The following is a 57309-nucleotide window of genomic DNA, read 5'->3' as shown; positions in this document are numbered from 1 at the left end:
CACGCTCGATTTCTCGCTGAGCGAGTAGCGGGCCGAGAGGCGGTATTCGGGCCCGTGGTAATTGGCCAGCACCTTGTTGGCGCCGTAGCGCACCGTGTCGGTGATGGTGCTTTCGGTGCGGGGCTCGCCGGGCACGTACTGGTACACGTCGCGCGGCCCCAGCGCCTGGAAAAACGAGTAGCGCAACCCCGCCGACACCGAAAAGCGCGGCGTGATGTCGAACTTGTCGGACACGTACAGGGCGCTTTCCAGGGCCCGCTCGGGGTCCAGCACGTCGGGCCGCACCAGCGAGGCCGCGCCCAGCGGCTGCAGGCTGCCCGGCTGGGTGTTGTAGAGCAGCGTGCTGCCGCCGAAGTCCACGGTGTGGCGCGAGTTGGGGTAGTAGCTCAGGTCCGCCTTCAGCCCGCTCTGGGTGATGGCGTACTTAAGCTCCGACGCCGACACGCTGTTTCTGGTGCTGCTCACGTCGTAGGCGTAGTGGCTGTAAGTGCCCGTGAGCACGCCAAAGAGCTGGTTGGTGAAGTTGTGGCGCCACTTGAGGGTGGCCGTTTGGTTGGTGTAGTGGTAGGCCGTGTCGCTGGCCAGCCGGAACCGGTCGGAACTGAAATAGCCCGTGGCGTACACCGAATTCTTCTCGTTAATCTCGTGGCTGATGTGGCCCGTAATGTCATAAAATCCGGCTGAACTCTGGGCAAAGTTCTTGTCGGACAGCTGCCGCAAAATCCAATCGGAGTAGCTGGCACGCCCGCTCAGGATGAACGAGCTTTTGTCCGTCACCAGTGGCCCTTCCAGCGTGAGGCGGCTGGTGAGCGGGCCGATGCCGCCCGAGCCCGACAGCTTTTTCTTGTTGCCCTCGCGCGTCGTGATGTCGAGCACCGACGACAAGCGCCCGCCGTACTTAGCCGGAATGGCGCTCTTGTACAGCTCCACGCCCTGCAAAATGTCGGGGTTGAAGGCCGAGAAAAAGCCGAACAGGTGCGAGGGATTGTAGATGGTGGCGTCGTTGAACAGAATCAGGTTCTGGTCCGTCGCGCCGCCGCGCACGTTGAGGCCGGTGCTGCCTTCGCCCACGGTTTTCACGCCGGGCAGCGTCATCACCACCCGCAGGATGTCGGTTTCGCCAAAAGCGGTGGGCACCTGCCGCATGGTCTTGATGTCGAGCTTTTCCAGGCCCATCTGCATGCCCGACACGTTCTTGTCTTTCTCGGCCTCAATCACCACTTCCTTCAGGGCCACGATGTCTTCTTCCACTTCAATCTCCAGCTTGCCGTCGCCCCGCAGCACTACTTGCCGCTTGGTGTTTTTGATGCCCACGCCCCGGATTTTGAGGTCGTAACGGCCGGGCGGCATGGTCAGCGAAAACGCGCCGAACTGGTCGGTGCTGGCCCCCACGTTCGGGGCTTCGGAGTAAATGGACGCCCCAATCACCGGCTCGCCGGTTTTCTGGGCTCGGATGTGGCCAGCCAGCGTAGCCCGCCCCGCGGCGCTGCCCGCCGTCCCAATGGTATACACCCGGTATTCGGAGGCGCTCACGTAGCGCGAGCGGGCGGCCGGCTCGTTGCTGGTTTCGTCTTCTTGCGCCACGGCGCCGGTAACGGCCTTGGGCGCGTAAAAATCGGTGGCCGGGGCCGGGCTGATGGCCGCGCCCGACGACACGAATACCCGGTTTTCATCGTCGACCACGAAATGAAAAGGCGTGTTCTGCAGCGCCCGCTCCACCACCGCCCGCACCGGCTGCTCGCGCACTTGCAGCGTCACAAACAGGCTGTCCACGGCCCGGGGGTCGAAGTAGAAACGGTAGGGGGTTTGCGCTTCCAGCTGGCGGGCAAATTGTTCAAAAGGCAGATGCGCAAAATCGCCCGTGATGGGTTTTTCCGACTGCTGGGCGTGGCCCGTCCGGCCCAGCAGCGCGAAAAGTGCAACGAAAAGCACCGTGTAAACAGGCTTCATACGAAAAGAAAATGGCACGGGAAAAAGGGAAAGGACGCCGGGCGGCTACTGCGGCAGGCCGTTGTAGTAGGTGGCCAGTTGCTGCACCGACGCTTCCAGCTGCTGTTTCTTGAACCCCAGCTTGTGGCTTTGCAGGTACTGCTGCACGTCTTTGCTTTTGTCGGCAAACACGCGCAGCGCTGCGCCCTTGCTTTTGATGGGGTAGAAAACGCCCGCCTTGCGGAGAAACAGCCGCTCGGTGGAAACGAACTCGACGTCGAGTTGCTGTTGGAGGATGTGCTCCTGCATGCGTTTGGAGCGGCGGGCCAGCAGCTGCGCCCGGCCCTCGGCCAGCACTTCGAAATAGCCCGTGCGAATGGCATTGCCGGTGGTGCTGTCGGCCACCACACGCACGAACCGGTGGCCGTCGATGATGAAGCTTTCCACCCGCTCGTTGAGCAGGCGCAGCAACAGCGGGTTGGTGGGGTGGCGCAGCACCACTTGGTCCAGCACCACGTCGTAAGTCAACTGTTGATTGCCGAAATACTGGCCGTTGTACTGTACGCTGCCGGGCATGGCCTCGGGCGTGAGAAAAAACTGGTGGCCCGTGCGCTCGTGGTAGCGCCGGGAATAGTCCACATACTCCGGGCCGTTAAATAGCTCCGGGTGGCCGGTGAAGGAGGCCGCGTACTGCTGCCGCACCGCCGCCACCGACTGCAGCACGGGGGCGGGCAGCGGAGCCGCCGTAGTTTGGGCCGTGGCGGGCCCGCCCGCGAGCGCCAGCAGGCCCGCCGCGATACTGAAGAATTTTATCAAAACAGAAAAGTAGAAAGGGCTTGTTTTCAAATCAGCGTGCTAAATCTACGTCAGGGCGAAGCAAAAAAAATGGGCCGTAAATACCGGTTTTATCGCATATATAAAACCCATAATGATACGAGGGCCTGGCTAGGACCCCAAAAACGGCCGGCGAAAAATGGGATTTCCGGCCCTGCGGGCCCGGCCCCGCCGAACAACGCCAGCCCCACGGCTTTATGATGCGCACCTGCGGCGGGGGCCACCGGGTTTTGGGCGGGCGCGTACACGGGAGGCATGCGCTACGTTTCCCTCGACCTTGAAACTTCCGGCTCCCACCCCCAGCGGCACCAGGTGCTGGAGCTGGCCGCCGTCATCGAAGACAGCCGCCACCCCCGGCCCCTGCCCGAGCTGCCCGCCTTCCGGCGGGTGGTGCGCCACCCCGAGTACGTGGGCAGCGCCGGCGCCCTGGCCCTCAACGCCCGCCTGCTGCAGGAGCTGGCCCGCCAAGACCCCAACCCCGAGCTGTGCACGCCCGCCGAGCTGCTGCCCCAGCTGCGCGAGTTTCTGCTGGCCCACGGCTTCCGGGCCGACGCTACGGGCTGCGTGGCCGTGACCATGGCGGGCAAAAACATCGGCGTGTTCGACCTGGGCTTTCTGAAAGCGCTGCCCGGCTACGGCCAGGCCGTGCGCGCCGAGCCGGCCATGCTCGACCCGGCCGCATTCTACCTCAACTGGCACAAAGACAGCCGACTGCCCAGCATGAGCATCTGCAAGGCCCGCGCCCGCTTCCCCGACCGCGAAGTGGCCCACGAAGCCCTGGCCGACGCCCTGGACGTGGTGCGCCTGCTGCGGCCGTTCTACCAGCTGCCGCTGTACCAGCAAGTGGCCCCGCCCGCGCCCGACGAGCCCGGCCCCGCGCCGGCGTCCTAAATCCGCTGCAGGCTTTTGTAAAAGCTTTCCTGGTACGACTTGCCGATGGGCACGAAGTGGCCGCCGCGCAGGTTGGCGGTGTTGTCTTCGATGGACTCAATCTGCTGGGTGTTCAGCAAATAGCTGCGGTGCACCCGAATGAAGTTGGGAAAGGGACTGAGCCGGGTTTCCAGGGCCTTGAGCGTGGTGTAGACGATGTATTTCTGCTTGGCCGTCACGATGTTGACGTAGTCGGACAGGGCTTCCACGTACAGCACGTCCTCGAAGTTGATGCGCACCATGCGGCTGTTCACCTTCACAAACAGGTCGGCGTTGGCCGGCGCTTCGGCCGCCGCCGGGGCCGCGCCGCCGCGCCGGGCCTGCACCCGCTGCACGGCTTGCGTGAAGCGGGCAAAATCAAACGGCTTCACCAGGTAATCGGTCACGCGCAGCTCGAAGGCGTCCACGGCAAAGTCCTGGCGGGCAGTGGTGATGATGACCTCGGGCGGGTCGGTGAGCACCCGTAGCAGCTCCAGGCCGCTGAGGTGGGGCATCTCGATGTCGAGAAACAGCACGTCTACCTTGCCGCCTTCCCGGAAAAATGTGAGCCCGGCAATGCCGTCGGCCAGCGAGCCAACCAGCTTAAGGTCGGGCGTGAGCTCGACGTAATGTTCCAGAGTCAGACGATTAATCTCGTCGTCGTCAATAATGGCGCATGTTAACATAGAGAGGAAGGAGAGGGTAGCGGGCAACAACGCGAACCACCGAAACAGTCATTCGCCGGTATAAAGTAACCACTCGCAGCGCAAAAGCCGGCAGCCGCCTAACGGCGGACGCGCGGCGAGTGAAAGGTAGTTAGTTTTGCCAGTCGCAAGCAACACATACTGAGTGCGCTCGTTAGCGCGCGGCCATTTCCTGCTCCACCAGCGCCTGCACTTCGGGCCGGTCGAAGTCGGCTTCGGCCTGAATGTGGGGCATGAGGCGGGCCATGATGGCGTCCTGGCGCTGGCCAGCGGTCCAGGCTTCGGCGTAGGGCGTGTGCGAAAACGTGACCTGCGAGTACAGCGGCGTCCAGCGGCCGGGGTATTGGGCGGAGATTTTGGCCTCGATTTTCTTTTGGAGCAGGAAGCGCGGGTCGGCCACCCGGTCGCGCATTTCCACGAAGTTGTACACGGCCAGGTCGGCCATGGCGTCGGTGTTGGGCTTGCGCTGGGCCTGAAATTCGGCGAAGATGGCGGGCCAGGCGGTGTCGCCGTGCTGGTCGAGCAGCTGGTTGAGCACGCTGCAATCCTCAAACCCCGCGTTCATGCCCTGCCCGTAAAACGGCACGATGGCGTGCGAGGCGTCGCCGAGCAGCAGCACATCGTCGTACTTCCACGGAAAGCAGCGGATGGTGACCAGCGAGCCCGTGGGGTGCGTGAAAAATTCCTCCGTGAGGGCCGGCATCAGCGGCACGGCGTCGGGAAACACGCGGCCGAAAAAGGCCACGACGTCGGCCGGCGTTTGCAGTGCGGCAAAGCTTTCGGGGCCCTCGTAAGGGAAAAACAGGGTGCAGTTGAAGGAACCGTCGAGGTTGGGCAGCGCAATCATGAGGTACTGCCCGCGCGGCCAGATGTGCAGGGCGTTTTTTTCCAGCTGCCAGGCACCGCCGGGGCCGGCCTCGATGGTGAGCTCCTTGTAGCCGTACTCCAGGTACTGCTGCGAATAGTCGTAGCGGTCAGTCTTTTGCAGCGCACCGCGCACCGCGGAAAACGCGCCGTCGGTGCCAAACAGGCGGGTGTAGGGCTCGGTGTGCTCCTGCTGGGTGGCCGCGTCGAGCAAGTGCAGCTCCTGCTTTTTGAGGTCGATGCCCAGGCACTGCTGGCCGAACTGCAGGCGCACCTGCGGCTGGGCCTCGGCCAGGTCGAGCAGGCGGCGGTTGAGGTGGCCGCGGTTCACGGAGTAAATGGCCTGGCCGTCCTGGCCGTAGGGCTGCTGGGTGAGCTGGCCGTGCGCATCGTGCATCACCCGGCAATACATCGGAATGCCCACTTGGCGAATGTCGTCGGCCACGCCCACGCCTTCCAGGGCCCGCCAGCCGCGGTCGGAAAGGGCCAGGTTGATGGAGCGACCTTCCTGAAAGCCCGCCCGGCGCGGGTCGGCGCGGCGCTCGAACACCTGCACGGGGTGCCCCCGGCGGGCCAGATACAAGGACAGCAGTGAGCCCACCAGGCCGGCGCCCATCACGGTGAGCGGCTCGGAAGCGGGCGAAATGGACGAAAAAGCAGCCATGAACAATGCGGAAAAGGGTGAAGCCGCCCCCGACGGGCGGGCCGGCAGCGAAGCTACGTCGCCGCCGGGGCTTTGGCCCGCCACCCGGCCTTCCCCGCCGGGAAGTCGATTGTACTCATCGGGTATTTACTAGGGCTGGTCGTAAAAAAATCGGGCAAGGCAACCGCCACCGGACCTTTGACGAATTAGAACTAAAACACCTTTGACTATGACTCATTTTCGTTTTCGCTACAAGTGCATGGGGTATTTGCGGTGGCGCTTTCGGGTCGGCCGGCGGCGCGCCGTGCTGCTGGCGCCCGCTGAAACTGCAGCGGCACGCAAGGCCAGCACCGCGGCCTGGCGCCACCGTTGGCCCGCGCCCACGCCGCCCAAGCCCGTGGTGACGGCCCTGCGGGTGGGCGACTACATCGTGGGCGAAGACGGCGACCCCCAACTGCAGGGGCATCCTGATATCCGTTATTAATGCGCTGGCTTTTAAGGAATAAAAAGCGGCGCCAGTGTGTAAACACCAGGCGCGAAAACAGAAAATATTTCCGGGCCAGCTTGCGGGCTACTAAGAATAAGCCGGTCCGGCGGGACTGCCGGCCACCCAGCGAAAAGTGAGGTTGAGGCGCGGGCCGAGGGGGCGGGTGGTTTTGGGCAGCGCGTGCTGCCAGTGCCGTTGGGTGGGGCCGCGCATGAGCAGCAAGCTGCCGCTACCCAAATCGAGCGACAACGGCGGGTGAACCAAGCCGGCGCGGGGCCGCAGCCGAAACCGGCGCGTGGCGCCCAGGCTGAGCGAGGCAATGGCGGGCGCGGGGCCCAACTCGGGTTCGTCGTCGGCGTGCCAGCCCATGCCGTCGCGGCCGTCGCGGTACAGGTTCAGCAGCACGCTGTTGAAACGGCTGGCGGTGGCGGCTTCCAGGCGCTGGCGCAGGGCCAACAGGGCGGGTGTCCAGGGCCGGGGCTCCCAGGCCAGGCCGGAATAGGTGTAGCGGGCGTCGGCGTCGCCGTACCAGGCCGTGAGGCGGGGCTGCGGAGACTCCTGCCCAAACAGCCGGATGGTGCGCTGCTCCCAGGCCACTTCGGCCGTGAGCTGCGCCAGCAGGGCCGCGGCCTCGGCGGCGGGCAGGAAGGCGGGGTCGAAGAGCAGGTCGGCCTGGGGCAGCGACAGGGGAAGCAGGGCCATGAAACAAGCAGGAAGGCGGGCGGCAAAGGAACGGCACCGCGCGGTTCGGGGAAAGGGCGCGCCGCAGGGAAGCCACTGCGCCCGAAACGAGCCATTTGAATAAAGACGCGGGAAGTACTTTTGGGGAACCACGGCCCCGACCGGTCATTCCAACAAAGCGAACCTTATGCTTTTCTACCGCCTGCGAGACGCCTTGCGCGCTGCGTTTGCCGCCGACCCGCGCACTTTCTACGTGCGCGGGTATTTTGTGCTGCTGCTGCTGCTGGGGCTGTGCTTTTACAAGGACTACGGCGTGTCGTGGGACGAGCAGGCGGACCGCACCAACGGCATGGTGAGCGCCAGGTACGCAGTGGGCCTAGTTGCGCCGAACAACAACTTCTTCCCGAACACGCCCGACATCCACGGCTACGTGGAAAACGACCACGGCGTGTTTTTCGAGATGCCGCTGGCCCTGCTGGACAAAGTGGTGTTCGGCATCGAAGACTCGCGCACGTATTTCCTGACGCGTCACTTCGCGGTTTTCGTGGTGTTTATGATGGGCGTCTGGGCCCTGTACAAAACGGCCCGCGTCCGCTTCCGGAGCACGCGCGTGGGCCTGCTGGCCAGCACGCTGCTGGTGCTGTCGCCGCGCTTTTTCGCCGAGTCATTTTACAACGGCAAAGACATTGTGTTTCTGGCGTTTTTCACCCTGGGAATCTACACGCTGGTGCGCTTGTTGGAGCGGCCTACCTGGCGGCGCGCCGTGGTGCACGGCCTGGCCACCGCGGCGGCGGTCGACGTGCGCATTCTCGGCATTCTGCTGGTGGCCATGACCCTGGGCATGCTGGCGCTGGAAGCCCTGTTTGGCCCGCGCGAGCCGCAGCGCGGGCGGCGCCTGGGCCAGGTGGTGCCGGTGTTTCTGGGGGCCGCGGTGGTGGGCATCTACCTGGGGTGGCCCTACCTGTGGGAGGCCCCGGTTCGAAACTTTCTCACCGCCTTCGACAACATGAAGAAGTTTCGCTTCATTGCGGAGGTGCTCTACATGGGCCGCCGCGTGTCGACGCTGGAGTTGCCCTGGCACTACGCCCCGGTCTGGATTGTCATCACCACGCCGGTGGCCTACACGGCGGCTTTTGTGCTGGGGGTGCTGGGGGCGCTGGCCGCGTTGGTGCGCCGCCACCTGGCGCATCTGCGCACCTTCGCGGGGCGGCTGGACATCCTCTTTCTGGGCTGGTTCATCCTGCCCATTGCCATGGTGATTGTGCTGCACTCGGTTATCTACGACGGCTGGCGGCACCTGTATTTCGTGTACCCGGCGCTGCTCTTGCTGGCCGTGCGGGGCGCTGGCTCGGTTTGGCAGCTTGGCCGGCACTACCGCTGGGCCCGGCCGGTGGCGCTGGGCGCGGCCGTGCTGGCGGGCGGCGAGATGCTGTACACCATCGGCCGGATGGTGCAGGCGCACCCGCAGGAGCAGGTGTATTTTTCCTTCCTGTCGCCGGCCGAGGTGGAAACGCAGTTCGAGCGCGACTACTGGGCCCTCACGTACCGGCAGGGCCTGGAGTGGATTGCGCGACACGACCCCTCGCCGCAAATCAACGTGCGGACCACAAACCCCGGCCTCATCGACAACAACCTCGCCATCATGAAGCCCGAAGACCGGGCCCGCTTCCGTGAAAATGCCCCCGGCAAAGCGCAGTACTTTTTGGGCGCCTACCGCGTGCACCCCGAGCCGTACCCCGACAGCCTGGGCAACGAAGTGTACGCGGTGAAACCCTACGGCATCAAAGCCCTGACGGTGCTCTACAAGTGGTAGCGCGCCGCTGGCCGCGGCGGGTTTTACTTCTGCATCAGGCGCTCCAGCTTCTGGCGCTCGGTTTGGGGCAGGTAGGGAATCATTTTCATCGCGCCCCAGGCAAACAGAAAATAGAGCAGCACCGGCACCAGCACGCTGCGGCTGCGGTAGCTGATGCCGCCCACGTAGCGCGGCCACACCCACAAGCCGTAGAGCAGCGCCGCCGGAATGTTGAACAGCACCCCGCCCAGCAGCGGGCTCATGCCCAGCGACAGCATCAGCGGCTCCAGCAGCTTGCTGCCCACAAACACGTAGGCCAGCACGAACACGGCCAGCCCCAGCGCCGCCCGCTTTTGGCCCAGGCGGTAGAGGTTCATGCCCAGCAGCACGCCGCCCATTATCATGGTGAAGAGCAGCGAAAACAGCACAATGGCCGCCGGCGAGTACAGCGCCGGCCCGGCCGCGGCGTCCGGGTCGGCGGCCGCGGCGCTGAGCTGCCGGCGCTCGGCTTCGGCGGCCTCGTCGCGCAGGCGCTGCTCGGCGGCCGCGGCTTCGAGGCCGGGGCGCAGCTCGGCTTCTTCGGGCGCGGGCTGGCCGCGGCGGCGCAGCTCGTCGAGGGCCGCGAGCACGGCGGCCTCGCGGTACTGCACATGGCCGGTCACGTATTCGCGCAGGGCCGCATCGGTTTTGAGCAGCATCTTGGCGGCGTAATCTTCCATCTTCTAGTTAGGAGTTAAGAGTTAAAAGGTAAGAGTTGAAGGCAAAAGCTGGCGAGTGAGAGGGCTGTTTTAGCCGCCACTGGCGCATAGTGGCCCTAACACTCCACTCTTACCTTTTAACTCTTAACTGAAGAAGCGCGCCAGCGCTTCGCCCGCCCGGTCCACGTCCTCAAACGAATTGTAGAGCGGCACGGGTGCCATCCGAATAACATTGGGCTCGCGCCAATCGGCAATGACGCCCACGCTGGCCAGGTAATCGAACAGTTCGCGCCCGCGCTCGTGCACCAGCACTGAGAGCTGGCAGCCGCGCTGGGCCGGGTCGGCGGGGGTGATGATTTCGAGCTTGTCGGCGGGCAGGTTCAGAGCGCGAATCTGGCTTTCGAGCCGGGCCGTGAGCTGCTCGCTTTTGCGGCGCAGGGCCGGCATGCCGCCGGCACGGTCCACCAGCTCCAGGCTGGCCCGGTGAATGGCCATCGGGAAAATCTGGGCATTCGAGAGCTGCCAGCCGGCCGCGCCGGCCATGGGCCGGAAGCCTTTTTTCATTTGAAACCGGTCGGACGGGTCGTGGCCCCACCAGCCGGCCAGGCGCACCAAATCGGGCCGATTGGCAAACCGCTCGTGCACGAACACGCCCGATGTGCCGCCGGGCCCGGAGTTGAGGTATTTGTAGGAGCACCAGCAGGCAAAGTCCACGTCCCAGTCGTGCAGGCGCAGGTCGAGGTTGCCGGCGGCGTGGGCCAGGTCGAAACCCACGGTGGCGCCCACGGCGTGGCCGGCGCGGGCAATGGCCGCCATGTCGAAAGCCTGGCCCGTGTAGTAGTTCACGCCGCCGATGAGGACGGTGGCCAGCGACTCGCCCAGCCCGGCAATGGTGGCCTCAATGTCTTCGGTGCGCAGGGTGTGCTCGCCGGGGCGCGGCACCAGCTCCACAATGGCCGCGGCCGGGTCGAGGCCGTGCAGGCGGGCCTGGCTTTCGATGGCGTACTGGTCCGACGGAAAGGCGCCGCCTTCCATCAAAATCCTGTAGCGCGTGGCCGTGGGGCGGTAAAACGACACCAGCAGCAAGTGCAGGTTCACCGTCAGGTTGTTCATCACCACCACCTCAATGGGCTGGGCGCCCACCAGCCGCGCGGTGGCGTCGGTGAGGGTTTCGTGGTAGTGCATCCAGGGCGACACGCCGTGGAAATGGCCTTCCACGCCCAGCCGCTCCCAGGCGTCGAACTCCTGCTCGGCGGCGGCGCGGGCGGCTTTGGGCTGCAGGCCCAGCGAGTTGCCGCAGAAGTAGGCGCAGGGCCGGCCGTCGGGCCCGAGCGGCAAGTGAAATTCCTGGCGGAAAGAAGCTAAAGCATCGGCCGCGTCGAGCTCGGCGGCGGGGGCAAGGGAATGCGGGGCAGTCATGCGCGCAAAGGTCGGCCCAAAGCCGCTGCCGATGCTAACAAAAGGTTATGGCATCCACCGCCCCCAAGCCCCGGTGTACCTTACATCGGGCCTGTACCCGAGGTGCCAGGCGCTAATGTAAATAACGGGGGCGGCCGGAGCTGTTTAGCGCAAGCCGGTGGCCGTGCCCAGCAGCTGGGGGCCGAACTGCGCGCGCGCCAGGCCCAGCCAATCCAGGGCGTTCTGGCCGAGCATCCGCTCCTTAATGTCGTTTGAAAACGGCATGGACTTGATGAGCTGCCCGGGCTCCAGCTCGCCCAGCGGGAAGGGGTAGTCGGTGCCGAGCGTGATTTTGTCGGCGCCCAGGGTCTTCACCAGGTAGTCAAGCATCAATGGGTCGTGCACCAGCGAGTCGACCCAGAACTTGCCCAGGTAGTTGCGCGGGTTGTGGGGGTTGTCGATGGCGCAGAGGTCGGGCCGCACCTGCCAGCCGTGCTCGATGCGCCCGATGGTGCTGGCAAACGAGCCCCCGCCGTGGGCCACCGCCACGCGCAGGCGCGGCAGTCGCTCCAGCACCCCGCCAAATATCAGCGAGCATAGCGCCAGCGTGCTTTCGGCGGGCATGCCCACCAGCCAGGGCAGCCAGTACTTGGGCATTTTGCCTTGGGCCATCATGTCCCAGGGATGCACAAATACGCAGGCGCCCAGCTCCTCGGCGGCAGCAAAAACTTCGAAAAGCTCAGGCGCGTCGAGGTTCCAGTCGTTCACGTGCGAGCCAATCTGCACGCCGGCCAGCCCAATTTTCAGGCAGCGCTCCAGCTCCCGGATGGCCAGCTTGGGCGCTTGCATCGGCAGGGTGCCCAGGCCCACGAAGCGGCTGGGGTAGCGGTGCACCACGTCGGCAATGTGGTCGTTGAGCAATTGGCTCAAATCCAGGCAATCCAGCGGCTGGGCCCAGTAGCTGAACATGACGGGCACGGTGCTGAGCACCTGCACCTGCACGCCAAACTGGTCGTACTCGCGCAGGCGCACTTCGGGGTCCCAGCAGTTGTCCTGCACCTCGCGGAAGAACTTGTCGTCCTGCATCATGCGGGCGCAGCAGGGCTTGTGGTGGTCCAGCCGGATGAAGCCCCCGTAGCCGTAGCGCTCCTTCAAATCGGGCCAGCGCTCGGGCAGAATGTGGGTGTGGATGTCGATGGAAAGCACGGCGCGGGGCTAGGCGGGGGTCACCGGCGCGGGGGCCTCCATGTAGGTGCCGCAGTTGGTGCAGGTGCGCTTGGCGTCGTCCTGCCAGAAGGCGTTCATGATGGGCGGCAGCTGGGCCACGATGTCGGTGATTTCGGCAAACTCCTCATACAGCTTGTGGCCGCAGTTTTCGCAGTACCACTGGAAGCCGTCGAGCTCGCCGCCCTCGCGGTAGCGCTCCAGCACCAGGCCCACGGTGCCAGCCGGGCGGCGCGGCGAGTGTGGCACATTCGGCGGCAGCAGGAACATCTCGCCCGGCCCGATGGTGATGTCGACGGGCTGGCCGTCCTCGATGATTTTGACGGTCATCGTGCCCTCCACCTGCCAGAACAGCTCCTCGCCGGCGTCCACGTGGTAGTCTTTGCGGGCGTTGGGGCCGCCCACCACCATCACGATGAAGTCTTTATTGTCTTTGAACACCTGCTGGTTGCCCACCGGGGGTTTCAGCAAATGGCGGTGTTCGTCAATCCACTTTTGGAAGTTGAAGGGGCGGGTTATCATGGCGACTGGGGTGGGTGGTTGGGACTGCTAAGCTACGGCCGGGGCGGCGTTTTGCGCTTTCGGGCAGGCGCCTCGCGCCGGGGTGCACGCATGCGCTACTTTTGTCGACGCGGCCAATTCAGTCGTGTTTTCTGCCGTTCACCTGAGCACTCCATCCCAACGCGTATGAAATACTGGCTGCGCCTGGGCTTGCTGGTGGCCTTCTACGGCTTGCTGTTCGCCGTTCTTACCTGGCCACTGGCGGCGCATTTCACCTCGTCGTTTCTGGTGGTGCCGGGGCACGATACCTACGTGTTCCCCTGGAACACCTGGCATTTCCGCATGGCGGTGCACACCGGCCAGCCCGTGTTCCACACCGACTGGCTGTTCTACCCGCTGGGTTCCTGGCTGATACTGCACACTTACACGCCCATCATCGGCCTCATCAGCCTGCTGGTGAACAACGACCTGCTGGCCCTCAACATCGGCCTGCTGCTGAGCTACTCCTTGTCGGCGGCCGGGGCCTACCTGCTGGCCCGGCGCTGGGTGCACAGCCCGCTGCTGTGTTTATTGGCCGGCTTCGTTTTCGCCTATTCGCCCTACAAGCTGCAGCGCCTGCCCGAGCATTACAACCTGGTGCTCACGGCCACGGTGCCGTTCTACGTGCTGGCTTTTCTGAACGCGTTTCGGTTTGAAGAAAAGAAATTTCTGCCGGCCATCCGCAGCTGGAAAGCCGTGGCGGGGTGCGTGGCGCTGGGCGTGGTCACGCTGCTGAGCGACTATTACGTACTGTTTGGGCTGCTGTATTTTTCGCTGGCCTACGCGGCGTGGTTCTGGCTGGGGCTGGGCCGCATCCGGTGGCGCGAGTGGCGCACCTGGGCCTGGCTGGGCGGCATTTTGGCGGTGAGCCACGTCGTCATTCGGCTGCTGCGCCGCTCGGGGCTGGAAGACAACGGCGGCTTCTGGTGGGGCGGCGACGTGGTCGCGTTCATCATGCCGCCGCCCACCAGCCGCTTCGTGTACTGGGACTGGGCCGCCCGGCTCTACCACAACCCGCAGGTGTTCAACACGCCCGGCTCGCTGGAGAACACCTTGTTCATGGGTTACGCGCTGCCGCTGCTGGCGCTGGGCTTGTGGGCCTTGCGCAAGGCCCACCGCCGGCCCACCTCGGCCGTGGCGCAGGCGCCCGAGGGCCGGCCACTGGCCTGGGTGCTGCTTTTTTTCGTGATGCTGACCCTGCCCGCCCTGCGCGTGCACGGCCACGACCGCCTGCAGCTGCCCACGGCCCTGCTGCACTTCGTCCCGTTTTTCAACAACGTCCGCTGCCCCACCCGCTGGATTATGATGGTTGGGTTGTTGCTACCCATCCTCACCTTCAGCGCCCTGGAGGCGGCCTGGCAGGCGCGCCTGCCCGCCGCGTCGCGCACCGCGCTCAGCCTGCTGCTGGCTGCCCTGGTGCTGTTCGAGTATTGGCCGAAACCCTACGAGCGCACCTCGCGCGAGGCCGTGCCGCGGGTGTTCCACGAAGTGGCCAAATTGCCCGGCAAGACCATGATTCCGGTGCCGCTGGGGCTTTCCAGCGGCCACCGCGAAGTCGGGAAATTCGAGCGAGAGTACCTGTTTTATCAAACGGTGCACGAGAAAAAAGTGCCCGTCGGTTATACGGCGCGGGTGCCGCCGGAGGTGTTTGCCGGGCTGCAAAACGACCCCGTGCTGGGCGCCGTGCTCTTCCGCCAAACCAAGCCCGACACCGTGGCCCCCGCGCCGCCCACCGCCCCGCAGGTGCAGGCCTTCCTGCGCCAGTACGACCCGGCCGCCTTCGTCATCACCCCCGCTTTCCGCGAGCAACCAGCCCACCTGTTTCTGCGCGAGCTGCTGCGGCCCTACGGCTACCGCGAGCAGCTGGTGGACGGCTACGTGCTGCTCACGCCGCCCGCCCGCTAATTATTTGACTTAACCCGACTTGCAAAACATGAACCTCTCCTTAGAAAACCGCCGCGCCCTGGTGGGCGGCAGCACCCAGGGCATTGGCCGGGCCGTGGCCGAAGCGTTGGCCGAAAGCGGCTGCGCCATCACGCTGCTGGCCCGCAACGAAGACCGGCTGCGCGAAGTGGCCGCCGCCCTGCCCGCCCCTACCGGCCAGGCGCACGACTACCTGGTGGCCGACTTCGACGACCCCAGCCACGTGGCCGACGTGGTGCAGGCCTACCTGGCGCAGCACCCCGCCGGCTTCCACATTCTCGTGAACAACACGGGCGGCCCCGCTGGCGGCCCGCTGCTGGAGGCGCCGGTTGATGCCTTACGGGTGGCGTTCAACCAGCACGTTATCTGCAACCACTTGCTGGCGCAGGCCCTGGTGCCGGGCATGCGGGCGGCCGGGTTCGGGCGCATCATCAACATCATCAGCACCTCAGTGAAAATTCCGCTGGCCGGGCTGGGCGTGAGCAACACCATTCGCGGGGCCGTGGCCAGCTGGGCCAAAACCCTGGCCAACGAGCTGGGCCCGCTCGGCATCACGGTGAACAACGTGCTGCCCGGCGCCACGCTCACTCAGCGCCACCATTCCCTCATCGAGAAGAAAGTGGCCCAGACCGGCCAGCCGGCCGATGCCATTGAGGCCGACATGCTGAAAACCATTCCGGCGCGCCGCTTCGGGCAGGCCGAAGAAGTGGCGGCGGCCGTGGCCTTCCTGGCCTCGCCGGCCGCCGGCTACATCAACGGCACCAGCGTGCCCGTGGACGGCGGCCGCACGGGCTCGCTTTGACGCCTGATGCGCAAAAAATGGTCATGTCGAGCCTGTCGAGACATCTCGCCCGGGGCAGTAATCAGTTGATTAGTGGCGGCACGCGAGATGTCTCAACAAGTTCGACATGACGTTCCTTCCTCTTCCTTAAGCCCGGTTCCTTAAGCCCGGCGTCAGCGTTTACCTTTGCTATTCCTTCGCCCGGCCCAGCTTTTTTCTTGTGGTAAAATTCGATACGCTTTCCATCGTCATCCCCGTTTACAACGAGGCGCGCACCATTCACCAGATTCTGGATTTGCTGCGGGAGCTGAAGCTGGTGAATAACATCGCCAAGGAAATCATCCTCGTCAACGACTGCTCCACCGATGCCTCGGGCGACACCATCCGGGCCTACGCCGCGCGCTACCCCGAGATGGGCCTGCGCCTGCTGGAGCACGCCGTGAACCAAGGCAAGGGCGCGGCGCTGCACACGGGCATCCGCGAGGCCACCGGCGACTACGTCATCATTCAGGACGCCGACCTGGAATACGACCCCGAGGAATACAACCTGCTGATAAAGCCGGTGTTGAAGGGCTTTGCCGACGTGGTGTTTGGCTCGCGCTTCATGGGCGGCAACCCGCACCGCGTGTTGTTTTTCTGGCACAGCATCGGCAACGCCTGGCTCACCTTCCTTTCCAACATGTGCACCGACCTGAACCTGACGGACATGGAAACGTGCTACAAGATGTTCCGGCGCGATATCATCCAGGGCCTGCGGCTGGAAGAAAACCGCTTTGGTTTCGAGCCCGAAGTAACCGCCAAAGTGGCCCGCGTGAAAGACGCCCGCATCTACGAAGTGGGCATCAGCTACTACGGCCGCACCTACGCCGAGGGCAAGAAAATTGGCTGGCGCGACGGCTTCCGGGCCATCTATTGCATTCTGAAATACGGCCTGCTGGGGCAGTAATGCCCGGTCGCTGCGCTTGCAGCGAAGCAATCTGTCCTACCAAAGCGACCAGCTTTGAGTTGTGACTAGCTCAACTGAAAAGCCCCGACACTGCGCAGTGCCGGGGCTTTTCACATTTCAAAGTGTCTGGTTTTGACAGGACGGATTGCTTCGCTGCGCTCGCAATGACTGCTACCAACCGGTTTTGGGCTTCATCAACTCGGCCTGCACGTCGTCGATGTAGCAGCTGGAGCCGCCGTCGCTCAGCACATAGACTTTGAGCACGTCGTCGGGCAGGGCATCGTCGGGCAGGGGCGCGTCGAAGTACACCAGGTTCCAACTGCGGTTCAGGCTGAGGTTGTTTTGCAGGCGCACGGCGTTCCAATCGAGGTTTTTGCCGTTGCGCTCCACGCTCATCACCAGCTTGTTGCCCCAGGCGCCGTAGTCCGAGAACACCCGGCAGGAGGCGCGCACGTACTGGCCCGGCTGCAGGCCGGCCTCACCGAGCTTGAGGGTGAGGGCCGGGCCGTAGGCGTGGGCCTGGTCGGCGTGGAAGGACTGGCGGCTGAAATAGCCCTGGTCGGCCGAAATGCCGCTGGCGGCATCCACCGGCTGGTTTTCAAAGTCGAGCTTGCCCAAGGGCTGCGGCTTGTAGTGCCGCTCCGATTTTGGCAGGTGCGTCTTCACGTCGAGCATGGCGTAGTCCGACTGCGAAGGCATGGTTTTGTTGAACACCGCGAAGTAGTAGCGCCGGTTCATTTCCTCGGGGTTAATGATGGAACGCATGTACTGCCAGTGCTGAAACAGGTTCAAATCGACCAGCAGCACGGCCACCACCACGGCCGCTACCCGCAGGGCAGGCCGGCGCTCGGGCATCAGCAGCCAGGCCACCACGGCGGCGTATGGCAGGGCCAGCACGGCATAGCTCTGCACCAGCGCGCGCTGCCCAATGCTGCCGCCGTACCACCAGATGTCCCAGGCCGACACCACCCACAGGTTCAGCACGGTGAAGGCCAGCACCGGCACGGCCAGCGCCCGGTGCGTGCGCCACAGCACCGCCAGGCCCGCCAGCGGCACCAGCAGCAGGGGCGAATACAGCAGCCAGCCCTTGCGAAAGCTGAAGAGCACGCTCCACAAGTGCGGCTTGAAAAAGCTAAAATGCTGGTCGCCGTAGCTATAAAACAGGAAATGCCCGGTGGCCCAGTGCCAGTACAGCGCCTGCGGCAGCACGCCCAGCAAGCCGCCCAGCGCCAGCAGCAGCACATCCGCCCACCGCTCTTTCAGCAACGCCAGCTTGGCGCGCACGGCCGCCACCGAGCCCACGTTCCACAGCAGCGGCACCACGGCCGCCACCGCCTCGGAAGGCCGGATGAGCACCAAAATTCCCAGCGTGAGGCCAATGAAAAACGCCCCGAGCCGCGTGGGCCGCTCGTGCCACCGAATGGTGAGCCAGAGCAGCAGCGCGTAGCCCGTGAAAAGGTAGTTGTGCGCCATGGCCGCGTCGAACACGGCGTACTGGAAGTAGTTGGAGCCCAGCACCAGCAGCACCAGCACCAGCGTGGTCACCACGTCGGAGAAGTAGCGCAGCAGCACGCGGCGCAGCAGCCCCAGCCCCAGCAACGCAAACAGCAGCCCGCCGAAGGCAATGGCAATCTGGTAAGGCACCGAAAACCCGTCCTGCGGGTAGCCCAGCCACCCGGCGGCCCAGTGCCCCAGAAAAAAAAACGGCGTCCAGAGCAGGGCCAGGCCGCAGGTGTACTTGGTCACGAGCTGGCCCTCGGGCCCACCCGGCACCTGAAAGGCCTGGTAGAACGAGCTGCTGGGGTTGTACTCGCGCATGATGTCGCTGGCAAACGCCATGTGCCCCAGGTCGTGGTAAATGAAGTGCGCCGGCAGGTAGATGTAGTATCCCATGGCATCCCAGGTCAGGATGGCCTGCACGTTGTGCGTGTCCCAGTAGGGCGCCCACAGCCGGGCCTGCACCATCAGCACAAACAGTAACAGGATGGCCAGCAGCGAATACGGATGGGCAATGCGAGATTTCATGGAAATAGTAAGCACGAGGAAAGCCGGGCAATAAGCCCACCTTTAAGCCGCAAATAACCGCGTTTTGCTGGAATTGCGGCCGAAAGCGCGCGAACGAGGGCTCGCCTGACTGCTAGGGGGCGACCTCCGAAGTCGGCGCCTGGGGCAACGGGGCCGGCAGCAGCCACGTGGCCGTCGGGGTGGCGTCGTGGCGGGTGCGGCCCAGCAGCACCACCGGGTGCACCACCGTTGCCTCGCCCTGGCGCAGGTGCAGCGTGTATGCGCCGGGCGGCATGTCGCGCGGCCAGCGCGGGGCCCTGGCCGCGTCCGTTGGCGCGGCGATGGTGCCCCGCGCCACCGGGAGGCCCAGGGCGTTGGCCAGCGTCCAGGCCACGGGTTCGGCTTGCGCGAAATGAAGGGCCAGGGCGGGGAGGTTGTCGACGACGACCCACGGCGGGGCCCAGCGGCCTTCGTGCGGCAGCGGAAATTCCTGGTCGCAGAGGGGGTTGCGGTTGTCGGTCAGGAAAAGCTCCAGCCGGTGGTCAGGGCGGGGCGTGGCCGTCCAGCTTTGGTGCCTGGAAACGTCGAGGCGGCCGGGCTTTTGCTCCCACGGCAGCCATTCCAATTCGGAAAAAGGCCCTTCGCCCCCGTGCCGCACCAGGGTGGTGGACGGCAGCCGCCGCGGTCGGTACACGCGGATGTAATCGAGGGCCAACGTGTCGCCGGGCACGCCCACCCAGTCCGACACGGCCAGATTGACGATGAGGTACATGGCGCAGCCCTCGGGAACCAAGCGCGTTTCGTGGCGAATGGGGACACCATCAAAATAAAAAATGAGTTCGTTGGGCAACCACTCCAACCCATAGGTATGAAACTGGGTGTGAAGGTCTTCATGCGCATCGACGTTGTGAAACGAGCAGCTGCATTCATCGTGTTTGGTGCGGCTGGGCCGCCAGAAGCCACCCCCGGTGATGTGCAGGGTGCTATTGAACATTGCGCGATTGGCCTCAAAAACGTCAACTTCATCGGGCACGCCCCCCCATAGCCAGAACGCCGGAAACGAAGCGCCGTCATACGGCTGCCGGCACCGCACCTCAAACAAGCCGTAGCTGAAGCCATTGTCGGGCTGGCACCCCTGGGGCCGTAAGGAATCGGCGGGGTGGTGGCTGATGAGCATCCCCGACGAATAGGTGAGTTGCTTGCGGCGGTAGGGGATGGACTGCGGCAAGCGGGCCGAAACCAGATTCAGCGTGCCGTTTGTGCCGGGCCGCACGCCCGTACCGGTGTAGTACTGCAGTTCCGAATTGGCATCGAGGTTGCGACCCCAGGGGTAGGCAAACCGCCAGCGCGTCATCAACGAAAGCGTATCGACGGGCCCATTGAATTCTTCGGCCCACTCCAGCTTCCAGTCCGCGTAGTTTACCCGGCGCTGGGCAGCGCCGGTCAGGCTGCTGGCCCCGCTCAGCAGGAGCAGCAGCAACCCCACGCGAAAGCACTGCAACATCATGGCAAAACAAACGCTGTGGAACAGGTGAAGCGGCAGAACCCCTTACGCGTGCCCCGCAACAGCGGTTGGCGCCTCCGGTGCCCGCCGAAACCCAACGGTCATCACCACAAAAAGCGAAATGAACAGGCTCAGGGAAGTCAGGTACAGGTACGGAATCTGCAAAAAAGAGTAGAACGTTGCCAGGTACAGCTTCAGCCCGATGAGGGCCGCCAGGCGGTAGTCGAGGCGGTGGCGCAGGCGGTAGTACAGCCAGGCCACCAGCGCCACCACGCCCGCCGAAACCACCACGTGCGTGCGCTGCAGCAGCGTGATGCGCTCGCTGATGCTCTCCGGGCCGTAGGTGTAAAACCACGAGGCCACCCCCGTGCCCCCAAACACGTGCACGGGCAAGTCGGTGCCGGAGCTGCGGCTCCACTCGCCCAGCGTGGCAATGCGGTACTCGGCCAGTGCGTGCGAGAAAATTGTCCAGTCGTGGCTCAGAAAAGGCACCACGTAAACGCCCAGAATGCCGGCCCCCGTCAGGCCCGCCACCACCAGCGCGTGGCGCGGGCTTACTTCCCGCCACAGCACCCACAAGAAAAACGGCACCCAGAACACCACCGAGTAGCGCGACATGAGGCACAACACCAGGGCCGTGGCTTGCAGCCCGGCCGACCGCCCCAACACGCTGGCCGCCAGCAGGCAGTAGTAGCAAATGATGGTGGGCTCGCAGGTCAGCGAGTAAATGTCGGGGTTGGCCTGAATGAGTCGCACCACAAAGTAGGCCGGCAGCAAGGCCTTGAGCCCAAACTCCAGCCACGACAGCGGCTGCCGCACCAGCACCAGTTGGTAGGCCCCAAAACCAAGCAGCAGCAGCAAGCCCATGGCCCACCAGCGGTAGTCGATGCCCAGCGCGTCGGCCGGCACGTAAGGCAGCCACTGCATGGGCAAGTGGTTCGGAAAGAGCGGGTACGAGAGGTTGGTGAGGTAGCGGTACACCACTTCACCGCTCCGAAACCGGCTCACGTAGGTTTGCAGAATGACGATGACGTCGGAGTAGTTAAGGCTGACCGGCCGGGTGGCCACCGCCGGCGCCTGCACCGAGAGCACCCAGCCGCCGCCCAGCAGCAGCAGCAGCCCCGCCACGGGCACGCGGCGCAGCACCGCCTCGGCCGCCGGCGCCACGGCCGGGCGCCGCAGCCAGAAACCCAGCGCGCAGCCGCACAGCACCGCCCCGGCCGCCAGCAACAGCACGGGGCTCCACATGGGCCCGTAGTAATTGCGCGAATCGGTGAGCAGCTCCAACTCGGCCCACACGGCCAGCCAGCAGCCCAACAGCCACAACCAGCCCCACTGCCGGGGCCGGGCCTGAACAAAAAACCGGAGAAGGCGCATAAGCAAAGGAAGAAACGCCTTATTCGAGGGCTTTCACCCGAATGTCGTCGAGGTACGCCGCCTTTTTAGCCGTCGAGCGCCACAGGAAAATGCGGAGGTTGGCGTCGTAGGGCATACTGGGCGGCAGGGTAAACCGGGAGTTGACTTTGGTCCACACGCAGGAGTCCTGAAGCTGCGCGGCCAACGGCATGCTCCCGCTAAACAGCGGCGCGGGGTCCTGTCCGGGGCCGTGGGCCCACACTTCTACTTGCAGCGAAGCCGTGGCGGCCGGCTGCACCTCTTTGGCGTAAGCCCAGGCTTCGATGTCGAGGCCGCGCAGCGCATGCACGCTGGCCTGCCCCAGGGGGGCCTGAAACGTAACGCCCCATTCGTGGGCGGCATCCACGCGGTCGGCGTAGCGGCCGGAGTGGGCGTGGTCGCGCGTGATGGACGTGGCGCCCGGCACCCAGCCCATCACGGCCTCGTAGTCGTTGGCCGTCACCACGTCGCCAATCCAGTCCCCGGCGTCGTCGTGCGAGGAGCAGGCCGCCAGCAGCGCCAGCCCCGCCGTGGCCGCGCCTACGCGCCAAAAACTAGTTTTCAAGGCTAATGGCCATGTCATCGAAGTACACCGGCGACGGGCTGGAGCCCCGCCACACGTACACTTTCACCGCGTTGTTGAACGCCACCGAATCGGGAAGGGTGAACGTCTTCTTTACTTTTTTCCAGTCCTTGAATCCGTCTACCGAGGAAACCAAATCCAGGCCTTCGTAAAACACCGTGCTGTTGCTGGTGGGAGAGTGTTTGATTTCCACCGTAACGGAGGCCTTGGCGTTTTTGTCGGGCACCCAGGCCCAGCCTTCCACCGTGAGTTTTTTGGGCTTGCCGGAAGTCATTTGGCCCAGCGTGCGGTTGTAGGTGTAGCTGTACTCCACCTGGGGGTTTACACAGATAGACGATTTGCCCGAGTGGGCCTTCTCCGTCGTCACGCTGGCTTCATTGGCCCCGCCCCAGCCCTGCACGTTTTCGAAGTTGTTGCGCGTCACCATGCCCTGAGGCAAATCAACAGACTCGTTGCTGGAACAAGCGCCCAGTAGAGACGCAACTGTGGCACAGGCCAAAAGAGAGGAAAACTTAGACACGAAGCAAAGAGTAAAAAATGAATTATTAGAAAACAAGGTGCTGCAAAAAGCCGCCACAAATCTACTGGCTTTTGGCCATACTTAAGACACTTCTGGCCGGCTTCAGGATGGATAACTCGAATGATTTCTCCCAAACCGGGTCTAACAAACCAACCTGGGGAATCGAGGCGTTAGCGCTGCCTATTGGCTGGGCCGGGGAAAGGCGCGCGGCCTGACGGCTGTTTCGGACGCTTGCCGGGGCGCTGGCTGCTTGTTCGCTCTACTTCAGCGCAGGCGGAACACCGAATGCACCCGCCGCCCGTCGGCCCGCACCTGATGCACCTCGAAATCGTAGGGATAGGGCTCCGGGTGCCAGCGGTAGTTCGTGATGAAGTAGTCGGCGTTCTCAGGTTTGTCTACAAACTGCAGGCGCTCGCGCTGGAAAGCCGGCAGCATCAGGCGGTTGAATTCGGCGGGGCTGGGGCCAGGCGCAAACACCGTGACCACGGGCCGCGTTTCGTGCTCAATGATGTATTCCAGGTCCTGGCGATAGCCCAGGCCCCAATAGTCCATTTCGAAGCGCTCGGCCACGTGCCGGCCGGCCAGCACGTTGAAGTACACGTTTTGCAGCGGGTGGTCGCGCACCATCTGCGCTGCAATGACGAGCGCGCTCAGCGCGGTGGCACCGTAAAGCGCTTTGGGCCACCACGCCCAGCGCGGCCGCCAGGCGGCCGCGGCCACCCAGCCGCGCAGGGCCAGCAGCAAAAACGCCGGGTACACAAAATACACCTGCCGCCACCCGTCGTAGAGCACCGAGTGCAGCGCAATCACCGCCAGCAACGGCCCCGCAAACAAGCCCAGAAACACCACGTCCTGCAGGCCGGCTTCGTCCTGCCACAAGCGCCAGCGCTGCCGCACCACCTGCCGCACCACCAGCCCCAGCCCCAGCAAGCCGGCGCCCACGTACAGCACGGGGGTGGTGATGGCCATCCACACCAGCGCGTAGTGCCAGGGCAGGTCGGTGGCGATGATGAAATCGCCCCGGTACAGCACCATGCCGCCCCAGCGGAAAGCACTCATCTTCTCAAAGGCCGCCACAAAGTTGTCGAGTGGCGCTGGCCACAGGTAGGGCCACAGCGCCACCACCGCGCCGGCCAGCACCACCAGATACAGCGCGCTGGTGCCCACCGCCCGCGGCCAGCGCACTTCCCCGCGCAGGGCGCGCCACCCCAGCAGGGCCACCGTCAGCAAGGGCAGCAGCACGCCCATGATGCGCACGTCGATGGTGATGGCGCAGACGAGGGCGTGCCAGGCGGCCCGGCGCGCCGTGGGGCGAAGCAACAGCCGCACGCCCGTGTTGGTGGCAATGGCGAACAGGGCCATGAACACGGCGTCTTTGTCGTTGTAAAAGAACTCGGCAAAGAGCCGCGGCGAGAGCAGGAGCCACAGCGCGGCCAACAGGCCCAGCCGCCAGTTGCGGAAGCGCCGCGCCGCCAGCTGGTACACGGCAATCAGCCCCCCGAAGCACACCAAAAACGTGCACAGGTGCCGGAACAAAAACTTGTCGCCGCCGTCTGACAAGCCCAACAGGCGCTCGGCCAGGCATACCGGCGTTTCGAAGGCCGTGCCGTAGTCGCGGTCGTAGTATTCGGCCAGGGGCGTGTTGTATTTGTCAAAATCGTGGTCGGCCTTCACCCAGGCGGGGGCCACTTTCAGCGCTACGTGCTTGAGCGAAATCATGCCCGTATCGCGCTGCTGGTTTTCATCGATGGACAGGCCGTAATCGCGAAACACCAGCAGGCCCAGCACCAGCACCGCCAAAAAAAAGAGGGGTACCATCCATCGTTGGCTAGGCGAAGAAGGCGAAAAATCAGGCATGGGACAGTTGGGTCAGGTTGAAAAAACGGGGCAGACGGCGGCCGCTTTCCGCTGGCCGCGCGGCGGGCCTACGGCTCCGGTTGCAGCAGCGGCGCGGGCTTGGCCATGGCTTCCCGGGTGCGCCGCAGGGTGTCGTCGTAGCGGCCGCGCCGCGCCCTGCGGCGGAGCTGGTGCAATTCCCGGAAGCCATCGAGGCCACCGAGCACGCCCACCTTGCTGCCCGCGGCGTCGTTCCACCGCACGGGTTGCTCGTGCAGGCGCAGGCCGGCCTTGTAGGCCAGGTACAGGAGTTCCACATCGAAGCCAAACCGGTCCAGGATGGCCCCCTCCGCGATGGGGCGGCACACGTCGAGCCGAAACGCCTTGAAGCCACACTGCGTGTCGACGTAGGGCAGCCCGGTCGCCAGCCGCATCACCAGGTTGAAAAACCGGCCGCTTTGCTCCCGCAACCACGGCTGGTGCGTGCCAACGAGGCTAGGGTCGAGCGCCCGCGAACCGAAAACGATGTCGAACTGGCCCGCCAGAATGGGGTTGAGCAACTGCGGCAGCTCGTCAATCGGCGTCGATAAGTCGGCGTCTGAAAACAAGGCCACCTGGCCCTGGGCGGCTAGCAGGCCCTGGCGCACGGCGTAGCCTTTGCCCCGGTTGGGCTGGTAGCTCAGCAGCCGCGTGGCAATGCGGCCCGCCTGCGCCGCAAAAACGGCCTCGGCCACCTGGGTGGTGTTGTCGGTCGACCCGTCGTTGACGACAATGACTTCGCTGCGGTAAGGCTGCGCCTGCAAATAAGCCAGCGCTTGCTCAATGGTATTGCCCAACCGCGTGGCTTCGTTATAAGCTGGGACGATAAGGGAAAGGAGAGGAACGGCCATAAACGAGAATAAAGGCGTAGCCGACAGAGCCCACCACACAACAAAGCTACGGCGGGCTTTCGGCGTCTGGAACTTCGGAAAGGCCGAACCGCGCAATATGCCCAGAATTGGGAATGACACAAGGATTTAAACCTGGTTTGGGGCCTAGTGGCCTTGCCCGAAGTGTCTACTTGCCAATTCAGCCCTAATTTTGAACGCTGCGAAAACCGAAACACTGGGCTTGCTGCCAAGCGGTGCGCTTTTTGCGCCGCTCAGGGCGGTGGCTGCGCCGCCGCCAGCCGCCGCTCACCCCACGGCCCACCGGCCTTGCTTTAATTCAAAGGAGCTTTCTTTCCCTTTTTTGCATGAGTTCATCTTTCCGCAAGCTGCACTGGCTGGGCATGGGCGGCGTGGCCCTGGCGGCCCTGGCGCTGACGGCGGTGCTGTTCGGCCCCGTACTGGCTAATCCCAACGACTTTTATTTCAACCCGAGCGGCGACATGCTGCAGAGCTATTACGTCACGGCCTTCTACGTGATGCATGACATGGGCCTGCGCTTCACGGGCATGAACTACCCTTACGGCGAGCATTTCAATTACCCCAACCTGCAGCCGCTGCTTGCCACCATCATGGGCTTCTTGCACCGGCACGGTGTGCCAGCCGGGCGGTACTCGGTGGCCATTCTCAACCTGCTGGGCCTGAGCTCCCTGGTGATTACGCCGGTGGTGCTATATGCGGTGCTGCGGCGCACCCGCCTGCCCGTGCTCTACGCCGGGCTGCTGGCCCTGATTATCGGGTTCATGTCGCCCCAGGTACTGCGCCTCGACGGGCACCTGATGCTTAGCTACGCGTGGTTTGTGCCGTGGCTGTGGTACTGCATCATCCGGATGCAGGAGGCGCCGGGCCGGTGGCGCTGGTACATTGTGTTCACCGTCAGCATTCTGCTGATTGGGGCCGTGATGCCGTATTTCTTAGCGGTGGGCTGCGCGTTTTTGCTGGGGCACGTGCTGGTGCTGGCCTGGCAGCAGCCCCGCCTGCGGCGGTGGCTGCTGCGCCTGGCGCTGACGGCGGCGCTGCCGCTGCTCCTGTTCCGCGGCTACCTCTGGGCCACCGACCACGTGACCGACCGGCCGCCCAACCCCTACGGCCTGCTGGTGTTCGTGGCCACGCCCGGCACGGTGTTCACCCCGGTGATGGGCCCCGTCTACGACTGGTGGCAGGCGCAGTGGCCCGGCGACGAGCCCGCCAGCTCGGAAGGCTTTTCTTACGTCGGCCTGGTCAGCACGGTCACCTTGGCGGCCTCTTGCCTTTTGGGCACGGCGGCGGTGCTGGCGCGCCGCCGGTGGCGCCGCCTGGGCCGGCCGGCGGCGCCGCTGCATTTGCGCACCGGGCTGTGGGCTGCTTCCCTGCTGCTGATTTTCTCTTTTGGCGTGCCCTTTAAGTGGCACGGCTTCGAGTGGCTCACCGAGCACGCCGGGCAAGTGAAACAGTTTCGGTCGCTGGGGCGCTTCGCCTGGCCTTTTTATTACGTGGCCACTACCTACACGGCGTATTGCCTTTACCGGCTGTGGCGGTACCTGCGCCGGCGGCGGCTGGGCGCGCTGGCGTGGGTGGGGCTGCCGGTGCTGTTGTTCTGGGGCGCCGAGGCGTGGCTGCAAGTGTCCACCGAAGCCACAAGGGTGATGGCCAACACCGGCGCCAACGACTTTCTGGACCCCAGCTCCAGCCCGGTTTCGCAACTGACGTGGAAAAACCGCGGCTTTTCCGAATTCCAAGCCATTTTGCCCGTGCCGTACTACAACATGGGCACCGACAAATTTGACCAGGCCGGGAGCGGCAATTCCATTTTTCAGGCCTATAAAGCCTCCGCCATCAGCGGGTTGCCGCTGTTGGCCAACCACATTCCCCGCTCTTCGGTGGGGGAGGCCATGCAGCACATCCAGTTGTTTAGCAGCCCCTTGGTGCCCAGGGAACTGCTGGCGCATTTCCCCAACAACAAGCCCCTGCTGCTGCTTGTGACGCCCGATATCCTGTCCGACGCCGAGCAGCGGCTCGTGGGCCTGGCCCACCTGCTGGTGCAAACCCCCGAAGCCTCCCTCTACGAATTGCCGCTGGCCGCCCTGGCCGCCACCGACTTGCCCCGGGAACAGGCAAAGGCCGACTCGCTGTTGCCGACCCTCAAGCCGCGGCCGGGCGGGCTCTTCACAACCACGGCCGCCGGCGTGCTGGTGCAGGACTTCGCTCAGGCCGCGGACCGGCGCGGCCGCTTGGGCGCCGGGGCCTTCTATGAGCCACAGGATAAATTTTCAACCCTCTACGACGGGCCCGTGCCGGCCCCGGCCGACACGGGCCGCTACGAAGCCTCGGTGTGGATAAATGGCAAAACCGACTACGGCTTCGGCAACATGCGGGTCGTTTCCCATTACGCCGACGGCGGCACCGCGGAATCGGTGGTGGACAGCCGCAAGGCCACCGAGGTGATGGGCGACTGGGTGCGCATCGTGGTGCCGTTTCGGGTGCAGCCCGGCGTGCAACGCATCGAAGTGCTGTATCAAAACCACGACCTGCTGGCCGACGACTTGCTCATTCGCCCTGTTAATACCGACGTGTATTACTACATCGGCACGGGCGCCCGGCGGCGGTTGGTCAAAAACACGTATTCGCTGAGGCCTTGAGGCCCTGGTGCCACGGCCCGGCGCTACTTCCTTGGCGCAGGGCGGGCGATGCGGGCAGCCCACTCGCATCGGGAAAAAAGCACGAAGCCAAGCCAGCGTTTCGGCCCGGCGGCGACGACGACTTCGTGCCGTACTTTTGCTCGGCATGGACCTGACTTACGAAGCCAAATACCACCAACTCGAAGAAGAACATTGGTGGTTTGCCAGCCGCCGCGACGCGGTGTACGACCTCATCGCCGGCTTGCAGCTGCCCCGCACGGCCGCCATTCTGGAAATCGGCTGCTCGGGCGGCCCCCTGATGCAGCGCCTGCGTGCCGCCGGCTACACCGACGTGACGGGCATCGACGTGAGCGAGCCGGCCATTGAACTGGCCCGCGCCCGCGGCGTGGCCAACGCCGCGGTGATGGACGGCGCCGCCCTTGAATTTGCCGACCGGCACTTTGATTTGGTTGTTGCGTCCGACGTGCTCGAACACATCGAGGACGAAACCGGCACCTTGCGCGAGTGGGCCCGTGTGCTGAAGCCCGGCGGGCGGCTCCTGGTGTTTGTGCCGGCCCATGCCCACCTCTGGAGCGAGCACGACGTGATGAACCACCATTTCCGCCGCTATTCCCGCCAAGGCTTGGTGGACGCCCTGCAACGGGCCAGCCTGCACATCCAGCGCAGTTCGTTCTGGAACGCAGCCCTCTATTTTCCGGCGGCAACGCTGCGGCTCGGGCGTCGGTTGACGTCGGGACCGGTTTCGAAGGGAATAAACCCGCGCTCCACCGGTGACCTGCGCCACCTCGTGGGACCGGCTAACAGCCTGCTGTTGTGGTGGATGAAAATCGAAAACCGCTTGCTGCGCCTCTTCAACCTGCCGCTGGGCGTGAGCGTGTTTGCCCTGGCCCAAAAACCAGCCTGAGTTTTAAAATTTCACCTTTTAGTTTTTTATAGCCCACGTGGACTTGTCCGTCATCATTCCCATCTACAACGAGGAAACCAACATTGACGAGTTGTACCGGCGCCTGCTCAGCGTGCTGGAGCCTATGGTTTTGGCCAATGGGTTTGAGCTGATTTTCGTCAACGATGGCTCGCGCGACCGGTCCCTGCCGATGCTGAAGGCGCTGGCCGCCCGCGACCTGCGAGTGCACTACTTGGACTTCAGCCGCAATTTTGGCCACCAGATTGCGGTCACAGCCGGGCTCGACCACTCGCAGGGCGGAGCCGTGGTCATCATCGACGCCGACCTGCAGGACCCGCCCGAACTCATCACGGACCTTTACGCCAAACTGGGGCAAGGATACGACGTGGTGTACGCCAAGCGCCGCTCGCGGCAGGGTGAAAGCTACGCGAAAAAGCTGACTGCCAAAGTGTTTTATCGCTTGCTGGCCCGCATCACCCACGTATCGATTCCAGTGGATACCGGCGATTTTCGCATTATTTCGCGGCGGGTGGTGCGCACCCTGCGCCAGATGCCCGAGCAGCACAAGTTTCTGCGCGGGCAGATAGCCTGGGTGGGCTTTCGCCAAACGTTCTTGGAGTACGACCGGGCCGAGCGGGCTGGCGGCCAAACCGGCTACACCTACCGCAAAATGCTCAGCTTCGCCCTCGACGGCATCACGAGCTTTTCGGACGCGCCGCTCAAGGCCGCCACGCTCATGGGCTTCACCGTGTCGGGCGTGGCCTTTTTGCTGATGCTCTACACGCTGTATTCTCGCTTGGTGTGGCACGACTACGAGCCGGGCTGGGCCTCGCTGATGATGAGCATCCTGTTCTTGGGCGGGGTGCAACTCATCGCGTTGGGGGTCATTGGTGAGTACGTGGCCCGCCTCAGTGCCAACGTGCGCCAGCGCCCGCTTTACATCATCGCCGAATCGGACCTCCCGGCGCCCGCGCCCGGCCCAGAACCCTTCTAGCTTTTCATTTCCCTGCGCGCCCGCCGGCTGCACGCCACCCCTCGGCTCGCTTTTCACTTCACGCATGGGCACCCTCTCGCTACGTCGGCAACTCACCTACACGTTTCTGCTCTTCACGCTGCTGCTGCTGCTGGTGCCCCACGCTGCGCACGAAAGCGACATGAGCTTTTGGGTGGCTTGGTCTAAAGACATTTTCTACCACGGGCTGGGCAACGTGTACCAGTCGCCCGGTAACAACTACAATCCGTTCTACCATTACATCCTGTGGTTCAATGGCTGGCTGATGGGCGACGTGGAAAAACTCATTTACTACAGTCACTGGCTGAAGGCCTACACGCTGGTGTTTGATTTTGCGGGGGCGTTCTGGGCGGCTTCGCTGGTGCGCGAGCGCGAGCGTCGGTTTGGGCTGGTCCTGCTGCTGCTGCTGAACTTGGGCTACCTCTACAACACCCTGGTGTGGGCGCAAGTCGATGCCATTTACACCTTCTTTGTGTTCGGGGCCGTGGTGCTGGCCGTGCGGCAGCGCGCCGTGGCCAGTGCTTTGTTTTTCGTGCTGGCGTTGTCGGCCAAAACCCAGGCCATCATTTTCATGCCGCCCCTGCTGCTGCTGTGGGCGCCGCTGTGGTGGCAGCGGCCCCAACGACTGGGGCTGGCCGTCGGGGCCAGCGCCGTGTTGGCCACGCTCATCCTGGCGCCCTTCATTTGGTGGAGCGACGAAAATTACCTGCCCCAGATTATCAAATTCAATCTGGGCGCGGCCAACACATATCCGGTGCTCTCCATGAATGCGTTCAATTTTTGGTACGCCCTCGCCCCCGACCCGGACCCCGTGGGCGTGGCCGATACCGGCCTATACGCCGGGCTTATGTACCGCACCTGGGGCTTGCTGCTGTTTTTTTTGGCATCGGCGCTCGCCCTGTTTCCGTTGCTGGTGCTGTCGCTTCGCAAGCTGCGTCGCCCGCCCGTTGCGCCGGCCGCCAGCGAGTCTAACCCGGATGACTTCTCCATTGTCCTGCTCAGCTGCGGGCTGATTCCCCTCTGCTTTGCGTTCTTCAACACCCAGATGCACGAACGGTACTGGCATGCCGCCATGCTGTTCTTAGCCGCCTACGCCTTTTTGAAGCGTGACTACCTGCCCTACGTGCTGACGTCGGTAGCTTATGTTCTCAATCTGGAAAGCGTGCTCCAGTTTCTGAAACTGCGCAAGTACTCGGTGCTGGTGTTCGACCCGCTCTTCGTAGCCGGCTTGTTTGCGGTGGCCATGGTGCTGGGCTTCGTAAAGCTTTACCGCCTCACCCAGTGGCGGCAGGAATGGCTGCTCATTCGGCAAAACTTTAGCCGGAACCCCGTTGCCCTACCCCTCGCGCTGGCCCCGACTGACCTGCCGGAGCGCCGGCTCAACGATTAAACCAACCGCCATGCTCCGCCTGCTCAATTACGTTAATGGCCAGCTGGTGCCGCCCCGGGCCGGCCGTTTTCTCGACAACATCGAGCCCGCCACCGGGCAGGTGTACGGCCAGATTCCGGATTCCGGCCCCGAAGACGTGGCCGCCGCCGTGGCCGCCGCCGAAGCCGCCCTGCCCGCCTGGCGCGCCTTGCCGGCCGAGGAGCGCGGCCGCCTGCTGGTCAAAGTTGCCGACCTCATCGACGCCAACCTGGAGCGTCTGGCCCGCGCCGAAAGCCAGGACAATGGCAAGCCCCTGGCCCTGGCCCGCGTGATGGACATCCCGCGCGCGGCCAGCAACTTCCACTTCTTTGGCACGGCCGCCCAGCACTTTGCCACCGAGGCCCACGTGCAGGAAGGCGTGGCCGTGAACTACACCGTGCGCCACCCCGTGGGCGTGGTGGGCTGCATCTCGCCCTGGAACCTGCCACTCTACCTCTTCACCTGGAAAATAGCGCCGGCCCTGGCCGTGGGCTGCTGCGTAGTGGCCAAGCCCTCGGAAATCACGCCGGCCACCGCCTTTTTCCTGAGCGAGCTGTGCATGGAAGCGGGCTTGCCGGCCGGCGTGCTCAACATCGTGCACGGCAACGGGCCGAACTGCGGGCAGGCCATCGTGGAGCATCCGGGCATCAAGGCCATCAGCTTCACGGGGGGCACCGCCACCGGGCGGCACCTGGCCCGCACCGCCGCGCCAATGTTCAAAAAGCTCAGCTTGGAGCTGGGCGGCAAAAACCCGAACCTCATCTTCGCCGACTGCGACCTGGCCGCCGCCGTGGCCACCAGCGTCCGCAGCAGCTTCGCCAACCAGGGCCAGATTTGCCTCTGCGGCTCCCGCATTTTCATCGAGCGGCCCATCTACGAGGCGTTTAAAACCGAGTTTCTGAAGCAGCTGGAGGCGCAGAAAATCGGCGACCCGCTGGAAGCCGACACCAAGCAAGGCGCCCTCGTGAGCGAAGCGCACCTGAACAAAGTGCTGGACTACATCCGGCTGGCCCACGAGGAAGGCGGCGTGCTGCTGGCCGGCGGCCACCGCGCCACCGTGCCCGGCCGCTGTGCCGACGGCTACTTCCTGGAGCCCACGGTGTTTGAAAACCTGCCCTTCGACTGCCGCACCAACCAGGAAGAAATCTTCGGCCCTGTCGTCACCCTCACGCCCTTCGACACCGAAGAGGAAGCCCTGGCCTGGGCCAACAGCACCGATTACGGCCTCTCGGCCACCCTCTGGACGCGCGACCTGCAACGCGCCCACCGCGTGAGCCACCAGCTGCACTCGGGCATCGTGTGGGTGAATACTTGGCTGCACCGCGACCTGCGCACGCCTTTCGGCGGCATGAAAAACTCCGGCGTGGGCCGCGAAGGCGGCCTGGAAGCGCTGCGGTTTTTCACCGAGGCCCAGAACGTGTGCGTGAAGCTGTAGGCATCATGGAGAAGCCGGAAACCGCTCCAGCTAAGGTGCGCGGGCTGTTTTTGAAAGGTTTTGCTGGAACCATTCTGGGGAGCTTGGTCTGGCAACTAGTAATTGTGATTGCAACTGCCCTTACTGCTTCAAACAGCTGGCTGCCCCTCCATACACGCCACCAAGGAGCGTTGGCTGCTTTAGTTTATGTCGTTGGATTAGCACTCAATCTATGGGCTTTGTATAAGGCGCTTCGAAGCGCTCATGCTCGGACAGGCGACGGCATCCTGGCGGGATTCAGCGTCTTGTTTTTCTTAGCAGCGGCAGCACTTGCTCTCATATTCATGATGCATGACTACGCTGAAGCATTGCGCGACTAAATCAAGTCTTTACCAACTCAACGCCCGCATACACCTCCGCCAGCGGCACTTGGCAGCTGATGCTGCTCAGGTCCAGCACAGCGGAGAGGTCGCGGGTTTCAGTGTATATCCAGCGGCCCACTTCGTCCAGGGTATAGAGTTCGGCGTGCACCTCTTCGGAGCTGAGCATGAGGTACTGGCGTAGGCTGATAATGTGCCGGTAAAGGGCGAATTTTTCGTAATGGTCGCGCTCGGCCGTTGAGGCCGATGTCACTTCCACAATGAGCACCGGATTGGTCAGGGACCGGGGCCTCACCTCATCAGAAAGCATGGGCGTACCACAAACCACTACTGTGTCGGGGTATAGATAGCCGGAGCGGTTTTTCGTTTGCACCCGCAAGTCGCTCATATTGGCTTTGCAGCCTTTTCCGCGCAACTGCGGGCCAATGACTTGATTGAGGTTGTAGTTGATATCGTTGTGGACCATCTCGGCGCCCGCCATCGCCCACACGCGGCCGTTGGCGTACTCGTGGCGGGTAGCGGCTTCGAATTCGAGCGCGAGGTAGTCATCGACTGAAACGTAAACCGATTCTTCGGGAAGTTGGAACGCAGGCAGGCCCATGATGCAGTCGGATTGAGGGAATTACCCAAAAGTACGAACCCAACCCCGCCCGCCGCCTTACCTTTGCCGGCTGAACCACCCGCTTGCCCGCATGCCGCACCCCGCCGCCGATTACTACGCCCACCCCACGGCCGTCCTGGACGAGGGCTGCCAGGTGGGCCGCGGCAGCCGCGTGTGGCACTTCTGCCACATCTCGGCGGGCGCCGACGTGGGCGAAGACTGCAACCTGGGCCAGAACGTGTTCGTGGCCGACGGCGTGACGCTGGGCCGCAACGTGAAGGTGCAAAACAACGTGAGCCTCTACGGCGGCGTGGTGTGCGAAGACGACGTGTTTCTGGGCCCCTCCGTGGTGTTTACCAACGTGAAAAACCCGCGCAGCGCCGTGCCCCGCAAGGGCGCCGGCCAGTACCAGCCCACCTACCTGGAGCAGGGCGTGACGGTGGGCGCCAACGCCACCATCGTGTGCGGCGTGCGGCTGGGGCGCTACGCCTTCGTGGGCGCGGGCAGCGTGGTCACGCACGACGTGCCGGCCTACGCCCTCGTCTACGGTACGCCGGCCCGGCTCCGGGGCTGGATGAGCGCCTACGGCCACCGCCTGGCCTTCGACGCCCAGCGCCGGGCCATCTGCCCCGAAAGCGGCGAACAATACGAGCTCAGCGCCGACCAGCAGTCAGTGCGCCCGCTCACCAAAAACGACAAACGAACCTCGAAAATCTAACTACGTGTACGACCAATTATTGCGCAAAGAGGCCACCCTGGCCGTTATCGGCCTCGGCTACGTGGGCTTGCCCATCGCCCTCGAATTCGCGAAGCAGCTGAAGGTTATTGGCTTCGACATCAACGCCGGCCGCGTGGCCCAGATGAAACAGGGCGTCGACCCCAGCGGCGAGCTGGACAAAGCCGCGTTCGACGGCTGCGACATCACCTTCACCGATTCGCTCGACGTGCTGCGCCAGGCCAGCTTTTACATCGTGGCCGTGCCCACGCCCATCGACGAGCACGCCATGCCCGACCTCAAGCCGCTGCTCGGCGCGTCGTCGTCGGTGGGCAAGGTGATTAAAAAGGGCGATTACGTGGTGTTTGAGAGCACCGTGTACCCCGGCTGCACCGAGGAAGACTGCATTCCGGTGATTGAGCGGCTGTCGGGCCTGAAGTTCCCGAACGATTTCAAGGTGGGCTACTCGCCCGAGCGCATCAACCCCGGCGACAAGGAGCACACCCTGCGCCGCATTGTGAAAGTGGTGAGCGGCAACGACGACGAAGCCCTCGACACCATTGCCAAAGTGTACGAGCTGGTGGTGGACGCCGGCGTGCACCGCGCCAGCAGCATCCGGGTGGCCGAAGCCGCCAAAATCATCGAAAACACCCAGCGCGACGTCAACATTGCCCTGATGAACGAGCTGTCGATGATTTTCGACCGCATGAGCATCAACACCTACGAGGTGCTGGAAGCGGCCGGCACGAAGTGGAATTTCCTGAAATTCTCGCCCGGCCTGGTGGGCGGCCACTGCATCGGCGTCGACCCGTACTACCTGACCTACAAGGCCAAAGAGCTGGGCTACGACGCCAAGGTTATCCTGAGCGGCCGCACCACCAACGACAACATGGGCGCCTACATCGCCCGGAAAACGGTGCAGATGATGATTAAGAAAGGCAAGGACGTGGCCAAAAGCCGCGTGCTGGTGATGGGCGCCACCTTCAAGGAGAACGTGGAAGACATCCGCAATTCTAAGGTAGCCGACGTGATTCAGGAGCTGAAAAACTTCTCGGTAAACGTCGACATTGTGGACCCGCACGCCGATTCCAACGAGCTGCACCACGAGTACGGCTTCCGCCTGACGCCCAACGACGACGTGCGCAAAGACTACGACGCCGTGATTGTGGCCGTGGGCCACTTGCCCTACGCCGAGAAAGACGAAGCTTATTTCCAATCCATCACTTCCGCCAACGCCGTGCTCGTCGACATCAAAGGCCTCTACCGGGGCAAGATGAAAGACATTCAGTACTGGAGCCTGTAATAAATGTAGCTGTTAGCTGAAAGCTGTTAGCGGTTAGCTCTTCGGAGCAGCCCTGAAAAAGCTGACGGCTGACGACTAACCGCTAATAGCTTATGAAAAAAATACTTGTCACTGGCGGCGCTGGCTACATCGGCTCGCACGCGGTAGTGGAGCTGCGCCAGGCCGGTTACCAGCCCATTATTGTCGATGACTTCAGCAATTCCCAGGAATCGGCCCTGGCCGGTATTGAGGGCATTCTGGGAAGCAAGGTGCCGGTGTATCGCATCAATTGTGCCGACGAGGCGGCCCTGCGCACGGTGTTCGCGGCCGAGCCCGGCATTGTCGGCGTGGTGCACTTCGCCGCCTTCAAGGCCGTGGGCGAGTCGGTGCAGAAGCCGTTGGCTTACTACCGCAACAACCTCGACTCGTTGCTGGCCCTGTTGGCGGTGATGCCCGAATTTGGAGTGGAGTCTTTGGTGTTTTCCTCGTCGTGCACCGTGTACGGCGTGCCCGACGCGCTGCCCGTGACCGAGGCCACGCCCACCAAAAAGGCCACCTCGCCCTACGGCGCCACCAAGCAAATGGCCGAGGACATCCTCACCGACGTGGCCGCCGCGGGCGGGCCGCGCACCATTTTGCTGCGCTACTTCAACCCCATCGGGGCGCATCCGTCGGCCAAAATCGGCGAACTGCCCCTGGGCGTGCCCAACAACCTCGTGCCGTTCATCACCCAGACGGCGGCCGGCATCCGCGAAAAGCTGACCGTGTACGGCACCGACTACGACACGCCCGACGGCTCCTGCGTGCGCGACTACATCTACGTGGTGGACCTGGCCAAGGCCCACGTGGTGGCCGTGCGCCGCTTGTTGGAAAAGCAGGCCACCGAGCGGGTCGAAATCTTCAACGTGGGCACCGGCCGCGGCAACAGCGTGCTGGAAGTGGTGCGCACCTTCGAGGAAGTGAGCGGCCAGAAGCTGAACGTGGAGCTGGGCCCCCGCCGCACCGGCGACGTGCCCGCCATCTACGCCGACGCCACGAAGGCCGAAACCGTGCTCGGATTCAAAACGGAAGGCTCCCTGGCCGAGGCCCTGACCAGCGCCTGGAAGTGGCAGCAGACGCTTGGTAAGTGAGTAAGTGGGTAAATGAGTAAGTGGGCCAACGTGCGCTACTCATTTGCTTGCCAGCTCACTTACTCATTTACCCACTTACTCACCTACTGCATGAAAATCCTCATTACTGGCGGCGCCGGCTTCATTGGCTCACACGTTGTGCGGCTGTTCGTGACAAAGTACCCGAACTACCAGATTCTCAACCTCGACGCGCTGACCTACGCCGGCAATCTGGAGAACCTGCGTGACGTGAAGCAGGCGCCGAACTACAAGTTCGTCAAGGGCGACATTGCCGACCAGAACTTCGTCGACCAGTTGTTTGCCCACGAGGCGCCCGATGCCGTGATTCACCTTGCGGCCGAAAGCCACGTGGACCGCAGCATCACCGACCCCATGGCGTTTGTGAAAACCAACGTCATCGGCACGGTGAATTTGCTGAACGCGGCGCGCCACCTCTGGCAGCCCGGCGGCTACGCCGGCCACGTGTTCTACCACGTGAGCACCGACGAGGTGTACGGCTCGCTGGATTTCGGGCCCGAGATGTTCACCGAGGAAACCGCCTACGACCCCCGCTCGCCCTACTCGGCCTCCAAGGCCAGCTCCGACCACTTTGTGCGGGCCTGGCACCACACCTACGGCCTGCCCATCAAGCTCAGCAACTGCTCGAACAACTACGGCCCCAACCACTTCCCCGAAAAGCTCATTCCGCTGGCCATTCACCGGCTGCGCACCGGCCAGCCCGTGCCCGTGTACGGCAAAGGCGAAAACGTGCGCGACTGGCTGTTTGTGAAAGACCACGCCACGGCCATCGACGCGGTGTTTCACCGGGGTAAACCCGGCGAAACCTACAACATCGGCGGCGTGAACGAGTGGCAAAACCTCAAGCTCATTGAGCTGCTGTGCGACGTGGTGGACGAGAAAACCGGCCAGGCGCCGGGCACCTCGCGCCAGCTCATCAAGTTCGTGACCGACCGCGCCGGCCACGACATGCGCTACGCCATCGATTCCTCTAAAATAATGAACGAGCTGGGCTGGAAGCCCTCCGTCACCTTCGAGCAGGGCCTGGCCCAAACCGTGGACTGGTACCTCGAAAACGAGGAGTGGCTGAACCACGTAACGAGCGGCGCTTACCAGGATTACAACGCCAAGCAGTACGCCGGGCGGTAGCGCTGCGCTTCAGTTAACAGTTATCAGTGAGTAGTGGACAGCATCGTTCAATAGCCATTTTTATAACTGTTCACTGCTCACTGATAACTGTTAACTGACTTTATGTACGAAAACCCTTTCCACGAGCAGCCGCTCGATAATCTGACTTTTCTCGTTACCGGCGGCGCGGGCTTCATCGGCTCCAACATCGTGGAGTACCTGCTGAAATACGGCGTCAAAAAAGTGCGGACGCTGGACAACTACTCCAACGGCTTCCGCAAAAACCTGGCGCTGTTTGCCGGCGACGCGCGCCTGGAAATCTTGGACGGCGACATCCGCGACGCGGCCGTGTGTGCCAACGCCTGCGCCGGCGTGGACGTGGTGCTGCACGAAGCCGCCCTCGGCTCGGTGCCGCGTTCCATCAAAGACCCCGTGCTGACCAACGACGTGAACGTGGGCGGCTTCGTGCAGATGCTGACCGCGGCCAAGGACGCGGGCGTGAAGCGCTTCGTGTACGCGGCCAGCAGCTCCACCTACGGCGACCACCCCGGCCTGCCCAAGGTGGAGGACCGCATCGGCAAGCCGCTCTCGCCTTATGCCGTGACGAAGTACGCCAACGAGCTGTACGCCGACGTGTTTGCCCGCACCTACGGCATGGAAATCATCGGGCTGCGCTACTTCAACATCTTCGGCCCGCGCCAGGACCCGGGCGGGGCCTACGCGGCCGTGATTCCGCTGTTCATCGACGCCATTCTGCAAAACCAGGCGCCCACCCTCAACGGCGACGGCGGCCAGACCCGCGACTTTACCTTCGTGGAAAACTGCGTGCAGGCCAACATCCGGGCCGCGCTGGTGCAGAAGCCGGAGGCACTGGGCCAGGTCTACAACATTGCGGTGGGCGACCGCACCTCCCTGGTGCAGATGTATGACATCCTGCGCGAAGAAGCCGGCTCCGACCTGGCGCCGAAGTTCGGCCCCGACCGCGCCGGCGACATCCGCGACTCCCTGGCCGACATTTCCAAGGCCCGAAACCTGCTGGGCTACGACCCACAAATCCGCATCCGCGAGGGCCTGCGGCAGACGCTGGACTGGTTCAAAGCCAATCAGGAGTTTATCAAAGAAAGAAACTAGCGTCAAGCTAAAAGGAACGTCGTGCTGAGCTTGTCGAAGCATCTCTACCGCAGGAGTAACCCTGATTACTTGCGCGGTAGAGATGCTTCGACAAGCTCGGCATGACGTTCTGAAATTCACAAGTACGACTTTCCTCATCCCATGAAAGGCATCATCCTCGCCGGGGGCTCCGGCACCCGCCTGCACCCGCTCACGCTGGCCGTGAGCAAGCAGCTCATGCCCGTGTACGACAAGCCGATGATTTACTATCCGCTGTCGATTCTGCTGATGGCGGGCATCCGGGAAGTGCTGATTATCACCACGCCGCACGACCAGGCGCAGTTCCAGAAGCTGCTCGGCGACGGGCGCAGCCTGGGCTGCGACTTCCAATACGCCGTGCAGGAGGTACCCAACGGCCTGGCGCAGGCCTTCGTAATTGGGGCCGACTTCATCGGCCAGGACAAGGTGGCGCTGGTGCTAGGCGACAATATTTTCTACGGCGCCGGCCTGGAGGCCCTGCTGAAAGCCAACAGCGACCCCACCGGCGGCGTGGTTTTCGCCTACCACGTGCTCGACCCCGAGCGCTACGGCGTGGTGGAGTTCGATGCCAACAAGAAAGCCCTCAGCATTGAAGAAAAGCCGGCCACGCCCAAGAGCAACTACGCCGTGCCCGGCCTGTATTTCTACGACAACGACGTCATCGAAATTGCCCGCGGGCTGAAGCCCAGCCCGCGCGGCGAGTACGAAATCACGGACGTGAACCGCGAGTACCTGCGGCGCGGCACCCTCAAGGTGGGCATTCTGGGCCGCGGCACGGCCTGGCTCGATACCGGCACGTTCGAGAGCCTGATGCAGGCCGGTGAATTCGTGCGCGTAATTGAGCAGCGCCAGGGCCTGAAGGTGGGCGCCATCGAAGAAATAGCGTACCGCCAGGGCTTTATCAACGCCGACCAGTTGCGCGCCCTGGCCGAGCCCCTGCGCAAAAGCGGCTACGGCGACTACCTCATGCACCTGCCCGAGCAGTTGGTGGTGCGCACGTAAGTCATGAACAAGCAGCATTTAACCACCGTACTGACGGGCCTAATGGCATAGTTATAACGGCGGTTAAGAAGTGCTTATGCGGCGGCGGCGGCATTGGTGCACCACCGTAGCGGGACGTATCTTTATTTCATCCTGCATAGCCATACGTCCTGCCACAATGCGTTTTATCAAGCTTGCGCTCAAAGGGTTGCTTTGCTTTTCGTTTGCCAACGCCGCGGCTCAGTCGGCGGAAGTGCATCACCCCGCCACGGACACGCTGCAACCCAAAAGTGGCTATTATGTGCCGCCGGTGCTGCTCTGTACCAGCAAGGGCAAGCTGCACTATGGCTTCATGAATGACGGAACCGCTGAGCTTGAGGGCTTTTATTTCACCTGGCGCCACCCGGCCAGCTTGCCCCGACCCAAGCCGGTACTCATAAAGTACACGCAGGTGCGGTGGGTGCGCCGGCGGGGGCGTGAGCTGGTGCCGCTACACCTGCCCGGCCGACCATTCGTGGGGTTGGTGGAGCGCCGCGTAGCGGGCCCCCATCTGGAGTTGTTTGAGCAGAGGAGCTACGAGGGCGGCTGGCTGGAAGTGGTGCCGCTCGTAGGAGCCGTGTCCCATATTCGCGCGGCCACCAAAGGCATCACCGACAGCTGGTACTGGTACTTGCGCGTCCCTGGTCCGGGCGACTCGACCATGACGGTGCTACTGCCCGGCAAACAGTTTGGCCCCATGCTGGCTGATTTCCTGCGCGCCACCCCCGCCCTTGCCGACTCGGTGCGCCGGGCCGAGCTAAGCGGCACAAGGCTCTATCAGGACATTCCGCGCCTCATCGCCCGCTACAACCGCCTGGCCGGCGCGGCGCCCGCCCATTAGCGCCCTACTCGTCGAGGTACTGGTGCACGAACTTGATGGCCATGCTGCCCTCGCCCACGGCCGAGGCCACGCGGGCCATGGCGCCGGCGCGGCTGTCGCCGGCCGAAAAGATGCCCGGCACGCAGGTTTCGAGCAGATAAGGCTCCCTGGTCTTTTTCCAGATTTGGGCGTAGCGCGGGTCGGCCACGAGGTCGCGGCCGGTGAGGACGAAGCCTTTGCCGTCGCACACCACTTGGTCGCACACCCATTCGGTGCTGGGCTTGGCGCCGATGAAGACGAACAGCGCCCGCGCTGGCCGCTTCTCCACGGTGCCGTTGATGTCAATCATCACGGCTTCGAGGTGGTCCTGGCCGCACACTTCCCGGATTTGGGAGAAGGGCAGCAGCTCGATGTTGGGCGTGTTGCGAATCTGCTCAATCAAATACGCCGACATGCTGGCGGCCAGATTGGCCCCGCGGATGACAATGTAAACTTTGCGGGCATAGGTGGCCAGGTACATGGCCGCCTGCCCGGCCGAGTTGCCGCCGCCCACGATGTACACGTCCTGCTCGTCGCAGCTGCGGGCCTCGGTGCGGGCCGCGCCGTAGTACACGCCCGCGCCGCTGAGGCGGTCCATGCCCGGCACGTCGAGCGTGCGGTAGCTCACGCCGGTGCTCAGCACCACGGCCTTGGTGCTCACCTCGCGGCCATCGCCCAGAGTGAGGACCTTGTAGCCGTCCTGAATGCAGAGATTGGTGACTTCCTGCGGCGCCAGAAACTCGGCGCCGAGGCGGATGGCCTGGGTCCAGGAGCGGAAGGCCAGCTCGGCGCCGCTCAGGCCGGTGGGGAAGCCCAGGTAGTTCTCGATGCGCGAGCTGGTGCCCGCCTGGCCGCCGGGCGTCTGGCGCTCAATGATGAGGGTTTTGAGGCCTTCGCTGGCGCCGTACACGGCGGCGGCCAGGCCGCTGGGGCCGGCGCCCACCACCACCACGTCGTACATCTCCTGCAAGGGCTGGTTGGCGATGCCGAGGTGATTGGCGAGGTCGGTCTTGCTGGGGTTGGCCACGGCCTTGCCGTCGGCGCAGATGATGAGGGGCAGGTCGGTGGATTCGAAGCCGCGGGCTTTCACCAGGGCTTGGGCTTCGGCGCTGGTTTCGTAGTCGAGCCACTGGTAGCCCACCATGTAGCCGCTGAGGAAATCCTTGAGCTCGTGCGAGAGCGGCGACCATTGAAAGCCAATCAGGCGCACGCCGTCGAACTTGGGCTTGTGAGTGGCCTGCCAGGCGTCCAGTAGGTCGTGCAGGGTGGGGTAGAGGAGGTTTTCGGGCGGGTCCCAGGGCTTCATCAGGTAGTGGTCGAGCCGGGCCGAGTTGATGGCGCGCACGGCGGCCTCGGTGTCGGCGTAGGCCGTGAGGAGCACGCGCTTGGTCTCCGGGAAAAACTCCCGCGAGGCCGTGAGCAGCTCCACGCCTTCGAGCTGGGGCATGCGCTGGTCGGCGATAATCAGGGCCAGGGGTTCTTCCTTGGCGTGCAGTTCCCTGATGGTTTCGAGGGCTTCGGGGCCGGAATTGACGCGCACGATGCGGTAGTCTTGGCTGAACTCCTGGCGCAGGTCGCGGGCGATGGCGGCCAGCACCTGGGGGTCGTCGTCGACGGCGAGAATGATGGGTTTGGGAGTGGCCATGGGTTGTTTTCTGAGAGAGAACGTCATGCAGAGCGCAGCGAAGCATCTCTACCGCAATAACAATTATTTACTCTTCGCGGTAGAGATGCTTCGCTGCGCTCTGCATGACGTTCAAAGGATTGTGTTTTAAATTATGCCAACGGCGCGGCCACCGGCAGCCAGGCGCAAAACTCGGTACGCCCCGGCTTGGAATCAACTTCCAGCCGCCCGTCGTGCTGCCGGATGATGCGCTGCGCGATATCGAGCCCCAGGCCAGAGCCGGAGCCGGCTTGCTTGGTGGTGTAAAACGGCTCAAAAATATGCGGCAGCACGTCCGCCGGGATGCCTGAACCGTTATCAATGAGAAACACGCGCACGAAATCGCCTTCGCGGCGGGTGCGCAGCGTGAGTTCGCCGCCTTGCGCGGGCAGGGCGTCAAGGGCGTTGTCGATGAGGTTGGTCCAAACCTGGTTGAGGCTGCTGACCTGGCCGCGAATCTGGGGCAGGTCGGGGGCGTAGTCGCGGGTGAGGCGCACGTTCTTTTCGCGCAGCTGGTAGCCCAGCATGTTGAGCGTGCTGTCGAGGCCGGCGGTAAGGTCAAGCAGCTCGAAGCCGCCGGCGCGGTCCATGTGCGAGTAGGTTTTCACGTCGGCCACCAGCTTGCTGATGCGGGCGCCGGCTTCCTGCACGTCGTGAATCAGGCGCAGTGTCGACTGCTGGCACTCCAGCCAAGCAAAGGCGGCCGGCCGGGCGGCGGGCGGCAGCACCTCGGCCGCAGCGCCCAGGGTTTGCTCCGTCAAACCGGTTTCGACCAGCCCCGGCGCGATGCGGTACGCGTCGGCCACGCCTTGGTCCGTGAGCCAGTCGGCCAGCTCGTCTTCGCGCTGCGATTGCTGCATGGGCGAGAGGTGCAGCGGGGGCGCTTCGGCCGTGGCGGCCACCGGCACCGCCAGCGCCGCAAACGCAAACAGGGCACTCGGGTCCGGGCATTGCGCTATCAGCTCCTGGAGCAGTTTCGGTTTGGTGGTGGCCTGTTTGGCCAGGGCCTGGGCGGCGCGGGCAATGGCAGCGGCGGGGTTGTTGAGCTCGTGGGCGAGGCCAGCCGAGAGCTTGCCCAGGGCACGCAGCTTGTCGTCGCGCTCTTGGTTGCGCACCTGGTCGCGGCTGCGGTCGTTCATCACGCCCACCAGGCGCTGGGTGAGCTCGGGGCTGGCCTGCTCCAGGGCCGGAAACTGGTTACGGTGCAGGGCGTAGAGCCACGTGTCGCCCACAGCCGTGCCCTGGTTGTTGATGATGCGCAGCCGCGAGTAGGGCAGCACGCCCGTCACCTGCCCGGCCTCGACGCGGAAAATGGGGTCGCGCTGAGCTCCCTTCGCGGCGTAGAACTGGATGCCGCCTCGGATGACGGCCACCATCAGCTCGGCCGGGGCGCCGGGCTCGAACAGGGTTTCGCCGTGGGCGGCAGTGCGGCCGGTGCCGTGGGCCAGCAGCCAGTCCAGGGTGGCGTCGGGCAGGCCGGCGAAGGCGGTGACGGTGGCCAAGTCGGCGGCGGTGAGGGGGGGGATTTCGACCATGAGCTAGCAACCCGACGACGGGCGTAATGTTGACCCGGTGCCGGCGGCGCGAGGTTGTACCTTGCGCCTTTCAGCAGATGGGTCAGAAGGGGAAATGCTTCCGGTTTGAGGCAACTTTTTCGGTTCCGGCGGCCTTGTAATTAAGTATCTAAATTTCCCGAAAATAACTCTTTCATGGCCAAAGCTAGAACCGTATTTTTTTGCCAGAACTGCGGCGCGCAGTCGGCCAAATGGATAGGCCGCTGCCCGGCCTGCGGCGAGTGGAACACCTACGTCGAAGAAGTCGTCCAGAAAGAAACCGTGGCCAGCACCACCGGCCAGTGGAAGCCCGCCAGCACCGTGCCCGGCGGCAACCTGGCCAAAGCCGCCAAGTCCGTCCAACTCGGCGACATCCTGGTCGAAGACGAGCCCCGCATCATCACCCCCGACGGCGAGTTGAACCGCGTGCTCGGCGGCGGCATCGTGCCGGGTTCCATCATCCTCATCGGCGGCGAGCCGGGCATCGGCAAGAGCACCCTCATGCTCCAGATTGCCCTTAGCCTGAAGAATATGAAGGTGCTCTACGTGAGCGGTGAGGAAAGCGAAGCCCAAATCAAGATGCGGGCCGAGCGCATGGCCGCCGGCCAGCAGTCGGGCTGCTACATCCTCACCGAAACCAACACCCAGAACATCTTCCGCCAGATTGACCAGGTGCAGCCCAACATCCTCGTCATCGACTCCATCCAGACCATGCACTCCACGCTGGTGGAAAGCGGCGCCGGCAGCGTGAGCCAGGTGCGCGAGTGCACGGCGGAGTTCCTGAAATTTGCCAAGGAAACCAGCACGCCCGTGCTGCTCATCGGCCACATCACGAAGGACGGCAGCATTGCGGGCCCCAAAATCCTGGAGCACATGGTAGACACCGTGCTGCAGTTCGAAGGCGACCGGCACCTGAGCTACCGCATCCTGCGCACCACCAAAAACCGCTTCGGCAGCACCTCGGAGCTGGGTATTTACGAGATGCAGGGCGACGGCCTGCGCCAGGTGAGCAACCCGAGCGAAATCCTGCTCTCGCAACGCGGCGAAAGCCTGAGCGGCATGGCCATCGGGGCCACCCTGGAGGGCAACCGCCCGCTGCTGGTGGAGGTGCAGGCCCTCGTTTCGCCCACCGCCTACGGCACCCCGCAGCGCAGCAGCACCGGCTTCGACGCCAAGCGCCTGCAAATGCTGCTGGCCGTGCTCGAGAAGCGCGCCGGCCTGCGCCTGGGTCAGCACGACGTGTTCCTGAACATCGCCGGCGGCCTGCGCCTCGACGACCCCGCCCTCGACATGGCCGTGTGCGCCGCCGTGGTGTCGTCGCTGAACGACCTGCCCATTCCCGGCAACGTGTGCCTGGCCGCGGAAGTCGGGCTGAGCGGCGAAATCCGCGCTGTCTCGCGCCTCGACCAGCGCCTGGCCGAAGCCGAAAAGCTGGGATTCCGCGAAATGTACGTGTCTCAGTTCAACGGCAAAGGGTTGGACTTAGCCAGGTTTGGGTTGAAAGTGCAAGCCGTGAGCCGCCTCGACGAAGTGCTCAATGGCCTATTCGGCTAGCCAAAAAGCACGCTGAGTATCAGTCAGTGCCCTCGGGCCGGAACGGGCTCCGTCGAGTAGGGGGCGGCAGAGGCGCTCAAAAAAACTGTCGCAGGATTTGGATTTTATAAATCAAAACGCCGTATCTTCGGAGTGCTGATATGCTTTTACCGCGAAACTATAGGTAACGGCGCTAAAAGCCTTTTGTTGTTTAGTCGATTTTTGGCAATTGCCGGCGCTTGTTGGTCGCTGGTCATTTCGTGATATGATGTCCTCTCTCACTCTATACGCGCGTCGGTTGCTGGGCGCGGCGCTGTTGCTGGGGCCGCTGCTGGGCCACGGGCAGGGGCGTACCACTACCACCGTGGTGGGCGCCGCGGCCCGCAAAGCCCCGGCCGAGACCACGGCTGGGGGCACGGCCACGCTCACGGGCCGCATCAGCGGCCCCACCACCGACTCAGTGTCCATTTCGCTGCGCGAAAACCCGCTCGACCCCAAGGACAAGCTGTTTCGCGCCAAAATCGGCGACAAGGGCGAATTCCGGCTGGCCGTGCCGGTGAACGGGCCCACCAAGGCCGACCTGGTGTACGGCGACGACGTGGCCCCGCTCTACCTCGACCCCGGCACCGACATTGAGGCCCGTTTCAAAGGCAACGACATGTCGGGCACGCTGCGCTTCAAGGCCAACGACGTGCCTACGGGCCTGGCCACCAAGCTGCGCAACGGCTCGAACCTGACCGACGAGCAGCGCCACCGCCAGCAGGGCGCCAACGCCAACAACTACCTGGTGGAAGCCGACGCCCAGTTTGTGGAAAACGACGGCTTCCAGGTGCTGCCCGACAACATTCAGCTTTACGAAGCGCCCTTCCTGTCCTTCCTGGAGTACCGCCGCAAGCACGAGTTCGAGTTTCTGGAAGACCACGCCGCCAAGCAGTCGTTCACGCAGGACTTCTATAACTACGCCCACGCCGAGGTCGTTTACGCCTACGCCAACGACAAGCTCACCTTCCAGGACCTGCGCGAGCAGGTGGTGAACACCGAAGGCCGGCTGAAAATGGCGCCCGACTACTACAATTTCCTGCGCGAGCCCGGCCTGCTGAACGACCCCAACGCCGCCCAAAGCGAGCTGTACCACGAATTCCTGCTCAACTACGTGCACTTCGCCGTGGCCCAGGACAAGCACCAGCGCACCGACCCGGATTTCTATCCGGCCTCCTACGCCCTGGCCAGCAAGAAGCTCACCGGCCCCACGCGCGCCATCATTCTGGGCCGCATCCTGCAGGAGTCGTTCCGGTTCGGGCACGTGAAGCAGTCGGCCGCCATGCTGGCCGATTTCCGCAACTACGACCCCAAGAACCAGTATTTCCCCACGCTGCAAACCGATTTCGACCGGCACAAGGAGTTTGCCATCGGCGCGCCCGCGCCCGATTTCAAGCTGGCCACCGCCACCGGCGACACGGTGCACCTGCACGATTTTGCCGGCAAGCTGGTGTACCTCAACTTCTGGAAAAGCACCAACGGCCTCTGCCTGCGCGACCTGGCCTACGCCCAGGAGCTGATGCGCAAGTTTGAGGGCAAGAACATTGCCTTCATCAACATCGCGCTGGACGAGAACGAGCAGGCCTGGAAGTCGCTGGTGACCGTGAAAAAACTGCCCGGCGTGCAAGTGCGCGTGCCCGGCGGCGGCCTGCGCTCGGCAATTGCCAAGGAATATGCCCTGCAGGAAGTGCCCACCTACATGCTGGTGGGCGAAGACGGCACCTTCCTCAACACCAAGCCCAAGCGCCTGAGCAGCCGCGCCGCCATCGACGAAATCAACCAGTCGTTCGGCAAGGCCAGCACCTACACCAGCGCCATCGAACTTCCGGCCACAAAGAAGTAGCCGCACCGAGCCGTAACTTAAGTAGCGCGAACTTTGTAGTTCGCGTCCCCGCACGATGCCATTGGCCGGCGCGGGGACGCGAACTACAAAGTTCGCGCTGCTGCTTTATCCCGCTTTCATGTCCACGCTCACCGACGGCCTCAACATTCTCTCGAAAGCCACGCCGCTGCGGGTCTGGAACACGGCCCAAATCGTGGGGTCCTACATCCTGAGCAAGCTCACCGGCAAGGCCCGCCTGCGCGGCCTGCCCATGGCCCTGAGCTTCGAGCCCACCACCAGCTGCAACCTGCGCTGCCCCGAGTGCCCCAGCGGCCTGCGCTCTTTCACGCGGCCCACGGGCATGCTGCAGGGCGACTTGTTCAAGCGCACCATCGACGAAGTGGCCAGCCGCCTGTGGTACCTCATTTTCTACTTTCAGGGCGAGCCCTACCTGCACCCGCAGTTTCTGGAGCTGGTGAAGTATGCGGCCGATAAAGGCATTTACACCGCCACCAGCACCAACGCCCACTACCTCAACGACCAGAACGCCCGCAAAACCGTGGAAAGCGGCCTCGACCGCCTTATCATTTCCCTCGATGGCACCACGCAGGACGTGTACCAGCAGTACCGCGTGGGCGGCAAGCTGGAGAAAGTGCTCGAAGGCACCCGCAACGTGGTGAAGTGGCGCAAAGAGCTGAACTCGGACACGCCGCGCATCATCTTTCAGTTCCTGGTGGTGCGGCCCAACGAGCACCAGATTGACGACGCCAAACAGCTGGCCACCGCGCTGGGTGTGGACGATGTGTGGTTCAAAACCGCCCAGATTTACGACCATGAGCACGGCTCTCCGCTCATCCCGACCATTGATTACTATTCGCGCTACCAGAACAACGCCAACGGCACCTGGAGCCTGAAAAACAAGCTCGTCAACCACTGCTGGAAAATGTGGCACTCCTGCGTCATCACCTGGGACGGCCTGGTGGTGCCCTGCTGCTTCGACAAAGACGCCGAATACCGCCAGGGCGACCTCAAAACCGAAACCTTCGCCCAGCTCTGGCGCGGCCCCAAGTACCAGCGCTTCCGCAGCAGCCTCCTTAAAGGCCGCGACCAGATTGAGATGTGCCGCAACTGCTCGGAAGGCACCAAGGTGTGGGGCTGAACGGCGAATAGGTTAAAAAAGAACGTCATTCTAAGCTTGTCGAAGCATCTCTACTACAACACTAACTAGAATTAGTTGTGCGGTAGAGATGCTTCGGCAAGCTCAGCATGACGTTCTTTTGCAAACGGACACAGGTGTCTTACTTGTGTCCCTTCATCAGGTTCTTGCCCAGGTCTTCTACTTGCTTGAGAAACTCGTCGGTGTCGGAGTCGGCGTACACGCCGTAAGCCGAGGAAATGGTGCCGCGCACGCCGTCGTTGGCCTCAATGGCGTAGAGGATGGACATGTCGTCGGGGTTGCTTTCGCCCTCGAAGCGGTAGAAGTCTACGATGGTGACTTCGTCGGGGCCGTAGCTCTTGTTCGAGTCGTTGCCGATGGTTTGCAGGCGGCCATCCACGACGTTGAAATCCTGGGTGAAGCCGTCCTTGGTCAGTTTGTTTTCAACGTTGACAAGCGACCGTTCTTCTTCTTTGTCCTGCATGGCGGAGGGGGTGTTTGGGGTAATAAAAGGAAGAGCGGGCGGCGCTAAAACCAACGCCCCCGCCCCGGCTATACGGAGCCGGGACGGGGGCGGGTTGTACGCACGGGTAAGGAAAATGCAGGATGCGAAAAACCAGTAACCCGGGCTTACCCTATTCTACGGTGAGGCGGCGCGAAACGGTGCCCGCCGCCGTGCGGGCTTGCACGGTGTAGAGGCCGGCCGCCAGCCCATCCAGGGGCAGGGCCAACTCGTCGGCGGTAGCGGTGGCGGTGCGCACCACCTGGCCAAGGGCGTTGAGGATAGCTACCGGCGTGGGCTGGCCGGCGCGCAGGGCGGCCGGCAGCAATAGGGCCGTCGTGCCGTGCGCGGGGTTGGGGTAGAGCATGGCCAGCCGGGCCAGCGCGGCGGGGGCGGTAGCCAGGGCGCCGCTGGTGCTGAAGAGCAGGCTGTAGCGACTGGTGAGCGGGGCGTTGGCCGCCAGCGTTACGCTGGCGGTGGGCGTGGTGGCCAGGTCCTGGCGCTGGCCGGTGGCAGCGTCGAGCAGGTAGGCGTGGGTGCCGGCCGGCAGGTTTTCCAGCGCGGCCACTTGCAGCGTATAAGTACCGGCCGTGGCGGCCGCCAGCCGCAGGGGCACGGTTACGTCGGCGGCACCCAGAGTGGGCAGGGCGTTGACGGCGTAGGACTGGCCGCCCTGCTCGGTACTGACGGACACGGGCTGGCCGGCCCCGGCCAGGTAGGTGGCATCATACTGCCGGTCGAAGCCGGGGGTAGCCGCCGGGTCGAAATACACCAGCGTTTCGTGGGCGTGGGCGGCGGCATCCTGCAACGCCAGGCGGAGGTAGGTGCGGGTTTCGGCGGCAGAGCGCTGCACGGGGGTGCCCGCCACGGCCGCGCTGTAGCTGGTGATGGTTTGGCTGGGGATGAATGTAACGCGGCCCTGGCTGCCCACGGTGGGGTTATAAACGAAGAACGCCTGGCCCATCGGCACGACGTTGGTGCCGGTGTTACTGGGGGCGGCTGGCACGTAGGTGGTGTAGCTGCCGGCATACTGGCCGTTGCTCTTAAACACGTAGAGAGCGGTAGCCAGGCCGCCGTAGAAGGTGCCGCTGCTCACCACGTTGTTCCAGTCGAGGGGGGCGCCAAAGGGATTGCCCAGCAGGTGGTAGCCGCCGTTGGCGGTGGTATGGCCCAGGCTGTTAAACTGGGCGCCCTGGTTGCTGGGCGTGCCCACGAAGGTGAGCGTGGCTCCGGTGGCGGAGGTGGGAGGCATGTTCACGGTGTAGCCCCGGCCCAGGGTAAGGGCGTCGGTGAGGGCGGCCGGCGACTGCCAGCCCTGGTCGAAGCCCACGGGGCCCACGCCACCGCCCACCTTGGTTTCGTCGTAGCTAAACACGGTGGGGAAGCTGGCGGCGGGCAGGGTGGGGTTGCTGTTGTAGGCGGCATTCACCCGGGGCGTAAAGCTGCCGTTGGCGAAGCTGGCCACTGTGGCGTTGGTCAGGGGCACGGCGAGGTGGCGGTAGCCGGTGCCGCTGTTGAGGCTGCCGTCGATGTAGCGCTGGATGGCGAAGGTGCCCGGGCCCTCCACGCTGCCGCCGCCATTGCTGCTGTTGTAATCGAGAACGGTGGTGCTGGTACTGGTGCTCACGGTGCTGAGCGTGGCCCCCGAAGCCACTATCACCCGGCCAGACACAACGTGCAGCTCCTGCGTGACGCTGGTGTTGTTGGTCACCGTCACGGTAGCGTTAAAGCCCCCGTTGTTGCTGAAGCTGAGCCGGGCTACCGTGCCGGGCAGGGCGATGCCGCTGGCCGTGGTCCTGGTGCCGCCGCCGCGCGCGGCATCGGCCGGCGCAGTGGTGGTTTGGGCGGCGCTACCCTGGAAGGTGTAGTACGCCCCGTCCACGCCCGTGATGTTGTAGGGTAAGGCAGGGCCGTTGCCATTACCAAAACTGTCGTTCGGGTTGTTGGCGTTGTAGTAGCCCGTGGCAAAGGGCAGGCCGTTGGGATTGGCCAGCTGCACAATGGCCCCCGGCTCCAGCGTCAGGTTGTTGGTGGCCGACGAGTTGATGTTGGGGTTGGCTGAGCTGATTTCTCCGTTGACCCCGAAGCGCACGGTGCCGCCCGTGCGCACAATCAGCTCGCCCACGTTCTCGCCGTCGTTGAACACGCCCACGCCGCCGCTTAGGATTTCGATGCTCTGGTAAAAGTTGTTGTTGTAGGTGGTCACGGCCCCGGTGCCCCGGTTGGGCGCCCCGGTGAAGGTCGTAGTGGTGCCGCTGGGCACGACCACGCTGGACAGCGGGCGCATGGCCCAGGTGGGGCTGGCGCCCAGCAGCAGAATGGTTATCAGGAACAGTAAAAGATTTCGCATAGAATGAAGCGAGAAAAAATATAAAAAGAGGAAAATGAGGGAAGCATTCAAAGGTCGTAAGGTGGGCCGGTAAAAAACATTATATTACATTAATGCCCTCGCCTATTTAGCATATTATGTGTTAATTGGTTAAGTCCTGTTGGTTTGAGGGCTACCGTCATTGGCGGCGGAAGAATGGCAAAAAATGCGCGGGGCCGAAAACTCACCGCCCCCGCTCCGGCTACATGGAGCCAGGGCGGGGGCGGGTTATACTCGGGGCAATAGAACGGAGCCGGCGCTACCGGCGCGTTTCCCGGCGTTCGATGGTGCGTTGCAGGGCTTCCACATCGATTTGCCCGCAGGCGCCGCCGCAGCCCTTGGCGCAGCCCGCCGCCGTTTTGCTAAAGAAAGCGCGCCAGAAGATGCGGCCCACGTAGAATGCCGCCGCCGCAAACAGGGCGGCAATCAGGAAATACTGAATTTCGACGGAAGTAAGAACCAGCAGCATGGGGGAAAAACTACGTTGCGAAGAGAAAAGTTTGCGGGTTAAACGTCATGTCGAGCTGGTCGAGACATCTCGCATGCAGTAAGTAATCAGTTTTCCGCGGCGAGATGTCTCGACCAGCTCGACATGACGGTCTGACGAACTCCTGTTCTACTGCCAGAACTCGCCGATGACCGCCTGCACCTGCGCGTGCAGGTGCCCGTTGCTGGCCACCACCTCACGCCCAAACAGCGGGTCGCCATCCGTCAGGAACTGGGTGACGTGGCCGCCGGCCTCGCGCACCAGCAGAATGCCCGCCGCCACGTCGTAGGAGTTCAGGTTGAATTCAAAAAAGGCTTCGCAGCGCCCGGCGGCCACGTAAGCCAAATCCACCGCGGCCGAGCCGAGGCGGCGTACGCCGTGGCTGCGGTTCATGAATGCGCCGAGAATTTGGAGAAAAGGCTCCATCTTGCCGAAGTCTTTGTAGGGAAAGCCCGTGGCAATGAGCGAGTTGTGCAGGTCCGTAATGTCGGTGACGCGGATGGGCGCGTCGTTGCAAAACGCCCCGCCGCCGCGCACGGCCCGGAAGCTTTCGTCGCGGCTCACCTCGTGCACCACGCCCACGGCCAGCTCCGTTCCGTGCAGCAAACCCACGCTGATGGAGTACACCGGCAGGCCGTGCACGAAGTTGGTGGTGCCGTCGAGCGGGTCGATTATCCAGGTGAATTCTTCGGTTTGCGAGTCGGGGCCGGCGGTGCCTTCTTCGGTGATGAAGCCGGCTTGGGGCAGCAGCTCGCGCAGGCCGGCCACGAGGCGGCGCTCGGTTTCCTGGTCCACGTAGCTCACGAGGTCGTGCAGGCCTTTGTGCTCAATTTTGGCGCGGTCAAACGTGGCCGCTTCCTGGCGGATGAACCCGGCGGTGCGGCGGCACAGGGCCGCTACGTCGTGGGAGAGTTGGGTGAAGTCGAGGGGCATAGGTGTTTGAGAACGATGTAGAGACGCGACCCTTCGCGTCTCCCCGTTGCTGATGTTGTTTAGTATGCGCGGTTTTGGTCGTTCTAATAGGGCGTTCAACGAGGAGACGCAACGTATTGCGTCTCTACACCGCTGGCTGCTTCCGGCGCCAGCCCACCACTATAGCCACTACCAACAACAGCACCGCCGCAATCTGCGCCCCGCGCCCAATCAGCTCGCCGAAACGGACGTAAAAAGTTGTCTCCGTATTCAGGTGCACGGTGGCGCGGCTGGCCGTGGGCACCCAGGCCGTTTCGCGCTGCGTGATTTCGCCTTTCTGGTTGATGAAGCCGGTGAAGCCGGTGTTGGCAGAGCGGGCCAGGTCGCGCCGGGTTTCGATGCAGCGCAGCTGGCCGTAGCTCAGCAGCTGCCGGTAGCCGGGCGAGTCGTGCCACCACGCATCGTTGGTGACGAGGCCCAGCAGTGTGGCGCCGTTGTGGGCGTACTCGCCCACAAAATCCCCATAAATGGACTCATAACAGATGATGGGGGCCACGCGCAGGGCCGGGGCGTTGGCCGGCGCGGCATATACTGTGCGCTCGGCCTGACTACCGTACGAGCCCACAAAGCCGCCCAAGTCAATGTTTTTGAGCACGCTGCTGAGGATGGGCGGAATTTTCTCCACGCCCGGCACCAGCCGCGACTTGTGGTAGATGGCCACGGGCGCACTGGCATCGGCGAAGTAGGCGGCGGCATTAAAGATGTCGTAGTAGCCCACGTCGTCGCGGTGGCGGGCGGTGGCGCTGGCGGCTTCCTGGCTGGGGTAGGAGTTGACGGTGGTGATGCCCGTGAGCAGGGCCACGCCGGGATGTCGCGCCAGCCAGGCGCGCACGCGCCGGATTTTGGGGTGGCTTTCCATCGTGTTTTCCCAATAGGTTTCTTCCAGGGCGGTTTCGGGCCACAGGATGAGCTTGGTTTCGGGGGTCATTTTCTGTTCCGACAAGTTCATCAGGCGCGTCAGCTGCTCGTCGTAGGGCACAAACTGAGGGCCGCCCTCAAACTTCTCCACGTAGGGGTCGAGGTTAGGTTGCACCACGATGACTTCGGTCGTCGCGCCTTTTTCCTGGTAGTTCTTGCCAATGGCCAGGGAAAGAGCCGTTGGCGCCAGAATGGCCAACCATGCCCAATATGCCCAGCGAAACCGGTTTCCAACTTGAAAATGGCTTACCGCCAGCGAATTATCGGGCTGCTGCGCCTTCAGGTGTTGCCAGTGCAACAAGAATTGGAACAGCAGCAGATTCACCACCCACACCCACACGCTGCCGCCCAAAAAGCCGGTGTACTCGTACCACTGCACCCAGCCGGGCGCCGCCGCGAAGCCGTTGCCCAGCGTGAGCCAGGGCCAGGTGAGGTCCCAGTGCAGGTGCAGTTGCTCGAAGGCAATCCAGTAAATGGGCAGCGAGAGGTAGCCCCAACGGTTGCCCAGCCGCTTTTTGGTTTGGCGGAATGCCATGAGCGGCAGGCACATGAGCAGCGCATTCAGCACCACGGCGGCAATGCCGGCCGCCAGCTGCGCATAGCTAACCCACCAGGTGGTGAGGGCGTTCCAGAGCACCAGCATGAGGTAGGTACTGGCAAACACGCGGCCTTTGCGGGCGCCTTCCAGCGTGAGCTTGCGCTCCAGCACGAGGTAGGGCACCCAGGCAATGAGCAGCAGCGGCACCAGCCAGGCCGTGGGCCACGGCGTCCAGCCGCTGCTCAGCAGCAGGGCGCCCAGCACCGGGGTGCGCAGGCGAAACAGGGCGCTAGTCCCCGCCGTCGAGGTCGTCATCGGCATCGTCGTCGGGGCGGCGGGTTCGGTCTTCGCGGCCGGGGCGGGGCTCGCGGGCGAGCGGGGCAGTATTTCCTTCGACGACAACGACAATTTCTCCTTTAATGCTAGGACGGGCCGCGAAATCAGCCTCCAGGCTGGCCAGCGTGCCGGTCACGGTTTCTTCAAACAATTTCGTCAATTCGCGGCTGACTGACGCCGGCCGCTCGGCCCCCAGCACCTCGGCCAACTGGCCCAACGTTTTCACGATGCGGTGCGGCGACTCGTAAAAAATCATGGTGCGGGTTTCCGAAGCGAGCTGTTGCAGGCGCGTCTGCCGGCCCTTTTTCACTGGCAAAAACCCTTCAAACGTAAACCGCTCGGCCCCGAAACCGGATTTCAGCAGCGCCGGCACAAACGCCGTGGGGCCCGGCAGGCATTCCACGCCCAGGCCGCGCGCCAGGCACTCGCGCACCAACAGAAACCCGGGGTCGGAAATTCCGGGCGTGCCGGCATCCGATACCAGCGCCATGGTTTCGCCCTGCTCCAGCCGGGCCAGCAGGCGCGGCACCTGCTGGTGCTCGTTGTGCAGGTGGTAGGAGAGGAGCGGCTTTTTCAGGCCCAGGTGCTGCATCAGGCGGCCGCTGGTGCGGGTGTCTTCGCAGAGCACCGTGCCCACCTCGCCCAGCACGCGGATGGCCCGCAGGGTGATGTCTTCCAGATTGCCGATGGGCGTGGGCACGAGGTACAGAACCGTGTTGGGCATGGCGCAAAGGTAGCGGGTTGGCTAAGCCAATACCGTGACTCAAAGCTTTGGCATGAGAGCGAATAAACTTCGTATCTGCACGGCCGCATTATTGCAACAGTATCTTGTGGCCGAGAAAGATGATTGTATGCATCCTTCTCTTTGCTAGTGCTTGATAAACTATAAAATAATGACTTGGCTGGCGTTTCTGGTTGCATGCTTGCCCGGCAGCGTCGCGTACGCCGTGTTTGATGAAATCAAACTAGCCTCAACGCTTCTGCGAAATGGAATAGAACAAGAAGGCGTCATTGTTAGTCAGCGAAAGGTTTCCCGCGGTCGCAACGGCACTTATTTAATTCCTAAAGTCCGTTTCACAACGCTGACCGGTTCGGTTATCGAAGGAGAGAGCGTGAGCACAGAATGGTTCTTTGATACCCGTACAATGCTCTTTGCTGACAAGGTCGAGTTTTTTGATGATTCATATGCCTTGTTGCGTTATGACGCCAATAACCCAAAGCGCTTCCTGTTCATTCAGGAGCTTGACCAGACGAGGAGTTATTGGGCGTTGGCACTAGCAGGGCTTCTAACTGTCGGTATGGTGCTGGTCGGACTGCTCGGCACCAGTTAAAGGTATTTCTACTCAGAGACTGCTGCCTCACGCACTGCCCTTAGCGAAAAGTGTAGCGCGCCGCCACGGCGTCGATTGCCGCGGCTAGGCGGTGGTCGCGCTTGGTCACGGTGTTGCCGGCGTCGTGGGTGCGCAGGCGAAATTCCACCGCGTTGTACTCGTTGCTGAACCAGGGGTGATGGTCGAGGCGCTCGGCCTCGGCGGCCACCTCGGTGAGGAAGGCAAAAGCCGTTTTGAAATCGGCAAAGCGGAAGCTGCGGCGCAGGCTGTTGTCAGTTTCAGTCCACATGATGCTGAGAGGGAGAAGGGAAGGCAGGGAGATGGGGAGACGGGAGCGGCGGAGCCGGGGCAACCCAAAAGGCTGAACCAAAGTACACCTTCTTCTACGCTGCTTCCGCTCTGCTACCCTCTTCCTCGTACCCTCATCCCCTCAACATAATGGCCATTGACCCCAACAACCGCCCCATCCGCGTCATCAACGACGACACCACCAACGAAGAGATGGAGGCCGGCCACCACATCCCCAACGCCGACCCGCCCAAGAACGAGGCGGCCCGCGGCGGCTTCGGCAACCGCGAAGGCAAGGAAGGATACGGCTCCGATACGGCCGGCGGCGAAACCGCGCTAGGCGTGAACGAAACCGCCGACTCCATGGCCCCGCCGCCCGACAACATTCGCTCGAACGACGAAGGCCGCGCCGGCCGCGAAAACCAGGACCTGCCCGACGATGACGGCCTCGATTCCATCATCCCCTCGGGCCGCCCCGTGGACGAGCTCGACGCCCACGACCGGCGCCCCGGCGTGGACGAGATGTTGAACCCCAACTCCCGCGTGGGCATGGGCCAGATGGAGCCCCGCCCCATTCCGCCCATCACCGGCACCGATACCAACGCCGAACTCAACGACCCCAACGCCTCCGACTCGGCCATCGACCAATAAGGCCCGGCTGCCCGGAGCCGAAGTAAGAATCCTTCCATTTTCCACATTCTAACTTCCGTCACCATGCCCTACAAAAGCAATAACACCAACCAGCAATCCGGCGAAAACCACGGCGCCCCTGCCGGCGAAGGCCTGCCCAAAGGCACCGGCGACCTGCCGGTAAACGACCTCGACGAGGCCACCCAGGCCCGCCTGGAGCAGGAGGCCATCGACGCTGGCCTGCGCCACCCCAACCGCAACCTCGACAAGCCGGAGCTCGACAAGCCGTCGTACGGCGGCGGCCACTAGGGCCGCCGCATAAGGTTTCGCAGAACGTCATGCAGAGCGTCAGCGAAGCATCTTTACCGCTGTAGTAATCCAATTAAAAGGAGTTACTGTTGCGGTAAAGATGCTTCGCTGACGCTCTGCATGACG

General features: G+C 63.6%; 51 protein-coding genes (1 of these 51 only partly in view). 25 read left to right on the top strand and 26 right to left on the bottom strand.

Features of this window, described 5'->3' with window-relative positions; translation table 11 throughout:
- A protein-coding gene (locus I2H31_RS21810; RefSeq protein WP_196295181.1) for a TonB-dependent receptor crosses the window boundary here: on the bottom strand, nt 1-1950 show its 5' portion. Its footprint begins 816 nt before the window's first position; the window shows 1950 of its 2766 coding nt (coding positions 1-1950); the start codon lies at nt 1948-1950; its stop codon lies off the left edge, out of view.
- Nucleotides 1951-1995: 45 nt separating this feature from the next.
- Nucleotides 1996-2745 (bottom strand): hypothetical protein, encoded by a 750-nt coding sequence (locus I2H31_RS21805; RefSeq protein WP_196295180.1) that lies wholly within the window; start codon nt 2743-2745, stop codon nt 1996-1998.
- 273 nt (nt 2746-3018) lie between these two features.
- Between I2H31_RS21805 and I2H31_RS21800 the strand changes: the two genes are divergently transcribed.
- Nucleotides 3019-3654, top strand: a complete 636-nt coding sequence (locus I2H31_RS21800) for a 3'-5' exonuclease family protein (protein ID WP_196295179.1) — start codon at nt 3019-3021, stop codon at nt 3652-3654.
- Here the strand turns inward: I2H31_RS21800 and I2H31_RS21795 are convergent.
- Both I2H31_RS21795 and I2H31_RS21790 read right to left on the bottom strand, forming a co-directional pair.
- Nucleotides 3651-4358: a LytR/AlgR family response regulator transcription factor gene (locus I2H31_RS21795; protein ID WP_196295178.1), complete on the bottom strand. Its 708-nt coding sequence runs from the start codon at nt 4356-4358 to the stop codon at nt 3651-3653. The genes I2H31_RS21800 and I2H31_RS21795 overlap by 4 nt on opposite strands.
- 172 nt (nt 4359-4530) lie before the next feature.
- Nucleotides 4531-5904, bottom strand: coding sequence for an FAD-dependent oxidoreductase (locus I2H31_RS21790; protein WP_196295177.1), 1374 nt, complete (start codon nt 5902-5904; stop codon nt 4531-4533).
- 208 nt (nt 5905-6112) lie between these two features.
- On the opposite strand from I2H31_RS21790, the gene I2H31_RS21785 reads away from it, so the two are divergent.
- A complete protein-coding gene (locus tag I2H31_RS21785) occupies nt 6113-6367 on the top strand; it encodes a hypothetical protein (RefSeq protein WP_196295176.1) in 255 nt (84 codons plus the stop codon).
- A 90-nt stretch (nt 6368-6457) separates the two neighbouring features.
- Here the strand turns inward: I2H31_RS21785 and I2H31_RS21780 are convergent, their stop codons facing one another.
- Entirely contained in the window at nt 6458-7072 is a 615-nt protein-coding gene (locus tag I2H31_RS21780; protein WP_196295175.1) for an alpha-ketoglutarate-dependent dioxygenase AlkB family protein, read from the bottom strand.
- 166 nt (nt 7073-7238) lie between these two features.
- On the opposite strand from I2H31_RS21780, the gene I2H31_RS21775 reads away from it, so the two are divergent.
- Complete coding sequence (locus I2H31_RS21775) at nt 7239-8864, top strand: glycosyltransferase family 39 protein (RefSeq protein ID WP_196295174.1); 1626 nt, start codon at nt 7239-7241, stop codon at nt 8862-8864.
- 23 nt (nt 8865-8887) lie between these two features.
- On the opposite strand, the gene I2H31_RS21770 is transcribed toward I2H31_RS21775, so the two are convergent.
- The 4 genes from I2H31_RS21770 to I2H31_RS21755 all read right to left on the bottom strand — a co-directional run bounded on the left by I2H31_RS21770 (nt 8888) and on the right by I2H31_RS21755 (nt 12685).
- On the bottom strand, nt 8888-9562 hold the full coding sequence (locus I2H31_RS21770; RefSeq protein WP_196295173.1) for a hypothetical protein: 675 nt from the start codon (nt 9560-9562) through the stop codon (nt 8888-8890).
- A 123-nt stretch (nt 9563-9685) separates the two neighbouring features.
- Nucleotides 9686-10960 carry a kynureninase gene (gene kynU / locus I2H31_RS21765; protein WP_196295172.1) on the bottom strand — a complete coding sequence of 425 codons (1275 nt, stop codon included), beginning with the start codon at nt 10958-10960 and terminating at the stop codon, nt 9686-9688.
- A gap of 144 nt (nt 10961-11104) precedes the next feature.
- Nucleotides 11105-12145, bottom strand: coding sequence for an amidohydrolase family protein (locus tag I2H31_RS21760; protein WP_196295171.1), 1041 nt, complete (start codon nt 12143-12145; stop codon nt 11105-11107).
- Nucleotides 12146-12154: 9 nt separating this feature from the next.
- Nucleotides 12155-12685 carry a 3-hydroxyanthranilate 3,4-dioxygenase gene (locus I2H31_RS21755; RefSeq protein ID WP_196295170.1) on the bottom strand — a complete coding sequence of 177 codons (531 nt, stop codon included), beginning with the start codon at nt 12683-12685 and terminating at the stop codon, nt 12155-12157.
- A 165-nt stretch (nt 12686-12850) separates the two neighbouring features.
- Here I2H31_RS21755 and I2H31_RS21750 point away from each other — a divergent pair, with 165 nt between their 5' ends.
- The 3 genes from I2H31_RS21750 (at nt 12851) to I2H31_RS21740 (ending at nt 16353) form a co-directional block, all read left to right on the top strand.
- Nucleotides 12851-14608 carry a hypothetical protein gene (locus tag I2H31_RS21750; RefSeq protein WP_196295169.1) on the top strand — a complete coding sequence of 586 codons (1758 nt, stop codon included), beginning with the start codon at nt 12851-12853 and terminating at the stop codon, nt 14606-14608.
- A gap of 28 nt (nt 14609-14636) precedes the next feature.
- Nucleotides 14637-15428: an SDR family oxidoreductase gene (locus I2H31_RS21745; RefSeq protein WP_196295168.1), complete on the top strand. Its 792-nt coding sequence runs from the start codon at nt 14637-14639 to the stop codon at nt 15426-15428.
- 199 nt (nt 15429-15627) lie between these two features.
- Nucleotides 15628-16353, top strand: coding sequence for a glycosyltransferase family 2 protein (locus I2H31_RS21740; protein ID WP_196295167.1), 726 nt, complete (start codon nt 15628-15630; stop codon nt 16351-16353).
- A 171-nt stretch (nt 16354-16524) separates the two neighbouring features.
- On the opposite strand, the gene I2H31_RS21735 is transcribed toward I2H31_RS21740, so the two are convergent.
- The 7 genes from I2H31_RS21735 to I2H31_RS21705 all read right to left on the bottom strand — a co-directional run bounded on the left by I2H31_RS21735 (nt 16525) and on the right by I2H31_RS21705 (nt 25085).
- On the bottom strand, nt 16525-18378 hold the full coding sequence (locus tag I2H31_RS21735; protein ID WP_196295166.1) for a hypothetical protein: 1854 nt from the start codon (nt 18376-18378) through the stop codon (nt 16525-16527).
- Between the two features lie 112 nt (nt 18379-18490).
- On the bottom strand, nt 18491-19864 hold the full coding sequence (locus tag I2H31_RS21730) for a glycoside hydrolase family 16 protein (protein WP_196295165.1): 1374 nt from the start codon (nt 19862-19864) through the stop codon (nt 18491-18493).
- Between the two features lie 42 nt (nt 19865-19906).
- The gene (locus tag I2H31_RS21725; RefSeq protein ID WP_196295164.1) at nt 19907-21238 is read right to left on the bottom strand and encodes a hypothetical protein; all 1332 of its coding nucleotides are present in this window, start codon (nt 21236-21238) and stop codon (nt 19907-19909) included.
- Between the two features lie 19 nt (nt 21239-21257).
- On the bottom strand, nt 21258-21821 hold the full coding sequence (locus I2H31_RS21720; RefSeq protein ID WP_196295163.1) for a hypothetical protein: 564 nt from the start codon (nt 21819-21821) through the stop codon (nt 21258-21260).
- Nucleotides 21811-22266, bottom strand: a complete 456-nt coding sequence (locus I2H31_RS21715) for a carbohydrate binding domain-containing protein (protein WP_196295162.1) — start codon at nt 22264-22266, stop codon at nt 21811-21813. The genes I2H31_RS21720 and I2H31_RS21715 overlap by 11 nt, the downstream gene beginning before the upstream one ends.
- Nucleotides 22267-22623: 357 nt before the next feature.
- Nucleotides 22624-24177, bottom strand: coding sequence for a hypothetical protein (locus I2H31_RS21710; RefSeq protein ID WP_196295161.1), 1554 nt, complete (start codon nt 24175-24177; stop codon nt 22624-22626).
- A 107-nt stretch (nt 24178-24284) separates the two neighbouring features.
- Nucleotides 24285-25085 carry a dolichyl-phosphate beta-glucosyltransferase gene (locus I2H31_RS21705; protein WP_196295160.1) on the bottom strand — a complete coding sequence of 267 codons (801 nt, stop codon included), beginning with the start codon at nt 25083-25085 and terminating at the stop codon, nt 24285-24287.
- A 344-nt stretch (nt 25086-25429) separates the two neighbouring features.
- Between I2H31_RS21705 and I2H31_RS21700 the strand changes: the two genes are divergently transcribed.
- From I2H31_RS21700 to I2H31_RS21675, 6 genes are all read left to right on the top strand, one after another.
- Nucleotides 25430-27739 carry a hypothetical protein gene (locus tag I2H31_RS21700; RefSeq protein ID WP_196295159.1) on the top strand — a complete coding sequence of 770 codons (2310 nt, stop codon included), beginning with the start codon at nt 25430-25432 and terminating at the stop codon, nt 27737-27739.
- Between the two features lie 145 nt (nt 27740-27884).
- Complete coding sequence (locus tag I2H31_RS21695; RefSeq protein WP_196295158.1) at nt 27885-28643, top strand: class I SAM-dependent methyltransferase; 759 nt, start codon at nt 27885-27887, stop codon at nt 28641-28643.
- A 37-nt stretch (nt 28644-28680) separates the two neighbouring features.
- Nucleotides 28681-29637, top strand: coding sequence for a glycosyltransferase family 2 protein (locus I2H31_RS21690; RefSeq protein ID WP_196295157.1), 957 nt, complete (start codon nt 28681-28683; stop codon nt 29635-29637).
- 64 nt (nt 29638-29701) lie between these two features.
- The gene (locus I2H31_RS21685; protein ID WP_196295156.1) at nt 29702-31045 is read left to right on the top strand and encodes a hypothetical protein; all 1344 of its coding nucleotides are present in this window, start codon (nt 29702-29704) and stop codon (nt 31043-31045) included.
- 10 nt (nt 31046-31055) lie between these two features.
- Nucleotides 31056-32498, top strand: a complete 1443-nt coding sequence (locus I2H31_RS21680) for an aldehyde dehydrogenase (RefSeq protein ID WP_196295155.1) — start codon at nt 31056-31058, stop codon at nt 32496-32498.
- Nucleotides 32483-32857: a hypothetical protein gene (locus I2H31_RS21675; RefSeq protein ID WP_196295154.1), complete on the top strand. Its 375-nt coding sequence runs from the start codon at nt 32483-32485 to the stop codon at nt 32855-32857. Before I2H31_RS21680 ends, I2H31_RS21675 begins: the two co-directional genes overlap by 16 nt.
- A 1-nt stretch (nt 32858) precedes the next feature.
- On the opposite strand, the gene I2H31_RS21670 is transcribed toward I2H31_RS21675, so the two are convergent.
- Nucleotides 32859-33458, bottom strand: coding sequence for a Uma2 family endonuclease (locus I2H31_RS21670; RefSeq protein ID WP_196295153.1), 600 nt, complete (start codon nt 33456-33458; stop codon nt 32859-32861).
- A 91-nt stretch (nt 33459-33549) separates the two neighbouring features.
- On the opposite strand from I2H31_RS21670, the gene I2H31_RS21665 reads away from it, so the two are divergent.
- The 7 genes from I2H31_RS21665 to I2H31_RS21635 all read left to right on the top strand — a co-directional run bounded on the left by I2H31_RS21665 (nt 33550) and on the right by I2H31_RS21635 (nt 40720).
- On the top strand, nt 33550-34176 hold the full coding sequence (locus I2H31_RS21665; RefSeq protein WP_196295152.1) for an acyltransferase: 627 nt from the start codon (nt 33550-33552) through the stop codon (nt 34174-34176).
- A gap of 4 nt (nt 34177-34180) precedes the next feature.
- Nucleotides 34181-35476: a nucleotide sugar dehydrogenase gene (locus tag I2H31_RS21660; RefSeq protein WP_196295151.1), complete on the top strand. Its 1296-nt coding sequence runs from the start codon at nt 34181-34183 to the stop codon at nt 35474-35476.
- Between the two features lie 92 nt (nt 35477-35568).
- Complete coding sequence (gene galE / locus I2H31_RS21655; protein WP_196295150.1) at nt 35569-36585, top strand: UDP-glucose 4-epimerase GalE; 1017 nt, start codon at nt 35569-35571, stop codon at nt 36583-36585.
- A 90-nt stretch (nt 36586-36675) separates the two neighbouring features.
- Nucleotides 36676-37731: a dTDP-glucose 4,6-dehydratase gene (gene rfbB / locus I2H31_RS21650; RefSeq protein ID WP_196295149.1), complete on the top strand. Its 1056-nt coding sequence runs from the start codon at nt 36676-36678 to the stop codon at nt 37729-37731.
- Nucleotides 37732-37833: 102 nt separating this feature from the next.
- A complete protein-coding gene (locus tag I2H31_RS21645) occupies nt 37834-38841 on the top strand; it encodes an SDR family oxidoreductase (protein WP_196295148.1) in 1008 nt (335 codons plus the stop codon).
- A gap of 141 nt (nt 38842-38982) precedes the next feature.
- Nucleotides 38983-39861, top strand: coding sequence for a glucose-1-phosphate thymidylyltransferase RfbA (gene rfbA / locus I2H31_RS21640; RefSeq protein ID WP_196295147.1), 879 nt, complete (start codon nt 38983-38985; stop codon nt 39859-39861).
- Between the two features lie 157 nt (nt 39862-40018).
- Nucleotides 40019-40720, top strand: a complete 702-nt coding sequence (locus I2H31_RS21635; RefSeq protein WP_196295146.1) for a hypothetical protein — start codon at nt 40019-40021, stop codon at nt 40718-40720.
- 4 nt (nt 40721-40724) lie between these two features.
- Here I2H31_RS21635 and I2H31_RS21630 read toward each other — a convergent pair whose 3' ends face one another.
- Both I2H31_RS21630 and I2H31_RS21625 read right to left on the bottom strand, forming a co-directional pair.
- Nucleotides 40725-42383, bottom strand: a complete 1659-nt coding sequence (locus tag I2H31_RS21630) for an FAD-dependent oxidoreductase (protein WP_196295145.1) — start codon at nt 42381-42383, stop codon at nt 40725-40727.
- Between the two features lie 131 nt (nt 42384-42514).
- Nucleotides 42515-43936, bottom strand: a complete 1422-nt coding sequence (locus tag I2H31_RS21625; RefSeq protein ID WP_196295144.1) for an ATP-binding protein — start codon at nt 43934-43936, stop codon at nt 42515-42517.
- A gap of 174 nt (nt 43937-44110) precedes the next feature.
- On the opposite strand from I2H31_RS21625, the gene radA reads away from it, so the two are divergent.
- From radA to I2H31_RS21610, 3 genes are all read left to right on the top strand, one after another.
- On the top strand, nt 44111-45508 hold the full coding sequence (gene radA / locus I2H31_RS21620; protein ID WP_196295143.1) for a DNA repair protein RadA: 1398 nt from the start codon (nt 44111-44113) through the stop codon (nt 45506-45508).
- 244 nt (nt 45509-45752) lie between these two features.
- Nucleotides 45753-47369, top strand: coding sequence for a TlpA family protein disulfide reductase (locus I2H31_RS21615; protein ID WP_196295142.1), 1617 nt, complete (start codon nt 45753-45755; stop codon nt 47367-47369).
- 118 nt (nt 47370-47487) lie between these two features.
- Complete coding sequence (locus I2H31_RS21610) at nt 47488-48507, top strand: SPASM domain-containing protein (RefSeq protein WP_196295141.1); 1020 nt, start codon at nt 47488-47490, stop codon at nt 48505-48507.
- Nucleotides 48508-48646: 139 nt separating this feature from the next.
- Here the strand turns inward: I2H31_RS21610 and I2H31_RS21605 are convergent, their stop codons facing one another.
- The 6 genes from I2H31_RS21605 to rsmI all read right to left on the bottom strand — a co-directional run bounded on the left by I2H31_RS21605 (nt 48647) and on the right by rsmI (nt 55349).
- Nucleotides 48647-48988, bottom strand: a complete 342-nt coding sequence (locus I2H31_RS21605) for a hypothetical protein (RefSeq protein WP_196295140.1) — start codon at nt 48986-48988, stop codon at nt 48647-48649.
- 151 nt (nt 48989-49139) lie between these two features.
- Nucleotides 49140-51356, bottom strand: coding sequence for a T9SS type A sorting domain-containing protein (locus tag I2H31_RS21600; protein ID WP_196295139.1), 2217 nt, complete (start codon nt 51354-51356; stop codon nt 49140-49142).
- Between the two features lie 277 nt (nt 51357-51633).
- The gene (locus I2H31_RS21595) at nt 51634-51843 is read right to left on the bottom strand and encodes a hypothetical protein (RefSeq protein WP_196295138.1); all 210 of its coding nucleotides are present in this window, start codon (nt 51841-51843) and stop codon (nt 51634-51636) included.
- Between the two features lie 147 nt (nt 51844-51990).
- Entirely contained in the window at nt 51991-52794 is an 804-nt protein-coding gene (locus I2H31_RS21590; RefSeq protein ID WP_196295137.1) for an inositol monophosphatase family protein, read from the bottom strand.
- 124 nt (nt 52795-52918) lie between these two features.
- The gene (gene lnt, locus I2H31_RS21585; protein ID WP_196295136.1) at nt 52919-54604 is read right to left on the bottom strand and encodes an apolipoprotein N-acyltransferase; all 1686 of its coding nucleotides are present in this window, start codon (nt 54602-54604) and stop codon (nt 52919-52921) included.
- Nucleotides 54579-55349 (bottom strand): 16S rRNA (cytidine(1402)-2'-O)-methyltransferase, encoded by a 771-nt coding sequence (gene rsmI, locus I2H31_RS21580; protein ID WP_196295135.1) that lies wholly within the window; start codon nt 55347-55349, stop codon nt 54579-54581. The genes lnt and rsmI overlap by 26 nt, the downstream gene beginning before the upstream one ends.
- Nucleotides 55350-55500: 151 nt before the next feature.
- Between rsmI and I2H31_RS21575 the strand changes: the two genes are divergently transcribed.
- Nucleotides 55501-55956: a hypothetical protein gene (locus tag I2H31_RS21575; RefSeq protein ID WP_196295134.1), complete on the top strand. Its 456-nt coding sequence runs from the start codon at nt 55501-55503 to the stop codon at nt 55954-55956.
- A gap of 40 nt (nt 55957-55996) precedes the next feature.
- On the opposite strand, the gene I2H31_RS21570 is transcribed toward I2H31_RS21575, so the two are convergent.
- Nucleotides 55997-56245 carry a 4a-hydroxytetrahydrobiopterin dehydratase gene (locus I2H31_RS21570; protein ID WP_196295133.1) on the bottom strand — a complete coding sequence of 83 codons (249 nt, stop codon included), beginning with the start codon at nt 56243-56245 and terminating at the stop codon, nt 55997-55999.
- Between the two features lie 149 nt (nt 56246-56394).
- Between I2H31_RS21570 and I2H31_RS21565 the strand changes: the two genes are divergently transcribed.
- Both I2H31_RS21565 and I2H31_RS21560 read left to right on the top strand, forming a co-directional pair.
- Nucleotides 56395-56895: a hypothetical protein gene (locus I2H31_RS21565; RefSeq protein ID WP_196295132.1), complete on the top strand. Its 501-nt coding sequence runs from the start codon at nt 56395-56397 to the stop codon at nt 56893-56895.
- A gap of 63 nt (nt 56896-56958) precedes the next feature.
- Nucleotides 56959-57183 (top strand): hypothetical protein, encoded by a 225-nt coding sequence (locus tag I2H31_RS21560; RefSeq protein ID WP_196295131.1) that lies wholly within the window; start codon nt 56959-56961, stop codon nt 57181-57183.
- Nucleotides 57184-57309: the final 126 nt, after the last annotated feature.

It is taken from the genome of Hymenobacter ruricola (genome assembly GCF_015694525.1).
Taxonomy (GTDB): Bacteria; Bacteroidota; Bacteroidia; order Cytophagales; family Hymenobacteraceae; genus Hymenobacter; species Hymenobacter ruricola.
The sequence above is the reverse complement of the archived record's forward strand: the minus strand, read 5'-3'. Positions and strand labels throughout refer to the sequence as shown.

Coding starts and splice junctions, on each gene's coding strand:
- I2H31_RS21800 (WP_196295179.1), top strand. CDS start 3,019: ATGCGCTACGTTTCCCTCGACCTTGAAACTTCCGGCTCCCACCCCCAG.
- I2H31_RS21795 (WP_196295178.1), bottom strand. CDS start 4,358: ATGTTAACATGCGCCATTATTGACGACGACGAGATTAATCGTCTGACT.
- I2H31_RS21790 (WP_196295177.1), bottom strand. CDS start 5,904: ATGGCTGCTTTTTCGTCCATTTCGCCCGCTTCCGAGCCGCTCACCGTG.
- I2H31_RS21785 (WP_196295176.1), top strand. CDS start 6,113: ATGACTCATTTTCGTTTTCGCTACAAGTGCATGGGGTATTTGCGGTGG.
- I2H31_RS21780 (WP_196295175.1), bottom strand. CDS start 7,072: ATGGCCCTGCTTCCCCTGTCGCTGCCCCAGGCCGACCTGCTCTTCGAC.
- I2H31_RS21775 (WP_196295174.1), top strand. CDS start 7,239: ATGCTTTTCTACCGCCTGCGAGACGCCTTGCGCGCTGCGTTTGCCGCC.
- I2H31_RS21770 (WP_196295173.1), bottom strand. CDS start 9,562: ATGGAAGATTACGCCGCCAAGATGCTGCTCAAAACCGATGCGGCCCTG.
- kynU (WP_196295172.1), bottom strand. CDS start 10,960: ATGACTGCCCCGCATTCCCTTGCCCCCGCCGCCGAGCTCGACGCGGCC.
- I2H31_RS21755 (WP_196295170.1), bottom strand. CDS start 12,685: ATGATAACCCGCCCCTTCAACTTCCAAAAGTGGATTGACGAACACCGC.
- I2H31_RS21750 (WP_196295169.1), top strand. CDS start 12,851: ATGAAATACTGGCTGCGCCTGGGCTTGCTGGTGGCCTTCTACGGCTTG.
- I2H31_RS21745 (WP_196295168.1), top strand. CDS start 14,637: ATGAACCTCTCCTTAGAAAACCGCCGCGCCCTGGTGGGCGGCAGCACC.
- I2H31_RS21735 (WP_196295166.1), bottom strand. CDS start 18,378: ATGAAATCTCGCATTGCCCATCCGTATTCGCTGCTGGCCATCCTGTTA.
- I2H31_RS21730 (WP_196295165.1), bottom strand. CDS start 19,864: ATGATGTTGCAGTGCTTTCGCGTGGGGTTGCTGCTGCTCCTGCTGAGC.
- I2H31_RS21725 (WP_196295164.1), bottom strand. CDS start 21,238: ATGCGCCTTCTCCGGTTTTTTGTTCAGGCCCGGCCCCGGCAGTGGGGC.
- I2H31_RS21715 (WP_196295162.1), bottom strand. CDS start 22,266: ATGGTGACGCGCAACAACTTCGAAAACGTGCAGGGCTGGGGCGGGGCC.
- I2H31_RS21710 (WP_196295161.1), bottom strand. CDS start 24,177: ATGGTACCCCTCTTTTTTTTGGCGGTGCTGGTGCTGGGCCTGCTGGTG.
- I2H31_RS21705 (WP_196295160.1), bottom strand. CDS start 25,085: ATGGCCGTTCCTCTCCTTTCCCTTATCGTCCCAGCTTATAACGAAGCC.
- I2H31_RS21700 (WP_196295159.1), top strand. CDS start 25,430: ATGAGTTCATCTTTCCGCAAGCTGCACTGGCTGGGCATGGGCGGCGTG.
- I2H31_RS21695 (WP_196295158.1), top strand. CDS start 27,885: ATGGACCTGACTTACGAAGCCAAATACCACCAACTCGAAGAAGAACAT.
- I2H31_RS21685 (WP_196295156.1), top strand. CDS start 29,702: ATGGGCACCCTCTCGCTACGTCGGCAACTCACCTACACGTTTCTGCTC.
- I2H31_RS21680 (WP_196295155.1), top strand. CDS start 31,056: ATGCTCCGCCTGCTCAATTACGTTAATGGCCAGCTGGTGCCGCCCCGG.
- I2H31_RS21670 (WP_196295153.1), bottom strand. CDS start 33,458: ATGGGCCTGCCTGCGTTCCAACTTCCCGAAGAATCGGTTTACGTTTCA.
- I2H31_RS21665 (WP_196295152.1), top strand. CDS start 33,550: ATGCCGCACCCCGCCGCCGATTACTACGCCCACCCCACGGCCGTCCTG.
- galE (WP_196295150.1), top strand. CDS start 35,569: ATGAAAAAAATACTTGTCACTGGCGGCGCTGGCTACATCGGCTCGCAC.
- rfbB (WP_196295149.1), top strand. CDS start 36,676: ATGAAAATCCTCATTACTGGCGGCGCCGGCTTCATTGGCTCACACGTT.
- I2H31_RS21645 (WP_196295148.1), top strand. CDS start 37,834: ATGTACGAAAACCCTTTCCACGAGCAGCCGCTCGATAATCTGACTTTT.
- rfbA (WP_196295147.1), top strand. CDS start 38,983: ATGAAAGGCATCATCCTCGCCGGGGGCTCCGGCACCCGCCTGCACCCG.
- I2H31_RS21635 (WP_196295146.1), top strand. CDS start 40,019: ATGCGTTTTATCAAGCTTGCGCTCAAAGGGTTGCTTTGCTTTTCGTTT.
- I2H31_RS21630 (WP_196295145.1), bottom strand. CDS start 42,383: ATGGCCACTCCCAAACCCATCATTCTCGCCGTCGACGACGACCCCCAG.
- I2H31_RS21625 (WP_196295144.1), bottom strand. CDS start 43,936: ATGGTCGAAATCCCCCCCCTCACCGCCGCCGACTTGGCCACCGTCACC.
- radA (WP_196295143.1), top strand. CDS start 44,111: ATGGCCAAAGCTAGAACCGTATTTTTTTGCCAGAACTGCGGCGCGCAG.
- I2H31_RS21615 (WP_196295142.1), top strand. CDS start 45,753: ATGATGTCCTCTCTCACTCTATACGCGCGTCGGTTGCTGGGCGCGGCG.
- I2H31_RS21610 (WP_196295141.1), top strand. CDS start 47,488: ATGTCCACGCTCACCGACGGCCTCAACATTCTCTCGAAAGCCACGCCG.
- I2H31_RS21605 (WP_196295140.1), bottom strand. CDS start 48,988: ATGCAGGACAAAGAAGAAGAACGGTCGCTTGTCAACGTTGAAAACAAA.
- I2H31_RS21600 (WP_196295139.1), bottom strand. CDS start 51,356: ATGCGAAATCTTTTACTGTTCCTGATAACCATTCTGCTGCTGGGCGCC.
- I2H31_RS21595 (WP_196295138.1), bottom strand. CDS start 51,843: ATGCTGCTGGTTCTTACTTCCGTCGAAATTCAGTATTTCCTGATTGCC.
- I2H31_RS21590 (WP_196295137.1), bottom strand. CDS start 52,794: ATGCCCCTCGACTTCACCCAACTCTCCCACGACGTAGCGGCCCTGTGC.
- lnt (WP_196295136.1), bottom strand. CDS start 54,604: ATGACGACCTCGACGGCGGGGACTAGCGCCCTGTTTCGCCTGCGCACC.
- rsmI (WP_196295135.1), bottom strand. CDS start 55,349: ATGCCCAACACGGTTCTGTACCTCGTGCCCACGCCCATCGGCAATCTG.
- I2H31_RS21570 (WP_196295133.1), bottom strand. CDS start 56,245: ATGTGGACTGAAACTGACAACAGCCTGCGCCGCAGCTTCCGCTTTGCC.
- I2H31_RS21565 (WP_196295132.1), top strand. CDS start 56,395: ATGGCCATTGACCCCAACAACCGCCCCATCCGCGTCATCAACGACGAC.
- I2H31_RS21560 (WP_196295131.1), top strand. CDS start 56,959: ATGCCCTACAAAAGCAATAACACCAACCAGCAATCCGGCGAAAACCAC.